The sequence below is a fragment of the Saccharothrix espanaensis DSM 44229 genome (genome assembly GCF_000328705.1).
GTDB classification, from domain to species: Bacteria; Actinomycetota; Actinomycetes; order Mycobacteriales; family Pseudonocardiaceae; genus Actinosynnema; species Actinosynnema espanaense.
Window position 1 is genome coordinate 566,151 of record NC_019673.1, and the last position, 55,293, is coordinate 621,443.

54 protein-coding genes (2 of these 54 running past the window's edge) are annotated in these 55,293 nt (G+C 72.3%); 24 read left to right on the plus strand and 30 right to left on the minus strand.

The genetic code is table 11. The features are described from left to right. Nucleotides 1-155, minus strand: partial view of a DUF4232 domain-containing protein gene (locus BN6_RS02740; protein ID WP_015097999.1) — the start only. 373 nt of this gene lie to the left of the window's left edge; 155 of the gene's 528 nt are visible here — the first part of the coding sequence; it begins with the start codon at nt 153-155; its stop codon lies beyond the left edge, outside the window. Nucleotides 156-840: 685 nt separating this feature from the next. Here BN6_RS02740 and pdxH point away from each other — a divergent pair. Both pdxH and BN6_RS02750 read left to right on the plus strand, forming a co-directional pair. Beyond that, nucleotides 841-1,497: a pyridoxamine 5'-phosphate oxidase gene (gene pdxH / locus BN6_RS02745; protein ID WP_015098000.1), complete on the plus strand. Its 657-nt coding sequence runs from the start codon at nt 841-843 to the stop codon at nt 1,495-1,497. A 134-nt stretch (nt 1,498-1,631) separates the two neighbouring features. After that, nucleotides 1,632-2,912 (plus strand): MFS transporter, encoded by a 1,281-nt coding sequence (locus BN6_RS02750; RefSeq protein ID WP_041311745.1) that lies wholly within the window; start codon nt 1,632-1,634, stop codon nt 2,910-2,912. Here BN6_RS02750 and BN6_RS43190 read toward each other — a convergent pair. Together BN6_RS43190 and BN6_RS02755 are read right to left on the minus strand one after the other, a co-directional pair. Then, on the minus strand, nt 2,872-3,036 hold the full coding sequence (locus tag BN6_RS43190) for a DUF397 domain-containing protein (protein ID WP_015098002.1): 165 nt from the start codon (nt 3,034-3,036) through the stop codon (nt 2,872-2,874). The two genes, BN6_RS02750 and BN6_RS43190, sit on opposite strands and share 41 nt — an antisense overlap. Nucleotides 3,037-3,048: 12 nt before the next feature. After that, the gene (locus BN6_RS02755) at nt 3,049-3,891 is read right to left on the minus strand and encodes a helix-turn-helix domain-containing protein (protein ID WP_015098003.1); all 843 of its coding nucleotides are present in this window, start codon (nt 3,889-3,891) and stop codon (nt 3,049-3,051) included. Nucleotides 3,892-3,985: 94 nt separating this feature from the next. Here BN6_RS02755 and BN6_RS02760 point away from each other — a divergent pair, with 94 nt between their 5' ends. Further along, nucleotides 3,986-4,270 (plus strand): hypothetical protein, encoded by a 285-nt coding sequence (locus tag BN6_RS02760; RefSeq protein ID WP_015098004.1) that lies wholly within the window; start codon nt 3,986-3,988, stop codon nt 4,268-4,270. 71 nt (nt 4,271-4,341) lie between these two features. After that, nucleotides 4,342-5,724, plus strand: a complete 1,383-nt coding sequence (locus BN6_RS02765; protein WP_015098005.1) for an APC family permease — start codon at nt 4,342-4,344, stop codon at nt 5,722-5,724. Nucleotides 5,725-5,742: 18 nt separating this feature from the next. On the opposite strand, the gene BN6_RS02770 is transcribed toward BN6_RS02765, so the two are convergent. Continuing rightward, complete coding sequence (locus BN6_RS02770; RefSeq protein ID WP_015098006.1) at nt 5,743-6,573, minus strand: MBL fold metallo-hydrolase; 831 nt, start codon at nt 6,571-6,573, stop codon at nt 5,743-5,745. Beyond that, nucleotides 6,570-7,133 carry a TetR/AcrR family transcriptional regulator gene (locus tag BN6_RS02775; RefSeq protein WP_015098007.1) on the minus strand — a complete coding sequence of 188 codons (564 nt, stop codon included), beginning with the start codon at nt 7,131-7,133 and terminating at the stop codon, nt 6,570-6,572. Before BN6_RS02775 ends, BN6_RS02770 begins: the two co-directional genes overlap by 4 nt. An 82-nt stretch (nt 7,134-7,215) precedes the next feature. Here BN6_RS02775 and BN6_RS02780 point away from each other — a divergent pair, with 82 nt between their 5' ends. Together BN6_RS02780 and BN6_RS02785 are read left to right on the plus strand one after the other, a co-directional pair. Further along, nucleotides 7,216-8,088 carry an aldose 1-epimerase family protein gene (locus BN6_RS02780; RefSeq protein ID WP_015098008.1) on the plus strand — a complete coding sequence of 291 codons (873 nt, stop codon included), beginning with the start codon at nt 7,216-7,218 and terminating at the stop codon, nt 8,086-8,088. 19 nt (nt 8,089-8,107) lie between these two features. Further along, entirely contained in the window at nt 8,108-9,298 is a 1,191-nt protein-coding gene (locus BN6_RS02785) for an amidohydrolase (RefSeq protein WP_015098009.1), read from the plus strand. A 46-nt stretch (nt 9,299-9,344) separates the two neighbouring features. Here BN6_RS02785 and BN6_RS02790 read toward each other — a convergent pair whose 3' ends face one another. Both BN6_RS02790 and BN6_RS02795 read right to left on the minus strand, forming a co-directional pair. Next, the gene (locus BN6_RS02790) at nt 9,345-9,830 is read right to left on the minus strand and encodes a hypothetical protein (RefSeq protein WP_015098010.1); all 486 of its coding nucleotides are present in this window, start codon (nt 9,828-9,830) and stop codon (nt 9,345-9,347) included. Nucleotides 9,831-9,849: 19 nt separating this feature from the next. Further along, the gene (locus BN6_RS02795) at nt 9,850-10,992 is read right to left on the minus strand and encodes an acyl-CoA dehydrogenase family protein (RefSeq protein ID WP_015098011.1); all 1,143 of its coding nucleotides are present in this window, start codon (nt 10,990-10,992) and stop codon (nt 9,850-9,852) included. 90 nt (nt 10,993-11,082) lie between these two features. On the opposite strand from BN6_RS02795, the gene BN6_RS02800 reads away from it, so the two are divergent. The 4 genes from BN6_RS02800 to BN6_RS02815 all read left to right on the plus strand — a co-directional run bounded on the left by BN6_RS02800 (nt 11,083) and on the right by BN6_RS02815 (nt 15,792). Then, on the plus strand, nt 11,083-11,679 hold the full coding sequence (locus tag BN6_RS02800) for a TetR/AcrR family transcriptional regulator (protein ID WP_015098012.1): 597 nt from the start codon (nt 11,083-11,085) through the stop codon (nt 11,677-11,679). Next, on the plus strand, nt 11,676-12,614 hold the full coding sequence (locus BN6_RS02805) for a carbohydrate kinase family protein (RefSeq protein WP_015098013.1): 939 nt from the start codon (nt 11,676-11,678) through the stop codon (nt 12,612-12,614). Before BN6_RS02800 ends, BN6_RS02805 begins: the two co-directional genes overlap by 4 nt. A gap of 271 nt (nt 12,615-12,885) precedes the next feature. Then, entirely contained in the window at nt 12,886-14,199 is a 1,314-nt protein-coding gene (locus BN6_RS02810; RefSeq protein WP_015098014.1) for a citrate synthase, read from the plus strand. A gap of 321 nt (nt 14,200-14,520) precedes the next feature. Then, the gene (locus tag BN6_RS02815; protein WP_041311750.1) at nt 14,521-15,792 is read left to right on the plus strand and encodes a cryptochrome/photolyase family protein; all 1,272 of its coding nucleotides are present in this window, start codon (nt 14,521-14,523) and stop codon (nt 15,790-15,792) included. Nucleotides 15,793-16,777: 985 nt separating this feature from the next. Here BN6_RS02815 and BN6_RS02820 read toward each other — a convergent pair. From BN6_RS02820 to BN6_RS02830, 3 genes are read right to left on the minus strand one after another with little or no spacing between them, the layout of a single operon-like run. Then, nucleotides 16,778-17,965: an ABC transporter permease gene (locus BN6_RS02820; RefSeq protein WP_015098016.1), complete on the minus strand. Its 1,188-nt coding sequence runs from the start codon at nt 17,963-17,965 to the stop codon at nt 16,778-16,780. Then, complete coding sequence (locus BN6_RS02825) at nt 17,962-18,873, minus strand: ABC transporter ATP-binding protein (RefSeq protein ID WP_015098017.1); 912 nt, start codon at nt 18,871-18,873, stop codon at nt 17,962-17,964. Before BN6_RS02825 ends, BN6_RS02820 begins: the two co-directional genes overlap by 4 nt. 42 nt (nt 18,874-18,915) lie before the next feature. After that, on the minus strand, nt 18,916-19,176 hold the full coding sequence (locus BN6_RS02830) for a helix-turn-helix transcriptional regulator (RefSeq protein WP_015098018.1): 261 nt from the start codon (nt 19,174-19,176) through the stop codon (nt 18,916-18,918). Nucleotides 19,177-19,373: 197 nt separating this feature from the next. Between BN6_RS02830 and BN6_RS02835 the strand changes: the two genes are divergently transcribed. Genes BN6_RS02835 through BN6_RS02845 form a run of 3 tightly spaced genes read left to right on the plus strand, consistent with a single transcriptional unit; the run spans nt 19,374 to nt 21,816 of the window. Further along, nucleotides 19,374-19,826: a YbaB/EbfC family nucleoid-associated protein gene (locus tag BN6_RS02835; RefSeq protein WP_015098019.1), complete on the plus strand. Its 453-nt coding sequence runs from the start codon at nt 19,374-19,376 to the stop codon at nt 19,824-19,826. 11 nt (nt 19,827-19,837) lie between these two features. Beyond that, nucleotides 19,838-20,152 (plus strand): type VII secretion target, encoded by a 315-nt coding sequence (locus tag BN6_RS02840; protein ID WP_015098020.1) that lies wholly within the window; start codon nt 19,838-19,840, stop codon nt 20,150-20,152. Further along, the gene (locus BN6_RS02845) at nt 20,149-21,816 is read left to right on the plus strand and encodes a WXG100 family type VII secretion target (protein WP_015098021.1); all 1,668 of its coding nucleotides are present in this window, start codon (nt 20,149-20,151) and stop codon (nt 21,814-21,816) included. Before BN6_RS02840 ends, BN6_RS02845 begins: the two co-directional genes overlap by 4 nt. 144 nt (nt 21,817-21,960) lie before the next feature. Here the strand turns inward: BN6_RS02845 and BN6_RS02850 are convergent, their stop codons facing one another. Next, the gene (locus tag BN6_RS02850) at nt 21,961-23,463 is read right to left on the minus strand and encodes a glycerol-3-phosphate dehydrogenase/oxidase (protein ID WP_041311754.1); all 1,503 of its coding nucleotides are present in this window, start codon (nt 23,461-23,463) and stop codon (nt 21,961-21,963) included. Beyond that, nucleotides 23,460-24,035: a TetR/AcrR family transcriptional regulator gene (locus BN6_RS02855; RefSeq protein WP_015098023.1), complete on the minus strand. Its 576-nt coding sequence runs from the start codon at nt 24,033-24,035 to the stop codon at nt 23,460-23,462. Before BN6_RS02855 ends, BN6_RS02850 begins: the two co-directional genes overlap by 4 nt. Before the next feature lie 16 nt (nt 24,036-24,051). Between BN6_RS02855 and BN6_RS02860 the strand changes: the two genes are divergently transcribed. Both BN6_RS02860 and BN6_RS02865 read left to right on the plus strand, forming a co-directional pair. Continuing rightward, nucleotides 24,052-25,668: an FAD-binding oxidoreductase gene (locus BN6_RS02860; RefSeq protein ID WP_041311757.1), complete on the plus strand. Its 1,617-nt coding sequence runs from the start codon at nt 24,052-24,054 to the stop codon at nt 25,666-25,668. Continuing rightward, on the plus strand, nt 25,665-26,861 hold the full coding sequence (locus BN6_RS02865) for an amidohydrolase (protein ID WP_015098025.1): 1,197 nt from the start codon (nt 25,665-25,667) through the stop codon (nt 26,859-26,861). Before BN6_RS02860 ends, BN6_RS02865 begins: the two co-directional genes overlap by 4 nt. A gap of 22 nt (nt 26,862-26,883) precedes the next feature. Here the strand turns inward: BN6_RS02865 and BN6_RS46445 are convergent, their stop codons facing one another. From BN6_RS46445 to BN6_RS02880, 3 genes are all read right to left on the minus strand, one after another. After that, a complete protein-coding gene (locus tag BN6_RS46445; RefSeq protein WP_063641778.1) occupies nt 26,884-27,417 on the minus strand; it encodes a hypothetical protein in 534 nt (177 codons plus the stop codon). A gap of 326 nt (nt 27,418-27,743) precedes the next feature. After that, the gene (locus BN6_RS02875) at nt 27,744-28,763 is read right to left on the minus strand and encodes an NADP-dependent oxidoreductase (RefSeq protein ID WP_015098027.1); all 1,020 of its coding nucleotides are present in this window, start codon (nt 28,761-28,763) and stop codon (nt 27,744-27,746) included. 38 nt (nt 28,764-28,801) lie between these two features. After that, nucleotides 28,802-29,518, minus strand: coding sequence for a GNAT family N-acetyltransferase (locus BN6_RS02880; RefSeq protein WP_015098028.1), 717 nt, complete (start codon nt 29,516-29,518; stop codon nt 28,802-28,804). A 35-nt stretch (nt 29,519-29,553) separates the two neighbouring features. Here BN6_RS02880 and BN6_RS02885 point away from each other — a divergent pair, with 35 nt between their 5' ends. Further along, the gene (locus BN6_RS02885) at nt 29,554-29,958 is read left to right on the plus strand and encodes a GNAT family N-acetyltransferase (RefSeq protein ID WP_041311761.1); all 405 of its coding nucleotides are present in this window, start codon (nt 29,554-29,556) and stop codon (nt 29,956-29,958) included. A gap of 462 nt (nt 29,959-30,420) precedes the next feature. Here BN6_RS02885 and BN6_RS02890 read toward each other — a convergent pair whose 3' ends face one another. The 5 genes from BN6_RS02890 to BN6_RS02910 form a co-directional block, all read right to left on the minus strand. Continuing rightward, entirely contained in the window at nt 30,421-30,849 is a 429-nt protein-coding gene (locus BN6_RS02890) for a hypothetical protein (RefSeq protein ID WP_015098030.1), read from the minus strand. Then, nucleotides 30,846-33,608, minus strand: coding sequence for an FtsK/SpoIIIE domain-containing protein (locus tag BN6_RS02895; RefSeq protein ID WP_015098031.1), 2,763 nt, complete (start codon nt 33,606-33,608; stop codon nt 30,846-30,848). The genes BN6_RS02890 and BN6_RS02895 overlap by 4 nt, the downstream gene beginning before the upstream one ends. Nucleotide 33,609: 1 nt before the next feature. Further along, entirely contained in the window at nt 33,610-33,861 is a 252-nt protein-coding gene (locus BN6_RS02900) for a hypothetical protein (RefSeq protein ID WP_015098032.1), read from the minus strand. Between the two features lie 4 nt (nt 33,862-33,865). Then, nucleotides 33,866-34,126 (minus strand): hypothetical protein, encoded by a 261-nt coding sequence (locus BN6_RS02905; protein WP_015098033.1) that lies wholly within the window; start codon nt 34,124-34,126, stop codon nt 33,866-33,868. 134 nt (nt 34,127-34,260) lie between these two features. Beyond that, on the minus strand, nt 34,261-35,055 hold the full coding sequence (locus BN6_RS02910; protein WP_015098034.1) for a hypothetical protein: 795 nt from the start codon (nt 35,053-35,055) through the stop codon (nt 34,261-34,263). 129 nt (nt 35,056-35,184) lie between these two features. Here BN6_RS02910 and BN6_RS02915 point away from each other — a divergent pair, with 129 nt between their 5' ends. Beyond that, entirely contained in the window at nt 35,185-35,931 is a 747-nt protein-coding gene (locus tag BN6_RS02915) for an SDR family NAD(P)-dependent oxidoreductase (protein ID WP_015098035.1), read from the plus strand. 211 nt (nt 35,932-36,142) lie between these two features. Here the strand turns inward: BN6_RS02915 and BN6_RS02920 are convergent, their stop codons facing one another. From BN6_RS02920 to BN6_RS02940, 5 genes are all read right to left on the minus strand, one after another. Continuing rightward, on the minus strand, nt 36,143-36,985 hold the full coding sequence (locus tag BN6_RS02920; protein WP_015098036.1) for a helix-turn-helix domain-containing protein: 843 nt from the start codon (nt 36,983-36,985) through the stop codon (nt 36,143-36,145). A 145-nt stretch (nt 36,986-37,130) separates the two neighbouring features. Further along, the gene (locus BN6_RS02925) at nt 37,131-37,916 is read right to left on the minus strand and encodes an alpha/beta hydrolase (RefSeq protein WP_041311763.1); all 786 of its coding nucleotides are present in this window, start codon (nt 37,914-37,916) and stop codon (nt 37,131-37,133) included. Next, nucleotides 37,917-38,513, minus strand: coding sequence for a DUF4232 domain-containing protein (locus BN6_RS02930; protein ID WP_015098038.1), 597 nt, complete (start codon nt 38,511-38,513; stop codon nt 37,917-37,919). 92 nt (nt 38,514-38,605) lie between these two features. After that, nucleotides 38,606-39,667, minus strand: coding sequence for a gamma-glutamylcyclotransferase (locus tag BN6_RS02935; RefSeq protein ID WP_015098039.1), 1,062 nt, complete (start codon nt 39,665-39,667; stop codon nt 38,606-38,608). Between the two features lie 151 nt (nt 39,668-39,818). After that, a complete protein-coding gene (locus BN6_RS02940; RefSeq protein WP_015098040.1) occupies nt 39,819-40,193 on the minus strand; it encodes a winged helix-turn-helix transcriptional regulator in 375 nt (124 codons plus the stop codon). A 95-nt stretch (nt 40,194-40,288) separates the two neighbouring features. On the opposite strand from BN6_RS02940, the gene BN6_RS02945 reads away from it, so the two are divergent. Beyond that, on the plus strand, nt 40,289-41,104 hold the full coding sequence (locus BN6_RS02945) for an NAD(P)H-binding protein (protein ID WP_015098041.1): 816 nt from the start codon (nt 40,289-40,291) through the stop codon (nt 41,102-41,104). Between the two features lie 75 nt (nt 41,105-41,179). Here BN6_RS02945 and BN6_RS02950 read toward each other — a convergent pair whose 3' ends face one another. Beyond that, nucleotides 41,180-42,172, minus strand: coding sequence for a LysR family transcriptional regulator (locus BN6_RS02950; RefSeq protein ID WP_015098042.1), 993 nt, complete (start codon nt 42,170-42,172; stop codon nt 41,180-41,182). 344 nt (nt 42,173-42,516) lie between these two features. Here BN6_RS02950 and BN6_RS02955 point away from each other — a divergent pair, with 344 nt between their 5' ends. Continuing rightward, complete coding sequence (locus tag BN6_RS02955) at nt 42,517-42,942, plus strand: nitroreductase family deazaflavin-dependent oxidoreductase (RefSeq protein WP_015098043.1); 426 nt, start codon at nt 42,517-42,519, stop codon at nt 42,940-42,942. A 169-nt stretch (nt 42,943-43,111) separates the two neighbouring features. Here the strand turns inward: BN6_RS02955 and BN6_RS02960 are convergent, their stop codons facing one another. After that, nucleotides 43,112-43,927, minus strand: a complete 816-nt coding sequence (locus BN6_RS02960; RefSeq protein ID WP_015098044.1) for a PhzF family phenazine biosynthesis protein — start codon at nt 43,925-43,927, stop codon at nt 43,112-43,114. A gap of 76 nt (nt 43,928-44,003) precedes the next feature. On the opposite strand from BN6_RS02960, the gene BN6_RS02965 reads away from it, so the two are divergent. Continuing rightward, complete coding sequence (locus BN6_RS02965) at nt 44,004-44,819, plus strand: LysR family transcriptional regulator (RefSeq protein WP_015098045.1); 816 nt, start codon at nt 44,004-44,006, stop codon at nt 44,817-44,819. Nucleotides 44,820-44,914: 95 nt separating this feature from the next. On the opposite strand, the gene BN6_RS02970 is transcribed toward BN6_RS02965, so the two are convergent. From BN6_RS02970 to BN6_RS48335, 3 genes are all read right to left on the minus strand, one after another. Then, nucleotides 44,915-46,285, minus strand: a complete 1,371-nt coding sequence (locus BN6_RS02970) for a GTPase domain-containing protein (protein WP_015098046.1) — start codon at nt 46,283-46,285, stop codon at nt 44,915-44,917. Between the two features lie 112 nt (nt 46,286-46,397). Continuing rightward, entirely contained in the window at nt 46,398-48,185 is a 1,788-nt protein-coding gene (locus BN6_RS02975) for a dynamin family protein (protein ID WP_015098047.1), read from the minus strand. 128 nt (nt 48,186-48,313) lie between these two features. After that, nucleotides 48,314-49,231: an IniB N-terminal domain-containing protein gene (locus BN6_RS48335; protein ID WP_041311769.1), complete on the minus strand. Its 918-nt coding sequence runs from the start codon at nt 49,229-49,231 to the stop codon at nt 48,314-48,316. A gap of 250 nt (nt 49,232-49,481) precedes the next feature. Here BN6_RS48335 and BN6_RS02985 point away from each other — a divergent pair, with 250 nt between their 5' ends. The 4 genes from BN6_RS02985 to BN6_RS03000 all read left to right on the plus strand — a co-directional run. Beyond that, nucleotides 49,482-50,732: an Hsp70 family protein gene (locus BN6_RS02985; RefSeq protein WP_015098049.1), complete on the plus strand. Its 1,251-nt coding sequence runs from the start codon at nt 49,482-49,484 to the stop codon at nt 50,730-50,732. Nucleotides 50,733-50,740: 8 nt separating this feature from the next. Next, nucleotides 50,741-53,110 carry a helix-turn-helix transcriptional regulator gene (locus BN6_RS02990; protein ID WP_015098050.1) on the plus strand — a complete coding sequence of 790 codons (2,370 nt, stop codon included), beginning with the start codon at nt 50,741-50,743 and terminating at the stop codon, nt 53,108-53,110. Between the two features lie 210 nt (nt 53,111-53,320). Further along, nucleotides 53,321-53,890 carry a TetR/AcrR family transcriptional regulator gene (locus tag BN6_RS02995; RefSeq protein ID WP_015098051.1) on the plus strand — a complete coding sequence of 190 codons (570 nt, stop codon included), beginning with the start codon at nt 53,321-53,323 and terminating at the stop codon, nt 53,888-53,890. 80 nt (nt 53,891-53,970) lie between these two features. Next, nucleotides 53,971-55,293, plus strand: the 5' portion of a protein-coding gene (locus BN6_RS03000) for a carboxylesterase/lipase family protein (RefSeq protein ID WP_041311771.1). The gene runs 132 nt beyond the window's last position; the window shows 1,323 of its 1,455 coding nt (coding positions 1-1,323); it begins with the start codon at nt 53,971-53,973; its stop codon lies beyond the right edge, outside the window.

Sequence of the window (55,293 nt, forward strand, 5' to 3'; positions counted from 1 at the left end):
TCCTCCCGCACGACCGCGATCTCCAGGTCCACCGATGTGCAGGTCGCCACCGGAACGGATTCGCCCTGGGTTCGAACATCACCCTGGGCGGTGGCCGTTCCGGTGGTGCACAACAATGCCGCGCCGATCGCGGCGATCACAACCATTCTCTTCATCACGATCTCCCCCGAGAATCGTGGACGGGAATTCCGTCCACTCCTGGGACGTATCGCGCGCCACGGGGGTTGCTCCGGTGAAGGCACGAGCTCTCCTCGTGATCGGGAAATCCGGCGGGCGCAGTGTATTGCGCGAGATGCGGTCGATTGCCCCGGTCTGCCACCTGACTCATCAGCGCAGGTCACACGCCCTGTCGTGCTTGGTCCGCGCGATCATCGGGCCGTTGATTACCGACGACCTGGAATACCTGCCGGGACCGACCGTGGTGACCGCGCGCGCGTGCCACGAGTCGGAATACAACACGGAATTACTCGCCGACGTCCACGCGCCGGTCTGGCGCGGCGTCCGGTGCTGTGGCAGCCGGCCCACCCCAGTCCGTGTCACACGACTGGTGGACCCTCGTTCCGCTGGCATCCGGGGGCAGCCTCGGCACCGCTCCGGCGACGACGCGGTGACCGTCGAGCGCGCTCCGGGCGAAGCGCGGCGCGACGGTCCCGGATCGAGTGACGTTCTGACTCGATCTCGTGCTCGATTCCGAAAAGACTTTTCCACCGACAGTCACGAGCCGGGTGGTCCTCATCACCACGCAGGCGGTTTCGCGCACGCCCGGAAACCCGTACGGTCGCTGGATCGTCAGGTGCCAACAAGCGCCTTGCCAGGTAAAACCTTGCTCGGGAGGTCAGGATGTCGGAGACGACGAACATCGCCTTGCCGTCGATGCGCGTGTCTTACGAACAGGGTTCGCTCACTGAGGGCGACCTGGCGGCCTCCTGGCACGAGCAGTTGCAGCTGTGGCTGGACCAGGCCGCCGGCGCGGGCCTGCCGGAGCCGAACGCGATGGTGCTGGCCACCTCCGACACCGAGGGCCGGCCGTCGTCGCGGACCGTCCTGGCGAAGGGCCTGGACGCGCGCGGACTGGTGTTCTTCACCAACTACACGTCCTCGAAGAGCCACGACCTGATGGCCACCCGCTACGCGTCGGCGACCTTCCCGTGGTTCGCGATGCAGCGCCAGGCGCACGTGCGCGGCACGGTGGAGAAGGTCGGCGCGGAGGAGACCGCCCGCTACTGGGAGAGCCGCCCGCGCGGCTCGCAGATCGGCGCGTGGGCGTCCCCGCAGTCCCGGGTGGTGACCGGCCGCTCCACTTTGGAGAGCGCGCTGAACAAGATCGAGCGCCAGTTCGCCGACTCGGACCGGGTACCGGTCCCGCCGCACTGGGGTGGCTGGCGCATCCGGCCCGAAGAGGTCGAGTTCTGGCAGGGCCGCCGCGACCGCATGCACGACCGACTCCGCTTCCGCCTCGGCCGCGACGGCTGGGACCTCCAGCGCGTCGCCCCCTAGCCCCCGCAGCCCAGCACCCCGACCCCGGCCCGACCGCTCCGGCGGACGACCGGGGTCGAACCGTGTCCAGGCCCTTCCGAGGGGTGGGCAGTGGTCCACGTCTCGGTGAAGAAGTTGTTAGTTGTCGTACGCTAATGAGAGTGAAGCGTCTGCTCGGCAAGGTCGCGATCGACACCCGTCCTCTGCGCATCCCGGCGTTCCGGCGGCTCTGGCTGTCGACCTTGGTCACGGCCATCGGCAGCCAGCTGACCGCGGTCGCGGTGCCCAAGCAGGTCTACGACATCACCGGGTCGTCCGGGTGGGTCGGCGTGGCCGCCGGCGTGGCCCTGGTGCCGCTGCTGGTGTTCGGGCTGTGGGGCGGCGCCATCGCGGACGTCGTGGACCGGCGCAAGCTGATGGTCGTCACGAACATCGGGATCGCGATCACGTCCGTGCTGCTGTGGTTGCAGGCCGCGTTCGACGTGCAGAACGTGTGGCTGGTGATCGCGCTGCTCGGGCTGCAACAGGTGTTCTTCGCGGCCAACGCCCCGGCGCGCTCCGCGTCGATCGCGCGGCTCGTGCCGGAGGACCAGCTGCCCGGCGCGGTCGCGCTCGGCTCCACGGTGATGGTGTTCGGCGGCGTGTTCGGGCCGATGCTGGCGGGCGCGCTGATGCCCGTGGTCGGGTTGTCGACGTTGTACCTGGTCGACTCGATCGCGTTGACGGCGACGATCTGGGCGGTGTGGAAGCTGCCGCCGATGCCGCCGCTGGACGGGGTGGTGCGGCGGGCCGGGCTCGCCGACGTGATCGACGGGTTCCGGTACCTGTCGGTGCAGAAGATCGTGATGGCGTCGTTCCTGCTGGACATCATCGCCATGGTGTTCGGGATGCCGCGCGCGCTGTTCCCGGAGATGGCCGAGGTGACCTTCGGCGACCCGCCGGGAGGTGGGTTGGCGCTGGGCTGGCTGTTCGCGGCGATCCCGCTGGGCGCGATGGTGTGCGGGCTGGTGTCCGGGTGGACCTCGCGGGTGTCGCGGCACGGGGTCGGCGTCGTCGTGTCGATCATCGTGTGGGGCGTGGCGATGATCGGGTTCGGGCTGTCGAACGCCCTGTGGTGGGCGGTCGTGTTCCTGGCCGTCGGCGGCGCGGCGGACATGATCAGCATGGTGTTCCGGACGTCGATCCTGCAAACCGCCGCGCCGGACGAGATGCGCGGCCGGATGCAGGGCGTGTTCGTCGTGGTGGTGGCGGGCGGGCCGCGCGTGGCGGACCTGTTGCACGGCACCACGGGCGCGCTGATCGGCCCCGGCGCGGCGACCGCGTGGGGCGGCGTCGCGGTGGTGATCGGAACGGTGGTCGCCGCGATCGCGATCCCGGCGGTGTGGCGCTACCGGGTCACCCTCGGGACCGCCGGAGAAACCTCGCCCAAGCCCTGACCGGGACGGAGATCGAGGGCGGGGTGTTCTTGGAGTCGCGCGCCGACACGCGGTCGGAGCCGTACGCGACCTCGACGCAGTTGGCCGTGCTGTTGCTGCGGGAACTCTTCCGCCACGTGATCATGGCTCCATTTTTTCACGCCAGCCCGCGCAGGAACTCCACTGTTCCGGCTGGGCTGAGCGCCGCCGACCGGAGCGCGCGCCAGGTCGCCTCGAAGATCTCGATCTGCTCCGGCTCGTCCAGGAAGAGGCTGGAGACCTTGTTCTCCAGCAGGACCAGGCTCGGATCGGCGTCGTACTCCAGGATCACGAAGGGGCCGTCGAGGCCGGCGTGCGGCGATGCCGTCGTCGGCACGACCCGGAGCGTGACGTTGGGCCGTTGTGCGATCTCCGCGAGGTGGCGGAGTTGGCGGGAGTGGGCGGCCCGATCGCCGAACGGGCGTTCCAGCACCCCCTGCTCGATGATCGCGTGCAACTTGACCGGAGCGCTGCTGCGGGTGAGCAGACCCTGGCGGACCCGCCTGCTCGCCACCAACAGGTCGACCTGCTCGCCGGTGAGGCCGTACCCGGTCGCCCGGATGAGGGCTTGGGCGTACTCGTCGGTCTGCAGGAGGCCGGGGATGACCAGGGGCTCGTAGTTGAGCAGGGCGCTGGCCTCGTCCTCGAAGTCCGCCCACGTCTGCCAGTCCTCGGGCAGGTTCGGGTTGTTGATCCGCAGGAGGCCGCGCTGGTCGGCGTGCCGGGCGAGGTCGAGCAGGTGGACCCGCTCCTTCTTCGTGACGCCGTACAGGTCGAGCAGCTTCTCCAGGTCGTCCATGTAGACCCCGATCTCCGAGGTCTCGATGCGGCTGATCTTGCTGCCCGACATCCCCACCGCCTCGCCGGTCGCGTCCGTCGACAGCCCGGTGGCGTTGCGGAGCTTGCGGAGGATGTGGGCGAGTCGGCGGGAGCGGACGGAGCGTCCGGCGCGGCGTGCCATGCCGGCAAACCTAGGTGCGCCGCTTCACCACGTGCCAGGCCCTTCACTCGAAGGTGTCATTGCCGAATTATTTGGGGCGCTGCAATCTATTGACATGAGCCAGCAGCCGATCACCGACACCGACTCCGCCCCTCCCCGACGTGACTGGGTGCTGCGTTGTGACGGTTCGTCCGGGCGGGTGTTCGAGGTCGGGGTGACGCTCGGGACGGCCGAGGTCCACCTGCCCCTCGACACCGACTGCATCCGCCTCGAACTCCAGCAGGTCCGCGCCCTGCGGTCCGCCTTGGACGAAGCCATCACGTGCGTCGAGGCCGACCTGCGCGCCGCCGGCCATGTCACCGAACGCGTCACCGGCCGCACCGCCGCCCACCCCGCCTGAACATCAAGGTTTGCCCAAACCCGCAGCCACCAACTACCCCGACCCGGTGTGATCCGGCACACTCATCCGGCATGGCGGAAGCGACGAGCGCACCGGCGCAACCGGAACTCAACCGGGCCATCGGCCCGAAGTTGCTGCTGTTCTTCGTGATCGGTGACATCCTCGGCACCGGCATCTACGCACTGACCGGCAACGTCGCCGGCAAGATCGGCGGCGCGCTCTGGCTGCCGTTCCTGATCGCGTTCGTGGTGGCGTTCCTGACCGCGTTCAGCTACCTGGAACTGGTCGGCAAGTACCCCCGTGCCGCCGGCGCGGCGCTCTACACCAACCGCGCGTTCAAGATCCAGTTCCTGACCTTCATGGTGGCCTTCGCCGTCATGAGCTCCGGCATCACCTCGGCGTCCTCCGCCGCGCTGGCGTTCGGGCGGACCTACCTCCAGTCGGTCATCAACGAGTTCTTCTCCGACACGTTCACCGTCTCGGCGACCCTGGTCGCGATCCTGTTCATCCTCGGCCTGGCCGTGATCAACTTCCGGGGCGTCTCGGAGTCGGTCAAGGCCAACGTCGTGCTGACCTGCATCGAGCTGTCCGGCCTGGTGATCATCATCGGGATCGGCATCTACGCCATCGCGGCCGGTGACGGCGACGCGAGCCGGCTGACGCAGGTCGATCCCGCGCCCGGCCAGTCGGCGCTGGTCGCCATCACCTCCGCGACCGCCCTCGCGTTCTTCGCGATGGTCGGCTTCGAGGACTCGGTGAACATGGCCGAGGAGTGCCGCGACCCGGTCCGCATCTTCCCGCGCGCCATGCTGTGGGGGATGGTCGTCGCGGCCGTGATCTACGTCCTGGTCGCGATCACGTCGTCGTTGCTGATCCCGGCGGACGAACTGGCCAAGTCCGGCAGCTCCGCCCTGCTCCGCGTGGTCCAGGTGGGCGCGCCCGGGTTCCCGCTGTGGGTGTTCTCGCTGATCGGCCTGTTCGCGGTGATCAACTCCGCGCTGATCAACATGCTGATGGCCAGCCGGCTGATCTACGGCATGTCACGGGAGCGGATCATCCCGAAGGTGTTCGGCACGGTGCACCCGTTCCGGCGCACGCCGTGGATCTCCATCATCTTCACCAGCGGGGTCGCGATCATCCTGGTGTCCACCACCGACATCGCGAAGCTCGGCGGCACCACCGCGCTGCTGCTGCTCGTGGTGTTCACCATCGTCAACATCGCGGTCCTGGTGCTGCGCAAGGAGAAGGTCGGGCACAAGCACTTCCGCGCGCCCACCTGGGTGCCGGTGCTCGGCGTGATCACCTGCGCGTACCTGGCCAGCCCGCTGTCCGGCCGGCCGGGCGACGACTACCTGATCGCCCTCTACCTGCTGGCCGCCGGCCTGGTGCTGTGGGTGATCAACCGGCTGGTGCACGGCAAGGTCGAGTTCGACGCCGAGAAGCTGTCGAAGTAACCGGAACGGCAGAACACCTCAGCGCGCGGCGGGGTGGAGCTGGTGACGGGCCAGTTCCACCGCGTCGTGCGCGCAGAACACGTCGACCAGCCCCGCTTGCGTGCCAACGAGTTCGCGCAGTCTGTCCTGATTGGACCGTCGTAGTTCCGGCACGGTCTCCACGCGCCGCTGCATGAACGTCAAGCCCGGCGTGCAGTGCGGGGTCGCGGCCATCTCACCGTGGTAGAAGTACGAATCGCCGGCGTGCAGGAGCCACTTCCCGCCGGTGTTCACGGCGACGCCCGTGTGCCCCTTGGTGTGCCCGACCAGCGGCACCAGCAGGACGTCCGGGCGGAACTCGCGGACGCCGTCGAAGCCGAACCACGTCTCGCCGTGCGGTTCGTGGGTGACCCACTTCGGGCCGTGCGACCACTGGCGGTCCGGGTAGCGGGTGCGGTCGTTGCCCTTCTTCCCCGCGCGGGTGGCGGCCGTCAGCTCCTCCTCCAGCACGTGCACCTCGGCGTGCGGGAAGTCGCGCAGGCCCCCGCCGTGGTCCAGGTCCAGGTGGGTGAGCACGACGTGCCGGACGTCCGCCGCCCGGTACCCCAGGGCTTCGACCTGGCGCAGCGCGGTCTCCCGCTCGTCGAGGACCGGGCGGGAGGTCCACCGCCAGTGCCGGGCCAGGGTCGGGCCCGGGTTCCGGACGTCGTCCACGCCCATCCCGCTGTCGACCAGGACCAGCCCGTCGTCGGTCTCCAGCAGCAGGACGTGGCAGACCAGGGTGGCGGTCTGGAAGACCGATCCCTTGCCGTCGACCAGTTTTCCGCCGAACGGCCGCATGGTGCCGCAGTTCAGGTGGTGGACCTTCATCCGGGGTGCCTTCCCAGGAGGACGCCGAGGCGCGCGCCGACGGCGTGGAGAGGGGACAGGTCGCGGCGGGTGCGGGCGAGCAGCACCGCGCCTTCGATGGCGGCCAGGACGACCACGGCCAGCTCGTCCGCGTCGGCGCGGTCGAGGTGCTCGGCGATGACCTGCTGCCACGAGTCGTACACGTCGACGCACGCACCGCGGATCGGTTCGCTCTCCGCGCTCGCGTCCAGCGCGACGGTGGCGATCGGGCAGCCGTGGGTGAAGTCCGACGCCGCGAGCTGGTCGCCGAGCAGCCGCAACGCCTGGTCGAGCGCCTCGACCGGGTCCGGTGTCGCCTCCAGCACGGCCCGCAGCGCGTGGCACAGCTCGCCGCCGGCCAGGGTCACGGCTTCGGCGGCGAGCTGTTCCTTGCCGCCGGGGAAGTGGAAGTACAGCGAGCCCTTGGGCGCGCCGCCCTCGGCGAGCACCTGGTTCAGGCCGGTGGCGTGGTAGCCCTGCGCGTGGAACAGCTGGGCCGCGGTGCGGACCATGCGCTCACGGGTGTCGGTGCGACGTGGCATGACGTGGACTATACAGACTGGTCTAGTAAGAACAAGCGCTGCGATCGGCGGAAGGCCGGTGGGCGGTGCGAGGATGGCGGCCATGGTCGAAATCGCGCACGGCGCGGCGCGCGCCGTCATCGCCCCGAACGGCGCGGGACTGAAGTCCTTCGAGGTCGGCGGGGTGCCGTACGTCGAGACCTACGACGACGAACCGCCGATGGGCTGCGGCGCGGTGCTCGTGCCGTGGCCCAACCGGACGGCCGGCGGCAGGTGGACCCACGCCGGTGAGCCGCAACAGCTGGAGATCACCGAGCCCGCCCGGGGCAACGCGATCCACGGGCTGGTGCGCCGGGTCGCGTGGGCCGTCGCGGAGCGGTCCGAGGCGTCGGTGACGCTGGAGGTCCCGGTCAGCGGCCCGGGGTGGCCGGTGGAGCTGCGCACGGCCATCACGTACGCGGTCGACGGCGACGGCCTCACCGTCACCCACGTCGTGCACAACGTCGGCACGGCCCGCACGCCGTTCGGCGTCGGCACGCACCCCTACCCGCGCGCCGGCACGTCCGAGACCGACGAGACCTCGCTGTCGCTCGCGGCCACGACCGTGCTGCCGCTGGACACCGCCACGATGATCCCGTCCGGGCCGGCCGTGCCGGTCGAGGGCGACACCGACTTCCAGGTCGCGCGGCTGCTGGAGGGCGTCCACCTGGACATGCCGTTCGGCGGGTGCGAACCGGTCGACGGGCTCGTGCGGCACGTGCTGCGCGGGCCGGGCGGCGGCGTCGAGCTGTGGGCGGACCCGGACTTCAAGTGGGTGCAGGTCTACACGCCCGCGACCTTCCCCGGTCGGGGGCGCGCGGTCGCCGTCGAGCCGATGACGTGCCCGCCGGACGCGCTGAACTCGGGCGTCGACCTGCTCTGGCTGGAGCCGGGCGGGACGTGGTCGGGGCGGTGGGGTTTGCGGCCCCTGGCCTAGGTTGTTAGCGTCGCTAAGTATGAACGTCGCGATCACGGGTGGCCACGTCGTCCCGGTGTCCGGGGAGCCCATCGAGAACGGGACCGTGCTGGTCCAGGACGGCAAGATCGTCGCGGTCGGCGCGGACGTCACCGTCCCGGACGGCGTGCCGGTCGTGGACGCGGCGGGCGGCTGGGTGCTGCCCGGCTTCGTGGAGGCCCACGGCCACCTCGGCGTGCACGAGGAGGGCGAGGGCTGGGCCGGCCAGGACACCAACGAGATGACCGACCCCAACGGCGCGCGGCTCAAGGCGCTCGACGCCATCAACCCGGCCGACATCGGGTTCGCCGACGCGCTGTCCGGCGGCGTCACCACGGCCGTGATCAAGCCCGGCTCCGGCAACGTGATCGGCGGGCAGACCGTCGCGGTGAAGTGCTGGGGCCGCACCGTGGACGAGATGCTGCTGCGCGACCCGGTGAGCGTCAAGAGCGCGCTCGGCGAGAACCCCAAGCGGGTCTACGGCGACCAGAAGAAGCTGCCCTCCACCCGGCAGGGCGTCGCCGCCGTCATCCGCGACGCCTTCACCAAGGCCCAGGACTACGCGGCCAGGAAGGCCGCCGCCGAGGGCCTGTTCGACCGGGACAACACCATGGAGGTGCTGACCAAGGTCCTCGACGGCACGCTGCCGTGGTGCCAGCACTGCCACCGCGCCGACGACATCGCCACCGCGCTGCGCCTGGCCGACGAGTTCGGCTACCGGCTCGTGGTCAACCACGGCACCGAGGGCCACCTGATCGCGGACCTGTTGGCGGACAAGAACATCCCGGTCGTCGTCGGCCCGCTGTTCACCACCCGCTCGAAGGTCGAGCTGCGGCAGCGCACGCTGCGCACGCCGGGCGTGCTGGCCCGCGCCGGCGTCGAGATCGCCATCACCACCGACCACCCGGTGGTGCCGATCAACTTCCTGGTGCACCAGGCGACCCTGGCCGTGAAAGAGGGGCTCGACCGGGACGTCGCGCTCCGGTCGATCACCACCAACCCGGCCCGGATGATGGGGCTCGACGACCGGGTCGGCTCGCTGGCGCCCGGCCTCGACGGCGACGTGGTGATCTGGTCCGGCGACCCGCTGGACGTGATGAGCCGCGCGCTGCGGGTGTTCGTCGAAGGGCGCGAGGTGTACCGGTTCGAGGACGGCGAAGGCGTCGTGGCGAGCCCGTACCGGACGCGCTAACCGACGCCTCGGACCGCCCTCGACCTCCTGCGCGTCGTAGGGGGCCCTACGCGTCCCCGGGGTCCTCGGGGTCCTCGCTGTCCGCCAGGCCCTCGACCTGGATCGGGGTGTGGCGGTCGAACGAGACCGCCAGCCCGTACGGCTCGCAGATCGGGAACCCGCCCTCGGCGAAGCGCAGCAGCCAGCCGTCGGAGTAGAAGTTGAACTGCGGGTCGCCCAGCGGGAAGGTCGCCGCGTCGAACTCGCGGTGCGGTCCGGCGTCCTCCCACTCGAAGAACGCCGGGTCCTCCAGCAGCCGGGCGTGCGCGAAGCGGAGCGCCGCCTCGATGTGCGCGTCGACGTCGGCCAGCACGGCGGCCACGAACTCCAGGTCCGCGCCGGCCGGGTCGTCGGTGCCTTCGAGCATGATGTGCGCGTCGACCGGCGCGCCGTACAGCGCGCTGCGCGGGGGTTCGAGCACGGTCCACATCGACAGGTCGTCGGGGCCGTGCTGGTGGTGCAGGGGGCCGATGCCGGGGAGGGGTGCGGTCACCGGGCCATCCTGCCGCACGTCACCGGCGCAGTTCGCGGCCGATCACCACGCGCTGGATCTGGTTGGTGCCCTCGAAGATCTGCAACACCTTGGCCTCGCGCATGTACCGCTCCACCGGGAAGTCGCGGGTGTAGCCCGCGCCGCCGAGCACCTGCACGGCGTCCGTGGTGACCTTCATGGCCGCGTCCGTGCACACCAGCTTCGCGATCGCCGCCTGCCGGGTGAACGGCAGCCCCCGGTCCCGGCGGCGGGCCGCCGCCAGGTAGGTGGCGCGCGCCGACTCGACCGCCGCCGCCATGTCGGCCAGCAGGAACTCCAAGCCCTGGAAGTCGATGATCGCGCGGCCGAACTGGGTGCGGTGCTTCGCGTACGCCACGGCCTCGTCCAGCGCCGCCTGCGCCAGGCCCACCGCGCAGGCCGCGATCCCGAGCCGGCCGGAGTCCAGGGCGGACAGCGCGATCTTCAGCCCGTCGCCCTCCTCGCCGATCAGCCGGTCGGCGTCGACCCGCACGTCCTCGAACCGGAGCTGCGCGGTGACCGACCCGGTCAGCCCCATCTTGCGCTCCGCCGGCGCGGCGTCGAGCCCCTCGACGTGACCGGGCGCGAGCAGGCAGCTGATGCCCTTGCTGCCGGAGTCCTGCGTGCGGGCCATGAGCGTGTAGAAGTCCGCCACGCCGGCGTGCGTGATCCACGCCTTGGTGCCGTTGACGACGTACTGCTCGCCGGTGCGCACGGCGCGGGTGGACAGCGCGCCCGCGTCGGAGCCCGCGTGCGACTCGGAGAGCGCGTAGCCGCCGAGCAGGTCGCCGTCGAGGATGTCCGGGAGCCAGCGCTGCTTCTGCTCCTGCGTGCCGAACGTCGCCAGCGCGTAGCTCGACATCACGTGCACGGAAAGCCCGACCCCGACCGACATCCACGCCGACGCGATCTCCTCCAGCGCCTGCAGGTAGACCTCGTAGGGCTGTGCGCCGCCGCCGAACTCCTCCGGGTAGGGCAGGCCCAGCAGCCCGCTCTTGCCCAGCAGCCGGAACTTCTCGCGCGGGAAGCGCGCGTGCTCCTCGGCGTCGGCCGCGTGCGGCGCCAGTTCGTCCCGCGAGATCTCGCGGACCAGGGCGAGCAGGTCTTCGGCTTCGGTGGTGGGCAGCAGGCGCTCGGCGGGCATCTTCGACCTCCGCGACGTCGGTAGTACTCCGAACAGTACTGTAGGACGTACGCCAGTACTGTCACCAGGGAGTGTGACAGAGTCGTTTCCATGACCTCGATCGCGCGCAGACCCCTCACGCCCCGGCAGGTGGACCTGCTCGGCCGGTTGGAGACGCTCGTGCTCGCCGAGGGCTTCGCGCACTTCACGCTGGACGACCTCGCCGCACGCCTGCACTGCTCCAAATCGACCCTCTACGCGCTGGCGGCGAGCAAGGAACAACTCGCCGTACGAGTAGTCGGCCGGTACTTCAAGGGCGCGGCCCAGCGGATCGAGCAGCGGGTGTCGGAGATCAGGGACGTCCGGGCCCGGGTCGGGACCTACCTGGCCGGTGCCGCCGAAGAACTGCGCCGCGCGTCCGCGCAGTTCATCGCCGACGTGTCCGCATTCGCACCCACCCGGTCCACCTACGAGCGCAATGCCCGCGCGGCCGCCGAGCGAATCCGCTCGTTCATCCAGGAAGGCGTCAAGGAAGGCGTTTTCCGGGAAGTCCACGCGACACTCGTCGCGGAAATGGCCGGACTGCTCATCGAAGGCATCCAGACCGGCGTGCTGACCCGCCGCGCCGGCGTGACCGACGCGGAGGCGTTCACCGCGCTCGGTGAACTGCTGCTCGACGGGCTGCGCAGAGAACGGAGCCAGGCGTGATCGTCGTCGCCGGTGAGGCGCTGGTCGACCTCGTGCCCACCGCACAGGGCACGCTCGCACCCCGGCTGGGCGGCGGGCCGTACAACGTCGCCGTCGCCGCCGGGCGGCTCGACGCCCCCGTGGGCTTCCTGTCCCGGATCTCCACCGACCCGTTCGGCGACCGCCTGGTCGACCGGCTGCACGCCGCGAACGTGCGCACCGACCTCGTCCAGCGCGGGCCCGAACCGACCACGCTCGCCGTCGTCGGCCTGACCGACGACGGGTCCGCGCGGTACTCGTTCTACGTCGAGGGCACCGCCGACCGCCAGGTCACCGACCCCGGGCCACTGCCCGCCGACGTGCGCGCGGTGTCGTTCGGCACGCTGTCGCTGGTGCTCGAACCCGGCGCGAGCACGTACGAGCGGGTGCTGTGGCGCGAGGCCGAACGCGGCGCGCTCACCGTGCTGGACCCCAACATCCGCGCCGGCCTCATCCGCGACCCGCGCGCCTACCGCGACCGCTACGACTCGTGGCTGCCGCACGTCGGTCTGCTCAAGGTGTCCGTGGACGACGCCCGGTGGCTCGCCGAACTCCCCGAGGACGCGCCCGAAGCGCACGTGCTCGACGTCGTCCGGGACTGGCGCGGCGCGGGCCCCGCGGCCGTCGTGCTGACCCGGGGCGGCGACGGGCTCGCCGTGCTCACCGGAACCGGTGAGGTGATCAGCGTCCCACCCGCACCGGTGAACGTCGTTGACACGATCGGGGCGGGCGACACGGTCCAGGGATCGCTGCTCGCCTGGCTGGACGACCACGACGCGTTGTCCACCGGGGCCGTGCGCTCGATGGACGCCGGGCAATGGGCCGAAGCGCTCACCTTCGCCGGCGCCGCGGCCGCTATTACCTGCTCCCGGGCCGGAGCGGAACCGCCGTTCAAACGCGAGCTGGGGATGACCTAGCTCTCACCCCCGTTGAGGTGGAGAAACGCGGCAAAACGGCTACGGTGGGGGATGCACGCTAGCCTTCCGTGCATCCCTTGTGATGCCGGTCCCATCTCGCAGAATCGGTTCACGCCGCGGCTGTGGAGGCGGGTTGGCCGCCGACTAGCGTGGCACAACTGACAGGACCCCAACGGGGTGGTGCTGCGGTCCCGGACGCCTCGCGTCCGCGTGCCCGCGCGTGCGAGAACCCGCACGAGGCCACCCCGCCCTAGCGTGAGAGGGACTCTGAATGCCCGACGCGACGACTGCGCCGAACGACACCCGTACCGTCGCGCTGCGCCATCAGGGCGGAGAGCACGAGATGAAGGTAGTACCGGCCACCGAGGGTGCGCCCGGTATCGATCTCGGCAAGCTCCTGGCCAACACCGGCCTGGTCACCCTGGACAGCGGGTTCGTCAACACCGCGTCCTGCTCGTCCGAGATCACCTACATCGACGGTGACGCGGGCATCCTGCGCTACCGCGGCTACCCGATCGAACAGCTCGCCCAGCGCTCGAACTTCATCGAGGTCAGCTACCTGCTCATCTACGGCGAGCTGCCGACGCAGGCGCAACTGGACGAGTTCTCGTCCAAGATCAGCCGACACACCCTGCTGCACGAAGACCTGAAACGGTTCTTCGACGGCTTCCCGCGCGACGCGCACCCGATGCCGGTGCTGTCCTCCGCGGTGTCCGCGCTGTCCACGTTCTACCAGGACAGCCTCAGCCCGTTCGACGCCAACCAGGTGGAGATCTCCACGATCCGCCTGCTGGCGAAGGTGCCGACCATCGCGGCCTACGCGTACAAGAAGTCGGTCGGCCAGCCCTTCCTCTACCCGGACAACTCGCTGGGCCTGGTGGAGAACTTCCTGCGGATGACGTTCGGCTTCCCGGCCGAGCCCTACGACGTCGACCCGGACCTGGTCCGCGCGCTGGACCTGCTGTTCGTGCTGCACGCCGACCACGAGCAGAACTGCTCCACCTCCACCGTGCGCCTGGTGGGCTCGTCCGAGGCCAACCTGTTCGCCTCGATCTCCGCCGGCATCAACGCCCTGTTCGGCCCGCTGCACGGCGGCGCGAACAGCGCGGTGCTGGAGATGCTGGAGAAGATCAAGAACGAGGGCGGCGACGTCGCGTCGTTCGTGCGCAAGGTGAAGAACAAGGAAGACGGCGTCCGCCTGATGGGCTTCGGCCACCGGGTCTACAAGAACTACGACCCGCGCGCCGCGATCATCAAGAAGACCGCCGACGAGATCCTCGGCAAGCTCGGCGCCGACGACCAGCTGCTGGACATCGCCAAGAAGCTGGAGGAGACGGCGCTCGCCGACGACTACTTCATCGAGCGCAAGCTGTACCCGAACGTCGACTTCTACACCGGCCTGATCTACCGCGCGATGGGCTTCCCGACGAAGTTCTTCACCGTGCTGTTCGCCCTGGGCCGGCTGCCCGGCTGGATCGCCCACTGGCGCGAGATGATCAAGGACCCGGCCACCAAGATCGGCCGCCCGCGGCAGATCTACGTCGGTTCCCCGGAACGCGACTTCGTGCCGCTCGACCAGCGCTGACCCCCGTCGGCACCGGCTCCGTCGGCACCGGCTCCGCCGACTCCACCCCCGGCACCGCCGCCCTCGCCGACGACAGCTACAAGGCCCGTACCCCACAAGGGGTGCGGGCCTTCGTCTTCCCCCTTTCCCGCGTCTTCCCCTTCCCCGCGCCGCAACCCTCGCCCGGTTCCCTCCTCTCGCCTGCTCGTCCACCTTTCCCTTCTCGGCGGTCATCCAGGTGATCGGGTGTCTCCGTCGGTCGGGTGTCTCCGTCGTACGGGTGGTCGAGGCGGTTGGCTCTCTGTCGTGCAGTGCGCGTCGGGCGCTCCTAGGGTTCCGGGTGTGGATTCCTCGACCGTCGTCTGGTTCCGGCGTGACCTGCGGGTGGACGACCACCCGGCGTTGCTGGCCGCCGCCGAACGTGCCAAGAACGGCCTGGCCCTCTACGTCCTGGACCCCCGGTTGCTGTCGGTCGCCGGGCAGCCCCGGGTGCGGTTCATGTTCCGCTGCCTGCGGGCGCTGGACGCGAAGCTGGGCGGGCGGCTCATGGTGGTGTCCGGGGACCCGGTCGACGTGGTGCCGGAAGTGGCGCGATCCGTTGGGGCGTCGACGGTCCACGTGTCGGCGGACGCCGGGCCGTACGGGCGGGAGCGGGACGCGGCCGTGGAGCGGAAGGTCGAACTGGTCCGCGCCGGGTCGCCGTACGCGGTGACGCCCGGTCGGGTGGTGAAGCCGGACGGGACGCCGTACCGCGTGTTCACGCCGTTCTCCAAGGTGTGGCGGGAACACGGGTGGCGCAAGCCGGCGGACACCGACGAGTCCACTGTGGACTGGCTGGAGCCGGCGGAGTCCGAGGAACTGCCGGACGTCGAGCCGTTGGCGGACTTCTACCCGGAGTGGGAGAAGTTCCGCGACGAGCGCCTGCCGGACTACGACCGCGACCGCAACCGGCCGGACCTGGACCGCACCAGCCGGATGTCGGCGTACCTGAGGTGGGGCGTCGTGCACCCGCGCACCCTGCTGGCGGAACTGGGCGACGACGAGGGCGCGCGGGCGTACCGCAACGAGTTGGCGTGGCGGGACTTCTACGCCGACGTCCTGTGGCACCACCCGGAATCGGCCCGCCAGAACCTGGACCGCAAGTTCGACGCGATGGAACTGGACCACGACCGCGAGCGGTTCGAGGCGTGGTGCGCGGGGAAGACCGGCTACCCGTTCGTGGACGCGGGGATGCGCCAACTCCTGGCGGAGGGCTGGATGCACAACCGGGTGCGGATGGTGGTGGCGAGCTTCCTGGTGAAGGACCTGCACCTGCCGTGGTGGTGGGGTGCGCGGCACTTCATGAAACACCTGGTGGACGGCGACCTGGCGTCGAACCAGCACGGCTGGCAGTGGGCGGCGGGGACGGGAACCGACGCGGCCCCGTACTTCCGGGTGTTCAACCCGGTGACCCAGGGCGAGAAGTTCGACCCGGACGGCGAGTACGTGCGGCGGTACGTGCCGGAGCTGAGGGACGTGAAGGGACGTGCGGTGCACAAGCCACACGACCCGATCGTGGATCACGCGCACGAACGCGAAGTCGCGCTGGCCCGGTACGCTGCGATCAAGTCGTGAGGACAGTCCGCCGGTAGGTGCGACGGCCCCGCCTGGCAGACCGCCGGTTCTGGCGCGGAGCAGCAGACGTCAGCCGATGGACGTAGACGCCGAGCACCAGCCGTCACACGACAGGGTGGGAAACCCCACAAAACGTACGGTAACACTGTTCCCGTCACTCGGTTTGTATACCGACGCCTCGAACCCCACCGGACCGAACACCACGACCCCCACCCACCCCCGACGGCCCCCCACCACGACCAAGATCCCACCCCCAACGCCCACCGCCACCCACGACGACCCGCCACCCACGACGACCCCGCCACCCGGCCGCCCACGCGCGCGGCACCGGCGCGCGGCATCGCCCGCCCAGCGCCGCGCCCGGCACGCGCACTGCCCCGCCCAGCCGGCATCCGCCACCGCCCGCACGGCCCGACCGGCACCGGTCGCAGCGGCGAGCACTGCCCGCGATCGCCGCGCGCGGCACCGGCTGGCAGCGGCGAGCACTGCCCGCACCGGTGGGCATCGGTCGCATCGGCGAGCACTGGTCCGCAGCGGCTGGCATCAGCCAGCACTGTCCGCGCTGGCGGGCGTTGGCGGGCGCTGGCACTGGCGGGCGCTGGCACTGGCGGGAACTGGTGGGCGCTGGTGGGCGTGGGCGCTGGTGGGCGCTGGTGGGCAGAGCCTGGGCCGGTGTCCTTGGCTTCGCGCGCTGCGTTTGATATCCGGCTCCCGGCGCAAGGCATCCGGCCTTCGCCGGCAGCGAGTCCGGCGCGGAAGGTTCCGCAGCGCCGCTCGTAACGGGCTCCGGCTCACGCGGAAGGTCCGCAGTGCGACTCGCGTCGAAGGTCCGCAGTGCGACCCGCGCCGAGGGCAGCGTGCGGCTGGGGGCAGCGGGCGGGGGCAGCGTGCGGGCCTGGAGCTGGGGCTGGGGCTGGGGCTGGCCGAGATTTCGTTGTGGCGTCGGATGGTGTGTGGCGTCGGGCGCGGTGGTTCGGGGTGTGGGCTAGCGCAGGACGTCGCGGAGTTTGACCCGGGAACCGGTGTGGAGGACGGCGTTCGAGTAGACCTTGCCGCCCAGCCAGGTGATCGCCGCCACCGCGCCGATCGCCAGGACCACCGCCACCGCCACCTGCCAGAGGGGGGCGACTCCCATCGCCATTCGGCCCGGCATCAGGATCGGGGCGAATGGGGGGAGCATCGACAGGATCGCCACGAGGGTGCTCGAACCGTCCTGGATCATCAGGTTGATGCCGACCACGAACACGACCACGATCACCATGCTGATCGGTGCCATCACCGACTGCAGTTCCTCCTGGCGCGGCACCAGGGACGCCGCCGCCGCGTACACCGTCGCGTACAGGAAGAAGCCGAGCAGGTACCACAGAACGCCTACGGCCAGGGCTCCGCTCGCCAAGCCCGTCACGTCCACCAGACCCGTCGCCGACGACACCGCCACGCCGATCCCGCCGATGATCAGCAGCTGCAGCAACCCGACCAGGCCCAGCCCCACCACCTTGCCCAGCAGCAGCTGCCACGGGCGGAGGGTGGACAAGAGGATCTCCACCACGCGGCTGGACTTTTCCTCCACCACGCCCTGCGCGACCATCGTCCCGTACACCAGCAGCGAGTAGTACAGCAGCGCCGCGATCACCAGGCCGATCACCATCCGCTGCCCGCGCTGGGAATCGCCCGGTTCCAGCGCCACCACGTCGACCTTCGCCGCGTCGACGGTGCGGGCCACGCTCACCGGGTCCAGGCCGGCTTCCGCCAGTTGGGCGTTGAGCACCTGCTGCTTGACGATCAGGTCGATCGAGTTGCGCAGCGCGTCGTTCAACCGCTCCTTCACCACGACCCGCAGCGCGTCCGGCGCGCCGGTCACCAGCACGTCCACCTCGCCCGCCCGCACCCGCTGCTCGGCCGCCGCCGCGTCGGTCGCGTCCACGACCTCGATCTCGCGGCCGAACGACTCGGCGGTCCGCTTCAGCGGTTCGGCCAGCAGGGTCGCCTGGCCTGCCAGGGCCACGGTGTCGCGTTCGGACCGGTCGATCAGCACCGTCTGGAACAGCGCGTAGCCCGCCATCACGGCGATGATCGCCAGCGTCCCGATGACGAACGACTTGGCGCGCACCTTGGTCAGGAACTCCCGGCGGGCGACCAGGAACACCGCCCGCCTCGGGGTCAGGCTGCTCATGCCACGCGCTCCTCGGTCACCACGCTGCGGAACAGTTCGGTCAGCGACGGTCGTCTGCGGGTGAACTCGTGCACCGGTCCGGTGGCCAGCGCGGCGTGCAGCACCGCCTGGTCGTCCGCGCCCGGCGCGAGGTCCAGCACCGTGCGGGTGCCCTCGACCTCGACCACCCGCACGCCGGGCACGTCGGCGGCCCAGCCGGGTTGCGCCGCCGGCGCGTCCACGACCAGTTGCACCGCCCCTCCGGCGCGCAGCTCGTCGACCGTGCCGCACGCGACCATCGAGCCGCTGCGCACGATGCCGACCCGGTCGCACAGCCGCTCCACCAGGTCGAGCTGGTGGCTGGAGAACACCACGGGCACGCCCGCCGACGCCTTCTCCCGCAGCACCTGGCTCATCACGTCCACCGCGACCGGGTCCAGGCCCGAGAACGGCTCGTCCAGCACCAGCACGTCCGGTTCGTGCACCAGCGCCGCGGCGAGCTGGACGCGCTGCTGGTTGCCCAGGCTGAGCTTCTGCACCTCGTCGCCGCGCCGGTCGCGCAGGCCGAGCCGGGCGATCCAGTTCTCCGCCGAGCGGTGCGCGTCGTTGGTGGTCACGCCGTGCAGCTCGGCCAGGTACACGAGCTGTTCGAGCACCTTCATCTTCGGGTACAGCCCGCGCTCCTCGGGCATGTAGCCGATGCGCCGGCGGGTCTCCAGGGTGATCGGCGCGCCGTTCCAGCGCACCTCGCCCGAGTCGGCCGCGAGCACCCCGAGGGCGATCCGCATGGTCGTGGTCTTGCCCGCGCCGTTGCTGCCGACGAACCCGAACAGCTCGCCCGCCCGCACCTCGAACGCCATGTCGCGCAACGCGACGACCTCGCCGTAGCGCTTGGAGATCCGGTCGACCTCCAGCACGCCCTGAGCCACGGTCGTTCCCTCCTGTCGCCTCACCCGCGCGGACCGCCGCCGTCAGCCGCGGTAGAACTGGGCCGACAGCGGCTCGAACGGCTGCCGGCTGAACACCGCCTCCACCGGCAGCCCGAACACCTCGCAGATCCGCATCGCCAGGTCCAGGCTGGGGTAGTGGTCCCCCCGCTCCAGCGCGCCGATCGTCTGCGGGTTGACCTCCACCGCCTGTGCCAACCCCACTCTGCTCATACCCCGCTCGACCCGCAGCACCTGGATCCGGTTGTGGATCCGCTGCTCGGGCCCCCGGCGTGCCGGACTCATGTTACGAAGTGTTGCGAAAACCCAACAGAACGGCAAGTAAACATTTCACACAATGAGCCGAACGGCGGTATCCACGCCCGGCTCGCCCGGAAATCACGTTTCGATGAAACGATACGCAGCCGGGAACCGAATCGAACGTCGACCGGTCGAATGTGCGTCGTGGGCCGCAAAGCCCCGTTGCCTGGAGGGGTGACTCTATGGAGCCGAAGGAGCCGGACGAGTGGCTCGCGCAGTACGGCCAGAAGATCGAGCAGGCCAAGCAGAACGCCGAGCAGGCGAAGAACTCGCTCGGTGAGGTCGGTGGCAGCGCCACGTCCTCGGACGGCCTGATCACCGTCACGGTCAACGCGTCCGGCGCGGTGACCAACCTGATCCTGCGGCCCGCGCTGCGGGGGGAGGACCCGGAGCGGATCTCCGGGGCGATCATGACGGCCATCGGCCAGGCGCAGCGCGCCGCGGCCGGCCAGGTCGTGCAGATCATGACCGACTTCGTCGGGGACGGCCCGGCGCTGGACTTCGTCAAGGCGAACATGCCCAACGGCTATTCGGGTGACGGAACCGACCTGGTGGAACCGGAGCCGGAGATCCAGCGTCGAGACACCAGGCCCGACGACGATTACTTCACCAACCCACCAGACGTGATGGCCTGAGCAGGGGGTAGATGTCCATGTTCGTGTCGTTCCACGTGAGCCCGGAGGAGATCCGGGCGCACGCCGGCACGGTCGACCAGTTGACGCAGCGGATGCTCTCGGCGACCAACACCGCCGACCCGTCGCTGTCGACCGACGCGTTCGGCGCGTTCGCGTCGTTCCTGGCCTCCTTCCTGCTCAAGACCGCCGGCGTCTCGCAGGACATCCTCGGCCAGGCCACCGAGACCATCGCCGACATGGCCCAGGGGCTCAAGGAGGTCGCCGACCTCTACGAGAACGTCGACCTGGACAACGCGTTCGGGTTCACCGGAAAGGCGCGCGGATGAGCACGCAGGCGAGCACTCAGGGGCGTGACCCGTCCTTCCTGATCACCGACGTGCAGGGGACCGTCTCGGCGGTCGAGCGCGGTGACTGGGTGCAGGCGGGCCTGGGCGTGGCGAACACGGCCATGAGCATCGTCGGCCTGTCCACGAACCCGCTGTCCGGCCTGCTGTCGGCGGGTTTCAGCTGGGCCATGCAGCACGTCAGCTTCCTCAAGGAGCCGTTCGACGCGCTGCTGGGCAGCCCGGAGTCGATCCAGAAGATGTCCGACAGCTGGGCCTCGGCGGCCAAGCAGATCGAGGGCATCGTCGCGGACTACCGGCGCACCTCCGAGCAGGAGACCAAGAACTGGAAGGGCCGCTCGGCCGACGGCTACCGCGAGGCGAGCAAGAAGCACGCCGGCGGGCTGGAGACGCTGGCCAAGGCCGTGAAGGGCATCTCCGGCGCGGCCAAGGGCGCGGGCGAGCTGGTCGCGACGGTCCGCAAGACCATCATGGACCTGATCGGCCAGGCCGTGCAGGACATGGTCATGAAGATCATCCAGTGGCTGGCGGCCTCGTTCCTGACCTTCGGCGCGGCCATCGCGGCGGCGATCTCGGACATCGTGACGATGGCCGTGAACTACGCCAAGAAGCTGATGGACTTCCTCAAGAAGCTCGGCGAGTCGCTCAAGAAGCTGATCGACCTGGTGAAGTCGGTGCAGTCGATCGCCTCGACCGCCAAGCAGATCCTCCAGGCGATCACCTCCATGACGCACGCCAACAAGGGCGGTTCGGGCGGCGCGGGTCCGCGCAACTCGGCCGGTGGCCTGGGGCTCACCCAGGACCAGTTGGCGAACATGGACCGCAACGCGCGCGACCGGTACACGCCGGGCAGCGGCGCGAGCGGCGGTGGCGGCAACACCGGCACCAGCGGCTCCCCGAACGCGGGCCCGGTGGTCAGCCGACCGCCGACGCCCGCCGGCAGCGGTGTCGGCACGGACGGCGGCCCCTACCCCGGTGGCACGTACCCGGGCGGCGCCGCGGGTGGTCCCGTGGTGAGCCGGCCGCCGACGCCGGGCGGGAGCAGCGGTGGCAGCGGCGGTTCGGGCAGCGGTGGCGCGGGCACGGGCGGCCACTGGGAGCCGGGCCGGTGGGTGCCGGCCGGTGGCGGGTCCTCGCAGCTTCCGCCGAAGGTCGCGCCGATCACGTACCCGGCGGCCTCTCGTGACACCACGCACGCGACCGGCACGACGGGCACCACCCCGTCGATCCCGACCGTGCGGCCGTTCACCTCGACCGACCTGCCGCACTCCGCGGGTGGCGGTGCGGGTGGCGGCGTCGGTGGTGGCGGTGGCGGTGGCTTCGCCGGTGGCGGTGGCGGTTTCGCGGGCGGCGGCGGTGCCGGTGCCGGCGGCGCGGGTGCCGGCCAGACGCTCCAGGCGGGCGGCGCGTCCGGTGTGCTGGCGGCGGGCACGGGCGCGGCGGGTGCCGCGGGCGGCGGCGTCGGCGGTGCCGGCGGCGCGGGTCGCGGTCCGGGCGGCGGCATGGGCGCCGGCGGCATGATGGCCCCGATGGCCGGTGCGCCCGGCCAGGGCGACGGCAAGGACCACCAGCGCAAGGTCCGGCTGGAGGGCGAGCCGCTGATCGAGGAGCCGCCCAAGGCGGCGAAGCCGATCATCGGCGAGTGACGCGGTAAGGACGAAGGGGGCCTCCTGTGCGGGAGGCCCCTTTCGCTTGTGCCACAGGGGTTTGACGCCGTGGGTCGACGTGCGCGTGTCGATGTGCGTGGGTCGACGTGTCGTGAGCTGGTGTGTTGAGGTCTGCCGGGGTGGTCAGGCCAGGGCGGCGAGTTCGTCGGCGACGACTTGGCGGGCCTCGGCCTCGCGGGCCCGGCGTTCGGCGGGCACCAGGCCGATGCGGGTGCGCCGGTCCAGCACGTCGTCGGCGTCCAGCGCGCCCTCGTGCCGCACGGCCCAGGCGAACTCGCCGATCTCGGCGACCCGGCACGCCTCCGAGCCGTACCGCGCGACCAGGTCCGCCGGACCCGCCGCCTGTCCGGAACCCACCAGCGGCCCGGAACCCACCGAAGGCCCGGAACCCATCAGCGGCCCGGAACCCACCAGGGGCAACGATTTCGTGCGCGACTTGGCGGCGGTGAGGCCGGTCGCGTCCACCGCGTCGGCCGCCATCCGCCGGTAGGTGGTCAGCTTGCCGCCGACGACCGTGGTGACGCCGCCCTCGGTGAGCACGGTGTGCCGGCGGGACAGGTCGGCGCTCGGCCCGTCGCCGGTGTCCAGCAGCGGGCGCAGGCCGGCGTAGCTGCCCAGCACGTCCGCCGGCGTCAACTTCCGCTCCAGCACCGAGGAAGCGACGTCGAGCAGGAAGTCCACATCGGACTGCGGGACCTCCGGGACGTCCGGGATGGGGCCGTCCACCGGTTCGTCGGTCAGCCCGACGTAGACGCGGCCGTCGTGCTGCGGCAGGACCAGCGCGTACCGGTTGCGCTCGGTCGGCACGGGCACGGTCAGCGCCGTGCGCCCGACGCCGAGCGCGCCCGCGTCCAGCACCAGGTGCGAACCCCGTGACGGGCGCAGCTTCACGTCCACCAGCCGCCCGGCCCACACGCCGGCCGCGTTCACCACGGCGTTGGCCCGGATGGTCAGGGACTCGCCGGTCAGGCCGTCCACGACGTGCGCGGTCCGCCCGTCCAGGCGGGTCACCTCGGCCCTGGTGATGATCCGCGCGCCGAGCCCGGCGGCGGTGCGGGCCAGGGCGACGACCAGGCGGGCGTCGTCCACCAGCTGCCCGTCGAAGCTGAGCAGCCCGCCACGCAGGCCCGCGCGGCGCAGGCCGGGCGCGAGTGCCAGGGCTTCGGCGGCCGGCACCCGGCGCGGGCCGGGCAGCACCTGTGACGGCGTGCCCGCGAGCCGGCGCAGCACGTCGCCCGCGTGCAGCCCGGCCAGCACCAGCGGGTCGTTGGCCTTGTCGTGCAACGGGACCAGTTGCGGCAGGGCGCGGACCAGGTGCGGCGCGGTGCGGGTCATCAGCACGCCGCGCTCCACCGCGCTCTCGAACGCCAGCCCCACCTCGCCCCGCGCGAGGTAGCGCAGGCCGCCGTGGACCAGCTTGCTGGACCAGCGGGACGTGCCGAACGCCAGGTCGTGCGCCTCCACCAGGCACACGTCCAGGCCGCGCGCGGCGGCGTCCAGCGCGACTCCCGCGCCGGTCACCCCGCCGCCGACGACCAGCAGGTCCACCGTCCGCTCGGCCACCTCGGCGAGGTCCCGGCGGCGGCGCGCGGCGTCGAGCGAGGTGCTCGCCTGGGGCGTGCTCACGACAGGGCCGCGTCGAGGAAGACCGCCAGTTCGGCGAGCAGCGCCTCGAAGTCCAGGTCGGTGGTGGCCGGGCGGATCGAGAGCACCAGGGACTGCGTGGTCAGCAGGACCAGGCGGGCCTGGGCGGCGGCGTCGCCGGGCCGGATCGACCCGTCGGCGTGGCCCGCCTCGACCTGGGCGCGCAGGAACGCCTCGACCAGCAGCTGCGTGCTGCCCAGGCGCTGCACCAGGTAGGGCAGCATCAGTTCGGCGTCGAGGTCGAGCACGCGGCGCATCAGCGGGTCGGCGGCGAGCAGCCGGATGCCCGCGACAGCCCGGCCGACCAGGCACTCGCGGGCGTTCGCGCCGTCCGGGCCGGGCTCTTCCACGCGCCGCAGCAGCGCGCCGAACTCCCTGGTCATCAAGGTTCTGACCAGGGTTCGGACGTCCGGGAACCGGCGGTAGAGGGTCATCCGGCTCACGCCGGCGCGTTTGGCGATGTCCGTCAGCGTGGTGCGGCGGACACCGACCTCGACCACGCAGTCGCGGGCCGCGTCGAGGAGCGCGTCATCACTGTGACGTTGGGGCGTCATGTGTCACACTGTAGCGGTGACCGAGCGCATCGACCACACCCTCCGGGGCAGGTGGACCCCGACCACGGCGCAACTGCCGCCGCACGCCCTGCGGTGGCTGCGGCAGCGGACCGGCCTGGCCGAGGTCCGCACCCCGGCGCGCACGCCCGCCGTGCCCGCGTCCGCGCTGTCCGACACCGCGCACACCGCGCTGGACGCGGTGGTGGGTCCCGGTTTCGTCCGGGTCGACCGGGACTCCCGGCTGGGCCGGGCCGGCGGTCTGTCCTATGTAGACATTCTGGAGCAGCGGGGTGACGGCGCCCTCGCGGTGCCCGACGCCGTCGTGCTGCCCGGGTCGCCGGAACAGGTGGTCGAGGTGCTGCGGACCTGCGCCGAGCACGACGTGGCCGTGGTGCCGTTCGGCGGCGGCACGTCCGTGGTGGGCGGGGTCGCGGCGCTGCGCGGTGACAAGGCCGCGGTGATCGCGCTCGACCTGGCCCGGCTGGACCGGCTGGTGTCGGTCGACCCGGTGTCCCGGATCGCCGTGCTGCAAGCCGGCCTGCCCGCGCCCGAGGCGGAGAAGTTGCTGGCACCGCACGGTTTCACCCTCGGTCACGTGCCGCAGTCCTACGAGCGGGCCACCATCGGCGGGTTCGCCGCCACCCGGTCGGCCGGGCAGGCGTCGGCCGGCTACGGGCGGTTCGAGGACCTGGTGGAGGGCGTGCGGCTGGCCGCACCGGTCGGCGAGTGGCGGCTGGGAGCCGCGCCCGCGTCGGCCGCCGGACCCGACCTCAAGCAGCTCGTGATCGGCAGCGAAGGCGCGTTCGGCGTCATCACCGAGGTGTCGCTGCGGGTCCGGCCGCGGCCGGTGGTCGAGCGCTACGAGGGCTTCGCCGTCGACGGGTGGGCGCGCGGGTCGGACGTGGTGCGCGCGCTCGCGCAGCGCCGGGTGCTCGCCGACGTGACCCGGCTGTCCGATGTGGACGAGACCGAGGTGTCCCTGTCGCTGGCCGGCGGCTGGAAGACCGCCGCGCTCAAGACCTACCTGCGGGCCCGCGGTCTCGCCCGGCCGTGCCTGCTCGTGCTCGGCTGGCACGGCGCGTCCGAGGACGAGGTCCGGCGCAAGCGGCGGGAGACGGTGCGCGGCCTGCGCCTGGTCCCGCTGGGACGACCGCTGGGCGAGGCGTGGCGGCACGGCCGGTTCAACGGGCCCCGCCAGCGCGACGCGCTGATGGAGGTCGGCGTGTGCGTCGAGACGCTGGAGACCGCCACGCACTGGTCCCGGGTGTCCGAACTGCGGGCCGTCGTGCGCGAGGCGCTGCGCGACGCGCTCGGCGACTGCGTGGTGATGTGCCACATCTCGCACGCGTACGAGACCGGAGCGTCCCTCTACTTCACCGTCCTGACCGCGCGGTCGGTCGCCGACCCGATCGGGCAGTGGCAGGTGGCCAAGGCCGCCGCCAGTGAAGCCATCGCCGGGCTCGGCACGATCAGCCACCACCACGCCGTCGGGCGGGACCACGCGCCCTACCTGGAGACCGAGATCGGCGCGCTCGGGCTGGACGTGCTGGCGTCCGTCAAGCGGACGCTCGACCCGACCGGGGTGCTCAACCCTGGCAAGCTCCTCCCGTCCGGGCTAGCTTCACGGACGTGACCGGTGATCTGCTGATCCGTTCCGTGCGGCCGTGGCCCAACAGCCTTGACGTGCCCGCGGTGGACGTCCTGTGCACTGATGGGCTGGTGGCGTCGATCGGCGCCGACGTGGACGCGCCGCCGGGCGTGCCCGTCGTGGACGGCGCGGGCGGGGTGCTGCTGCCGTCCTTCGCGGACGTCCACGCGCACCTCGACTCGACCCGGCTCGGGCTGCCGTTCCGGCCGCACAGCGCCGGCGCCGGGCTCGGCGAGCTGATCGACAACGACCGGCGCAACTGGCGGTCCGCCGAGCGCGGCGTGGCCGAGCGCGCCACGCACACCCTCGGGCTGACCATCGCGGCCGGCGCGACGATCGTGCGCAGCCACGCGCAGGTCGACGTCGACTCCGGGTTGGACAAGCTGGAGGGCGTGCTGGCCGCCCGCGAAGCGCACGCCGGGCGGGCGACCGTGCAGGTCGTGGCGTTCCCGCAGTGCGGCATCCTGCGCGAGAAGGGCACCGCCGACCTGCTGGAGGCCGCGCTGCGGGCCGGTGCCGACCTGGTCGGCGGCCTCGACCCGGCGGGCTACGACCGTGACCCCGTGCGGCACCTCGACGTCGTGTTCGGGCTGGCCGAGAAGCACCAGCGCGGCGTGGACGTGCACCTGCACGACGCCGGGTCGCTGGGCGCGTTCCAGGTCGAGCTCATCTGCGAGCGGGTCGCGGCGCTGGACATGCGCGGCAAGGTGACCATCAGCCACGCCTTCGCGCTGTCCTCAGTGGACGCCGAGCGGCAGCGCGAGCTGGTGGACCTGCTCGCCGAGCACGACGTGGCGGTGACCACGGTCGCGCCCGGCGTGCGGGAACCGTTGCCGCTGCGGCAGTTGCGGTGGGCGGGCGTGCGGCTCGGGCTGGGGCAGGACGGGATGCGCGACTACTGGTCGCCCTACGGCAACGGCGACATGCTCGACCGGGCCTGGCAGCTGGCCTACCGCAACGGGTTCCGGCAGGACGCGCTGGTCGAGATGTGCGTGGACATCGCCACCCGGGGCGGTGCGGCGGTCGTCGGCCGGCCGCACGGGCTGACCGAGGGGTCCCCGGCCGACCTGGTCGTGGTGCCGGGCGACACGGTGACGGCGGCGGTGATGGACCGCGCGCCGCGAACCCTGGTCGTGCACGGCGGGCGGGTCGTCGCGGCGGGCGGCGAACTGGTCTGACGCCGGCGGTCGGGCCGGCGGGTCAGATCTTCTGCCGGCACAGGTCGGCCAGTTCGGCGGCCTGCGGTCCGACGGCGGGATCGGTCGTCAGCGGCTCGACGGCGGCCAGGACGTGGGGCACCAGCTCTTCGATGCCGAGCATGGAGCGGGCGAACAGGGCGTCGGCGAGTTCCGCGTCCTCGTAGACCGCCGCGCCCTCGTCGTCGTCTTCGGGTTCCTCGTCGAGCAGGGCGGTGACCTCGGCGTCGACGTCCCGGCCCGCCGGGTGCGCCATGGTGACGAACTCGGCGCGGTGCTCCGGGGCGACGACCTCGACCACTTCGGCCAGGAACGCCAGCAGGCCGGGGACGGCGAGCGCGGCGCGGGGGTCGTCCAGCACTCCGACGACCTCGCGGACGACGTGCGGCGTGGCACTCCACGGCGTGCCCTGGTGGATGATCGCCGACGTCAGGTGGTAGAGCGCGGCCTTGCGCGCGTCGTCGTCGTCACCGGTGAGCGCGGCCAGGTGTGCGGGGGTGTCGGTGGCGCGCCCATAGGCGTGCAGCAGGTTCTCCACCCGCGTGAACCTAACCCAGCCGACCCCCGATCCCGTCCCCGGAGCGCGCCAAGCGCAACGCGCCCCTGCCCGTCCGGATCGCGTCAAGCGGGCCGACCGGGTGCGACCCCCAGGTCCGCCCCCGACCGCCCCGGTTCGGCCGTGCGGCCCCCGTTCGGCTGGTGGTGCGGTTCCGGTTCGGCCAACCACCCAGTCCGGCCGTGCGCCCCCATTCGGCCGGACTGTGCGGCCCCGGTCCGGCCGGACCGGCCGGCCCTGAGCGGGTGCGGCGTGGTCGGGACGGGGTGGCCGGACCGGGGGTGGTGGGTCCGCGTCCGGCGGGTGGGTCAGAACGTGACGAGGGCCTTGCCGGTGTTCTCGCCGCGCAGCATGCCGAGGAACGCCTCCGGGGCCTTCGCCAGGCCGCCCTCGGTGATCGTCTCGCGGTAGCGCAGCCGGCCCTCGGCGATCCAGGCGGTCACCTCGCGCTCGAACTGGTCGCGGAGGTGCGCGTGGTCCCACACCAGGAAGCCGCGCAGGGTCAGCCGCTTGCCCACGGCCAGGCCGAGGTTGCGCGGGCCGGGCGGGCGGGTCGACTCGGTGGCGTTGTAGCCCGAGATCGAGCCGCACAGCGCCGCGCGGCCGTGCAGGGTGAACGAGGCGATCGCAGCTTCGAGGTGGTCGCCGCCGACGTTGTCGAAGAACACGTCGACGCCGTCCGGCGCGGCCGCCGCCAGCTGCTCGGCCACCGGGGCGTCCTTGTAGTTGAACGCCGCGTCGAAGCCCAGCTCGTCGATCAGGTACTCCACCTTCGCGTCGGTGCCCGCGCTGCCGATCACCCGCGACGCGCCGCGCAGCTTCGCCACCTGGCCCGCGACCTGCCCGACCGCGCCCGCCGCGCCGGACACGAACACGACGTCGCCCTCCTTGAGGCCCGCCACGTCCACCAGGCCCGCGTACGCGGTCAGCCCCGGCATGCCCAGCACCCCCAGGTACGCCCCCAGCGGCGCGCGCTGCGGGTCGACCTTCGCGGCCTGCTCGGCGTCCACGACGGCGTACTCACGCCAGCCCAGGCCGTGCAGGACCGTGTCGCCGACCGCGAAACCGGGCGCGTTGGAGAGGACGACCTCGCCGACCGCGCCACCCTCCAGCGCCTTGCCGACCTCGTACGGCGCCACGTACGACTTGGCGTCGTTCATCCGGCCGCGCATGTACGGGTCGACGCTCATCACCAGGGTGCGCACCAGCAGTTGGCCGGCACCCGGTGTGGGCACCGGCACCTCGGCGAGGTCGAAGTTCTCCGGCGTCGGGAAGCCCTCGGGGCGCGACGCCAGCCGGATCTCGTGCGCGGTGCTCGGGACGGTCATGACTTCGTCAACCCCGGCGCGTCCGCGAGGTGTTCCGGTCAGTCAGTGTGACCTGCGTCGCGCAACACCGACACGCTCCGGTACGCGTAGCCGAGCCGTTCGTAGACCCTGATCGCCGCAGAGTTGCCCCCGTCGACCATCAACGCGCACGTGCCGTGCTCGCGCAGCAGCGCGCTGGTCAGGAACGCGCAGATCCGGCTGGACAGGCCACGTCCGCGGTGGTCGGGGTGGGTGGCGACGCCCGCGAGGAACCCGACGCCGGGTGCCGACCACGCGTCCGCGCCGACCGCGACCAGCGTGCCGTCCTCGTCGTGGATCCCGGTCCAGCGGCACGGCCCCGGCTCGTACGGCCAGGCGTACGAGTTCGGGCTCGCCTTGCGCAGCAACGACTCCACGTCGTCCCAGGCCGTCTGGTCCAGCCAGGGCAGGTCGGGGACGTCCAGCGCGCCGGTGCGCTCCATCCAGCCGAACGTGGCCCGCGCCGGGGACTCCGGCAGGTCGCGGGCCACCTCCGCGAGGACCAGGGGCCCCACGCCGGGGCGGGCGCGGGCGCGCAGGATCGCCGCGATGCCGTCCACCGGTCCGGCGAGCACCAGCCGGTCGCGCCGGTTGAGGTTCGGCGCGAGCACGCCCACCGCGCCGCCGTGCGCCCACGCCAACCCGCCCCGACCCGGTCGCACGCACTGGGCCGCCCAGCGGACGAGGGGGTCCGGGTTCGCCGCCGCCACCTCGTCCGGGTTCCGCAAAACACGCATGACCGCATCATCGCCGACGGTCTACCCTCGCCGGCATGGAGATCCGCCGGGTGACCTCGTTCGACGCGGTGTCGGCGGCCGGCCGGCTGTTCGACGAGCCGCCCCGGGAGGTCGCCACCCGCCGGTTCCTGGCCGAGGACGGCAACCACCTGCTGGTGGCGTACGTGGACGGGCAGGCGGCGGGCTTCGTCACCGGGGTGGAGACCACCCACCCGGACAAGGGCACCGAGATGTTCGTCTACGAACTCGGCGTCGAGGACGAGTTCCAGCGGCGCGGGATCGCGACGGCACTGGTCGAGGCGTTGCTGCTGCTGGCCCGGGAACGCGGGTGCTTCGGCGCGTTCACGGCCACCGAGCCGGACAACGCGGCGGCGCTGGCGACCTACGCGAAGGTGAAGGCCGAGGCCGAGCCGACCGTGTCGCTGTCCTGGACGTTCTGACGGCCCACGACTCTTGATCGGATCGTCACCGCGGATCTGCGGGCCGCGCAGCCAGACCGTCAGGGCGTCGACGCCGACCTCCCGGAGCGCGGCCGGGGTCTGGAAAGCCGGTCAGCAGGACCAACGGCCCCTGGGTGGTCAGGTCGAGAGCGCGTTCCAGCGCCGGGAGGACGGCCGCCATCCGGTCGACAGCGCAGTTTCGTCGTCGGCGACCCGGCGGGAGAACACCCGCCTGCCCTCGGTGTCGACCGGCCGTTCCGACGGCCCGCGGGTTCACCTGCGCGGCGCAGGCCGTCACCCGGTGTCCGCGCCGCCGGGGCGCCCGGTGCCCGGACGGCCCACCCGGCGTGCGCTGAGCGGGCGGCGGGCATTGCGCGCCCTTGCGCCGCCCGCCACGGTGGGACGTGGGTGTCGCGGCTCGTCTCCGGATGACCGGGCCGCGACGCCTGTCCAGCCGGCCGGCTAGGAACTCTTGCGCCGCAACAGGCCGCGCTTCTGGAGGGTGTCCTCCAGCGACTGGTAGGCCACGTCCATCGCGGTGAGGTAGTCGCGCTGGTCGCGGGCCGGCACCGACTCGTCGGGCTCCGGGACCGGCTTCATCTGCATCCAGCGCTCCTCCCAGAGCGCTTCGACCGCGGCCTCCCACAGCAGGCGCACGCCAACCTGGGTCAGCTTCTCCTGCTCGATCAGCTCCGCCATCCGGTCCTGCGAGGCGGCCAGCCGGGCCAGCAGGTCCCGCACCCGGTCGCGGTCCTGGTCGCGCATCTTCTCGACCGCCGCGCCGGCCAGGCCGACCATCTCCTTGTAGCGCTCCACCGCGGAAACCTCGGCCACCTCGGACCCGGTGTCGCCACTGCGCTGCGCGGGCACGACCGATGCGTGGCTGATCATGATTCCTCCCCGGTGTCGAACGGAATGACCACCTGCGGACGGGAATGCTCGAACCGGTCGAAGAACAGGCCCCGGCGCGGTCGGGGCGACCACGCCATGACCTGCTCCGGCCCGAACGACAGCAGTTCCTTGCCCTGGACGTCGAAGGCCAGCCACGCGCCGATGTCGTCGTACACGCCGGGCGGCAGGCTGTTCTTCAGCCGCTGCGGACCGCGCCACCAGCCGAGCAGGTGGGTGCGGTTCTCCGGACCGTGCTTGAGCACCGTGCGCAGACTGTCCACTCCGGACAGACGGGTTGTGTCGTCCTTCTTCTCCAGCAGGGTGTGCGCGCCGTCGACGGCGTACACGACCAGGTAGTGGGGGTCGAGCGCGATGCCCGTCTCGCCCTTGACCGCCGCGGTGAGTCGCGCGGCCCTCGAGTCGAGCAGCTTGCGGATGTCGCCCAGGCCGGAGAGTTCCACCGTGTGGCCCGCGTTCTGGAGCTGCTTGCACAGCTTGTCCGCGTACGGCCAGGCGTCCTCGGCCAGGCAGGCCAGGCTGAACGTCGCCTGGCCGGGTTCGTGCTGGCGCGCCAGGGAGAGCGCGGCCCCGCTCAGCACGCCCGCCGCGTCCTCGGGCAGCGAGCCGATCACGGCGATGTTGCGGCCGGGGGTGCGGGCGAACCGCACCTTGGCCGCGCTGCCCGCCACGTCGATCACCTGGCCGAGCAGCACGGTCGGGTTCTCGCCGGGCCGCAGGGCCTGGAAGTCCGGCAGGGTGTGCAGGTTGGGCACCTTGCTGCCGTCGAACAGGATCGGCTCGGACAGCTCGGCCGGGCGGCGGGCGTGCAGCTCCGCCTGGAGCCGGTCGAACGTGCCCCTGCCGGTGGAGTCCGGGACGCGGGCGATCTCGTTGCCCGGCCGCACGCCCGACTCGTGGTTGACCACGGCGTGCCAGCGCGGCAGCTCCACCGCGGCGTCGTTCTGCGGCTCGGCCAGCACCCGGCGCGCCTTGGGCAGCGCGATGCGCACGGTGAACTGCTCGAAGATCGCCGACTTGCCCCAGAACCCCTCGATGCCGGAGACGTCCTGGCTGGACAGCACCAGGTGGATGCCCTGCGACCGGCCGCGCCGCGCCACGTCCTCCAGCAGCTGGGTGGCCTGCTGGGTGACCTGGTCGCGTTCGCCGAACAGGTACTGGAACTCGTCCACCACGGCGACGATCCGCGGCCAGTGGCCCTCCGGGTCCTCCTCGCGCAGCTGCTCCAGCTTGGTGACCTCGTGCCGCTTGGCGGCGTCCGCGCGCCGGCGCATCTCGTCGGCCAGGAAGCGCAGCAGGGCCACGCCGAACTCGCGGTCGGTGTTGACGTTCACGCCGACCAGGCGGGCGTGCGGCAGCCACGTCGGGTCCTTGCGGCCCGGCGCGAACTGCGCGAACGACACGCCCTCCTTGAAGTCGAGCAGGTACAGCTCCAGCTCGTCGGGGTGGTAGCGGGCGGCCAGGCTGCCGAGCATCGCGTAGAGGAAGTTCGTCTTGCCCGAGCCGCTCGGGCCGCCGATCAGCGCGTGCGGCGAGGTGTCGCCGAGCCCCACGTGCACCGGCTCGCCCTCGTCGTAGCCGACCGGGGCGACGACGCCGGCCGCCGAGCTCTCCCGCCAGAGCGACTCCGGCAGCAGGTCGGCGAACGTGCTCAGCCGGGTGCGGCGCTCCTCGCGCTTCTTGGCGATCTCCGCGCACGCCAGCGGCACCTGGTTCTGCGGGAACTGCGGGTCGAGCTCCACCGTCACGTGCTTGCCGGTCATCGTGCACGTCGCGGTGTGGTCGGCGGCGATCGACACCGTCTCGATCGGCGAGTTCACGGTGACCGGGATGTCGACGATGAACAGCTGCACGCCGCAGGCCAGACCGTTGCGCGCCACGCGCTGCAACTGCTGCTGGTGCTCCTCCTTGAGCGCCTGGCGGTTGCCGAACAGCACCGCCACCCGCCACGGCTCGGTCCGCCGGCCGCCGACCGCGCGCACCGACTGGTGGCCCTCCACCAGCACGCCGGTGTGCACCCGGCGGATGTGGTCGGACAGCTCGTCGAGCAGCTCGTGCAGCCGCGCCGGGTCGTGCACGGTGAGCAGGCCCGCGCGGGTCAGCGGGTAGAGGCCGGGCAGCGAGCCGGTGAGCTGGTTGACGTCCCAGACGTGGACGTGCACCAGGCCGGGCTGGAAGTAGCTGACCAGCCGCAGCAGCAGGTTCTCCACCAGCGCGTCGGCCGCGCCGCGGCTGTCGGGCACCGAGGACACGTGCAGGTGCGAGTGGTCCAGCAGCGGCACCGCGACCGGGAACGACTGCGGCTCCGGCGCGCCGCGCACCACGCCGGTGCCGATCCGCCACAGCTCGGGCACGCCGTCGCTGCCGTCCGCCGTGCCGGGCCGGCCAAGCCACACCTCCGGCGGCCACGACGCCGGGCCGGGCGCGACCGCGTTCACCAGGGCGGTCAGCTGCGCGGGCCCGGCCTCGGACCACTCGCGGAACGCCTCGACCCGGTCGATCAGCGTCCGGGCGAGCTGCTGCTCGAACGCCTCCTTCCGCAACGCCTTGGCCAGCAGCGGGTCGGCCAGCGCGCGGTCGACGCCCTCGCCGCGCAGCATCACCTCGAACATGTCGCGGGCGCGGTCGTCGGCGAGTTGGCGCAGCTCGCGCGAGGCGTTGCCGAGAGCGGCGGCCACCGCTCTGCGGAACTCCTCGAAGGAGTCCTCGATCCGCCGCCGGCGCTCGTCGCGCCTGATCACGTCACAGCTCCACGGCCAGCCGCTGGACCAGGTCCAGGCTGCCGACGATCAGGTCGAGTTCGTCGGCGAACCGCTCCCGGGCCTTGACGAACCCGGCGGGGACCAGGGACTCGTGGTGGTTGGCGCTCGCCTCGACGAGCAGGTCCACCGCCTCGTCGAGGGCGGCCTGCGCCTCCCGGACGCTGCGGTAGGCATCGCGGAGGAACTCGCAGCTCTGTTCGAGCGCGAGCTTGACCTCGCCGACCGACGTCACGTGTTCACAGCCTGCTGTTGATGCTTTCGGCCTGCGAAATGCCGGCGCTGAGGAACTTCTGGAGGTCGGACACCCCGCTCACCACTTCGGCGAATTGCCCGTTGGCCTGTTCCACGTCGGCCTGGACGCTGCCCTGGGTCGCCGTGCTGAGCAGCGCTTGGGCGTCTTCGGCGAGGTCGGCCGCCTGCTGGAGGGCCTGCTGGCTCTGGGTGGCCTTGTCGACGGCCTGGTCTATCGCGGCGCGAACCTCTTCGATGCTGGCCATGTCGGATCCCGCCCCTCCCATAACGCCGGAGTTCCTATAGTTGAAAGTAGTACCGAAGGTCGCGCGTTTCACAAGCAAGATCGGCTGACCGGGTGGTAATGCAAATCCACTCGATCGGATTAGTCATGCTGATCTCAGTCGGGCACCGTCCACACGAATGCCGAGGCCGGTGTCGCGGTGAGTTCCAACTCGGTGATCCCGGCTGGTGGGACAGGTAGGGCTGACCAGCGCGTCGTAGCGGAGTCGCCCGCCCACCGCACGGGCGTCCATCCCGAACGGCCCAACGAGGACACCGCGTCCAGTAGCGCGACCGTGGGCGAATTGACACTCGATCCGAGATCGACGTGCACGCTCAGTAGATGCCCGTTTGGAGCCACTCGGGTGATCTTGCCACTGCGCGCCACCCGACTGGCTACCGCCCGCGCCTGCCACTCCGCACCGGCGGACCGGTCCGTCGCGACGTCGACCCGCAACAGCAGCCGGGTACCCGCTTCCGGCTCCGCCGCAACCCCCGCGTCGGGTTCGGGAACGGCGTCCCGGCGCTGCGGGTCGCCACCGGCCCAGGCCTCCACCAGCAGCCGCTCCGCGCCCGGCACGAGTTCGTCGAGCAGGCCAGGGTCCTCCAGCACGGTCCACGCCGTCGGCGGCTCGCAGGCCACCCGGGGCATCGGGAACTGCTCGCCCAGCGAGCGGACGAACGTCCGGACGGCCCTGGCCAGCGCACCCGCCACGTTCTGCGTGGCGCGCTCGCCGCTGGACCGGCTGACGGTCACCGACCAGCAGCCGGGCTCCTCGTCGGAGCAGTCGCCCGCCTGCACCACCTGACCGCCGACGCGCCGAAGCAGGCCGGCACAGGCTGCCCGTGCCTGCCGCTCGTCGTCGGCCGCGACCACCACGGTGATCAGCAGCTCCAGGTCTTCTCCCACCATCGCAGGGGAAATTGTCCACGAACGCCCGCGCCCGGTCTTCCCCGGCTTGGCCCAGTGCCGACGTCCGAGTGGAGTCGTGCAGGTCACCGGCTTGACCTGGAGCACGCTCCAGCGTGTTTGCTGGGGGACATGTCGAACAACCTTCAGGGCAGGGTCGCACTGGTCACCGGGGCGTCGTCGGGCATCGGTGAGGCCACCGCCGTCGCGCTGGGGCGCGCGGGCGCGTCGGTCGTGGTGGCCGCGCGCCGGGTGGACCGGTTGGCGGCGTTGGAGGAGCGGCTGGCGGGCGAGGGCGTCAAGGTGCTCGCGCTGGAACTCGACGTGACCGACGAGGCCGCGTGCCGGGCCGCCGTGGCGCGGACGGTCGAGGCGTTCGGCGGGCTCGACGTCCTGGTGAACAACGCGGGCGTGATGCTGCTGGGCGACATCGAGGGCGCGGACACCACCGACTGGACGCGGATGGTGTCGACAAATCTCCTCGGCGTCATGTTCCTGACCCACGCCGCCCTGCCGCACCTGCTGACCAGCCGCGGCGCGGTGGTCCAGGTGTCGTCCACGGCGGCGCGGGTCGTGCGGGCGGGCACCGGGGTGTACAACGCCACCAAGGCCGGGCTCAACGCGTTCAGCGAGTCGCTGCGCCAGGAGGTCACCCGGCGCGGGGTGCGGGTGACCGTGGTGGAGCCGGGCGTCGTGGACACCGAATTGCGCGAGCACATCACCGACCCGGCCGGTCGCGAAGCCGTCGAACAGCGCATCGCCGACCTGCGCCAACTGCACCCGCAGGACGTGGCCAACGCGGTCCTGTACGCGGTGCAGCAGCCGGACCACGTCGCCGTCAACGAACTCCTGGTCCGCCCCACCGACCAGACCTGGTAACCCACCGCCACCGCACCGGCCCCGCCCGACATGGCCCGCCCCGACGTGGCTCGGCCTGGTGCGGTGGCGGACTCGTCGTCCTGCTCGCCGATCCCGCCGAGGCCGCGCTGCCGTCGGCTTGATCGCCTGTGGCACAAGACTGTCCGGCTCGACGGACGCCCGGTTCAACGGACGCCCGGCTCGACGGACGCCCGGCTCGGCGGCGGTCGGCTCAGTAGCCTTCCAGTTCCGTGATGCGGGCCGACACCAGGCGGAACGAGTCGCCCAGGCCCAGGGTCACGGCCTCGACGCGGGTGGCGGCGGTGACGTACGGGGTGGCTTCGGCGCGTTCCAGGAACACCGCCGAGCGGCGGAGTTCCACGTGTGCCACCGGGGTCGCGGAGGGGAACTCCAGCAGGCGGAACGGGCCGATCAGGCCGGGGTGCACGGCCGCCGACGGCACGATCCCGAACCGGACACCGGGGATCTCCGTCGCGCGCAGGACGTGCCGCCACTGGTCGGCCATCACCCTGCGCCCGCCCACGGCGGTGCGCAGCGCGGCCTCGCCCACCAGGGCCACGTACTCGACCCCGCCGCCCAGCACCTGCTGGCGGCGCAGCCGGGCCATCAACCGGACCTCCACGTCCCGCGCGTCCACCCCGTCGCCGGTGAGGAACGCCCGGGTGTACTCCATGGTCTGCACCAGGTCGGGCACCAGCAGCGGCTCCCAGTCGACGATCCGGGTCGCCTCCTGCTCGTAGCCCGCGAGCGCGTTGGTCTCCGGCGGCAGGCCGGGCAGGTCGTGCTCCCACAGGCCCGGCCCCTGCCCGCGCTCCGCCCGCCGCACCAGGGCGGCGCGGCGGTCGTCGGCGACCCGGTACACGGCCAGCAGCGCGTCGACCTCCGCGCCGGAGATCTTGCGCTTGCCGTTCTCCAAGTTCGACAGCATCGACTTGCTCCACCCGAGCCGCGCGGCGGCAGCCGTCACGGTCAGCTTCGGCGTGGTCGCCTCGCGCAGGCCGCGCAGCTCGGCTCCCAGCGCGCGTTCGTGCGCGCCGGCCGCCTTCCTCGGCATGGACGGACCTCCGCTGGGCTGTCGGGAAAGCCGTGTTGCAGCAACAACGGCGGTCTCACGACTCCAGCGTGCCACGTTGTGCGTACCGGACCAAGGTTGTGAGCGTGCCTCAATCGGATGAAGTTTCGAACCACCGCTGCCGGAACTACCGCTGCTCCAGCACCCGCCGCACGAACGCCACCACGTCGTCGAGCACCTCGTCCCGGTTGGTCTCGTTGAAGACCTCGTGCCGCGCGCCGGGGTACACCTTCTCCTCGAACAGCAGGCCGCGGATCCGGTCCGTCCCGGTCCGGGTGTCGGCCAGCGGGACCAGCGGGTCCGCGTCGCCGTGCAGCCACAGCGTCGGCAGGTCCTCCAGCGTCGGCCCGTAGTTCGCCTCGTCCAGCGCCCGCTCCACGGCCTCCAGCGTCGGCCGCTTGAAGGGGCCGTGCCAGACCAGCGGGTCGGCCGCGTACGCCTTGCCCACCTCGGGGTCGCGCGACAGCGCCTCCGGGTCGATCGGTGAGTCCGGGATCTCGTCCAGCCCGAGCACGTCCAAGCCCTCCCACGTGCCGAGCACGGGCGCGGAGAGCACCAGCGCCGACACCCGGCGCTGCTGGGCGTACCGGGTCGCGACCAGCCCGCCGAACGAGTGCCCGACCAGCACCACCGGCAGGTCCGCAGCCGCGGACTCGACCGCCGCGCCGACATCGGCCACCAGGCCGTCGAACGACGGGATCAGCGCCCGCTCGCCCGCCGACTCCCCGTGCCCGACGTGGTCCGGCGCGACGACCAGCGCGCCGGCCTCGACCAGGCGCTCGGCGACGTGCCCGTAGCGGCCGCTGTGCTCCCCGTACCCGTGCACCAGGACGGCGAGCCAGGACGGCTCCAGGTTGGGCCAGGTCCGCACGGCGAGTTCCCCGGCGTGGCCGGGCACGTTCGACTGGATCACCTAGGCAGGGTAGAACGCGCTGATCTCGATCTTCCCGCCGCCGCACACCGGGCCGTGGCTCCACGCCACGGTCATCGGCTGCGTCTCGTCCGGCGGGATGGCCGCGGCCTTCGCCGGCTCCGGCTCGCACGGGCCCTCGACGGGCTCGTCACCGGTCGCCACGACGGTCCAGCGCAGGTTCGCCGCGGCCTGCGCCCCCGGTGGCAGGGTGATCGGCACGGGGGCCGGGTCCTCGGTGCGCTGGAGGTTCGTCGGCAGGGGCTGCCCGGCGCCGTCGAGCAGCTGGAAGCCGCTGTAGCCGTTCAGGGTGCACTGGGCGGAGCCGTTGTTGGCCACCACGAACTTGGCGTACCGGTTGCCCGCGCCCGAATCCACCGACCCGACCTCGCCGGCCAGCGACGACGCGGTGCACCGGGTGGACGCCGGGGTCTCCGGCGCGCCCGTGGTCGGCGGCACGGGCACGACGCTGCCCCCGCTCGGCGGGGTCGTGGTCGTGGCGGGCGCGGTCGGGAGCGTCGACGTGTCCGCGGCCTGCTGGGGACTGCCGCACGCGGAGCCCAGCAGCACCAGCGCGCCACAGAGGACGAGTCGCCTCATGTCCACCTCCTGGATCGTGGTCCTACCAGGAGGACGTACCCATTCGGCGCAAGGGCGGGTCGCTTCGACAGGAATTCACCGTATCGGGCGCGTCACAGTCGGTTTTCGACCCAACCGCCGGGGAGCGGCACCAGACCGGTCGCGTCGGCGGTCCACAGGTAGGTCCAGCACACCCGGCCGTCCGGCATGGTGACCCGGGTCCGCCGGTACTCCTCGCCCTCGTACTCGTCCAGCACGGGCAGGGCGTCCTCGGGCGACTCCAGCCGCAGCAGGTGACCCGGCACGCCGGGACCGTCGCCGGGGCGCAGCGCGGGGTAGCCGCGGCCGGTGTCGAGCAGGGTGCCGGGCAGTGTCGCGCGCTCCGGCTCGCCGGTCACGTAAGGCCGCACGAGGTGCCACGCGACCATGCCGGGCTGGAGGGTGCCGTAGACGAACAGGCGGTCCGGCCAGTCGTCCGATGACGGGTCGCCGTGCACTGGGGTGACCTCCAGTCCGTCGCTCTCGGCGGGCCGCCCGCCGAGGGTGCGCGCGCCGCGCTGGTCGACCTCCGAGCAGCGGACCTGCCGCCCGTTGGCGAGCAGGGGCATCCGGCGGGTGCCCGCGCCGGTGTAGGCGAGCACGGAGTCGACCACCGCGCCGTCGAACAGGGTGACCTTGCCGGTGTGCACGCGGACCAGGCGGTAGCGCAGGCCGCGGCCCTCGCAGCGGTCGAGGACGCGCAGCTGGTCGGCGGTGGCGAACCACACGGCGTGCTCCTCCTCGACGCCGGGGGCGGCGGCGAGGGTCGCCGGGCGCTGGCCGTCGGTCTTGCGCAGCCCGGCGGCCCAGACCGCCGAGAGGCCCTCGCAGCGGGCCCGCAGCACGACGGCGGGGCCGGTGAGGCCGAGTTCTTCGCGGAGCCAGGTGACCTTGGCGGGGTTGGCGTTGGAGCCGTAGGCGAGCACCGGCATCCGGTCCGCCAGGGGTGGTTCGCCGTGGTCGGCGAGCCAGTCGTCGAGATCTTGGCCGTCGGGCGCGACCCGCCACCCGGAGTCGGCGCCGGGGTCCGGGGTGACCGGCCAGCCCGCCCCGTCGAGGTGCACGAAGCAGTGTCCCGGCCGAGCGCCCGGGTAGGGCTCGGCCGGGTGGCTATCGTCCGTGAAGGGCTGCGTCATGGGCCCATTCTGGCAAAGCTCACCCGGAATTCACGCCATGTTGGGATTGTCTGACAGGCCAGACATCCGATCTCTGCGTCGACCAAGCCGCTCCGCACCCCTCGCCCGCGCCCGGTGGACCGATCCAGATCGGAGGGGTAGACGTGACCTGTCACACGTTATCGACGCGCCGCGCGTCGTACGCCTGCTGAGCGGCCAGCAGGCTGGGCAGGTTGTCCTCGATCCACCCGAAGAGTCCTCGGATCTGTTCCGCGACCTGGGTGCCCAGCGGGGTCAGCGTGTAGTCGACGTGCGGCGGGATCACCGGGCGCACCTCGCGCAGCACCAGCCCGTCGCGCTCCAGGGCCTGGAGGGTCTGCGCGAGCATCTTCTCGCTGATCCCCGGCACCGCGCGCCGCAGCCCGCTGAACCGCTTGGTGCCCTCCACCAGCTTGCCCAGCACCAGGCTGCCCCAGTGGCTGGTCGCGTGGTTCGCGATCTCGCGCGACGGGCAGTTGCGGTCGTACACGTCACCTCTCATGCCCATGGCGACGACCCTACCTGCACACTTCCTCAGACGTAAGTACCCCACGCAAAAGTGGGTACTTACGAATAGTTAGCGTCGACCCTAGCGTTGCCGGCATGACCACGTTGATCACCGGCGCGACCGGCCACCTCGGCTCCCTCGTCGTCAAGCACGCCCTGGACCGGCTGCCCGCCGCCGACCTGGCCGTCTCGGTCCGCGACCCGGCCAGGGCCGACCTGCCGGTCGAGGTCCGGCACGGCGACTTCGCCGCCCCGGAGACCCTGGCCACCGCCTTCGCCGGCGTGGACAAGCTGCTCCTGGTCTCCGCCGACGGCCCCGACGAGGTGCGCATCGGCCTGCACCGCGCGGCCGTCGCGGCAGCCGTGGACGCGGGGGTGCGGCACATCCTCTACACGTCGGTATCCGACGCCGACACGTCCCCGTTGGGCCTGGCCAAGGTGCACAAGGCGACCGAAGAGCTGATCCGCGCGACCGGCCTGGCGTACACGTTCCTGCGCAACGGCATGTACCACGAGAACTACACCCGGAACCTCGGCCACGGCCCGATCGTCACCGCCGCCGGCGACGGCCGGATCGCCAGCGCCTCCCGCGACGACCTGGCCCTGGCCGCCGCGATCGCCCTGACCACCGCCGGCCACGAGAACACCGTCCACGAGTTCACCGGCCCCCGCGCGTGGACGTTCGACGAACTGGCGGCCCTCGCCGGCACCACCCACCAGCGCGTCACCGCCCAGCAGCGGACGGCCGCCCTGGAGGGCTTCGGCCTGCCCGCGTTCGTCGCCGAGCTGCTGACCGACATCGAGGTCACCATCGCCGGGGGCGCCCTGTCCGAGGTCCGCCCAGACCTGGAGAAGGTTCTCGGCCGCCCGGCCACCCCGGTGGAGGACGCCGTGCGCGCCGCGCTCGCCTGACCCCCGACCCGTCAATGAGGAAACTCCGAGGCCCGGAAAACGGACCTCGGAGTTTCCCGTTCCGGACGTTGTCGGTTACCGGTCACCCGCCAGGATCAGCGCCGCGTCGATTTCCGGATGGGCCTGCGGGTTTTCCGCCCACCACTTCGCGTAGCCGGGGTTGCGGGGCAGCACCGCGTGGTAGGCGCGCGCCGCGCAGGCGAACACGTCGTGCGCCCGCCCCGCCGCCGGACCCTCGCGCCGCGTCGCCAGCATCAGGTCCACCACGAGCGGGGCCCCGCGCAGCGACTTGATGATGATCCCGTCGCCGCTGCGCGACTGCGGCAGCGCGAACGACACCGCGCCCTTGGCGACCAGGCTGCGGGCACTGGACGCCTCGTTGACGTGGTGCGTCAGCCGGGGCGTGAACCCCGCCTCGGCGCACACGCTGAAGATCTGCAGCCGGTTGCCGACCAGTTCGTCCGGCGGCGCGACCCAGTCCCGGTCGGCCAGCTGGGCCAGGTCGACCTCGTCCTGCTCGCCCAGCGGGTCCCAGTCGGGCAGGGCGACGAACTGCGGCTCGGCGATCAGCCGACGGATCTCCAGACCGCGCAGCTCCCGGCGTTCCATGCCCTCGAACCGGTCGATCAGGCCCAGGTGCACCTGGCCGTTGACCAGCAGTTCCAGCAGGTCCGAGCCGCCGGGGGCGATCTCGGTGCGGATCTCCGAACACGGGATGGTCCGGCGCAGCTCCTCCACGAAGTGGCCGAAGAACAGGGTGGGCACGCCACCGACGATGAGCGGTCCGGGTGTTCCGTCGCGGGTCTTCTCCTTCGCCAGGCTGACCAGTTGTTCCACTTCGTCGAGCACCAACCGGGCCGTGCCGACGACCTGTTTGCCCAGGTCGGTGGCAACACTGCCACCCGGTGTGCGATCGAACAGCTGCCCGCCCACGATGCGTTCGACCGTCCGGAGCTGGGCGCTCATCGCGGGCTGCGTCAGGCCCAGCCTGATCGCGGCCTTGGTGAGACTTCCCTCTTCGGCGATCGCGCACACCGCGCGGAGGTGGCGGAGTTCAAGCTCGGGCATAACGCTCTTCTATCCCCCTTTTGAATGAGCCGCCACCCCTCGCGGCCGCCATAGTTGGCGAAGTCCCCGTGAAGTGGAGAGGAAGCCATGCGCGCCAGCCAGATCTACTGAGTGTGGATGCCACACAGCTGTGGCCGTCCCGTCCCACCCCCCCACGTGCCACCACGGACGTGGTCGAGCGACCCGAACACCGTTTACGCGGGCGGAGGTATCGGGAAACGCCGGGGAGCCGGTGACTGGCCAAGGGGGTGCGAGGCGGACGTCCCCACCCCGTTGCGGGCCGCCGGTCGTGACTGCGGAGTAGCGACCGGCGGCCCCGCCGCGTTCTCGGTAGCGTCGAGACCATGGCAGTAGTTGACAGCCCCGTCGGCTGGGTGAACAAGCACATCCGCAACTACATCGAATCCGATGGCGCGAAAGGTCACGAGTGGCGGTCCGGCGTCTACACGCTGCTCCTTACGACGATCGGCCGAAAGTCCGGACAACCTCGTCGCACCGCGTTGATCTACCAGCCCTACGGTGACGCGTACGTGATCGTGGCGTCTTACGGCGGCTCGCCGGACCATCCGGCCTGGTACAAGAACCTGGAGGCGAACCCGACGGTCGACGTCCAGGTGGGCGCGGACGAGTTCACCGCCACCGCCCGCACCACCTCCGGCGACGAACGCGCCGAGCTGTGGAAGCTGATGAACGAGGTCTGGCCCGACTACGAGGGCTACCAGAAGAAAACCGACCGCGAGATCCCCGTGGTCGTCCTGGACCGCGTCTGACACCCCCTCGCACCGCCAGAGCCGGCCCACACAGCCCCCTCGAACGCCTCATGGCCGCGCCAGAACACCCCCGGCGCGGCCATGAACGTCCCGCATTGCCCCCACCCGGTCGCGCTCGTGGGGTCCTCTGACCTCCCCGGCTCCTCTGCCTCCTCCGGGTCCGATCCGCTCACAGGGGCACGGCCGCGCCCGTCACCCGCACCTGGTCCCGATCGGGCCGCACGTCGACGCTCAGCAGGCTGGGGCGGCCCAGGTCCACGCCCTGGTGGATGGTGAGCGTGCGCGGCCGGGGCACGAGGCCGAGCGTGCGCAGGTAGCCGCCGAACGCCAGCGCCGCCGCGCCGGTCGCCGCGTCCTCCACGACACCGCCCACCGGGAACGGGTCGCGGGCGTCGAACACGTCTTCTTCCCGCTGGTGCACGAGGTGCGCGGTGACGGCGTCGTTGCGGGTCAGCAGGTCGCGCAGGCCGTCGAAGTCGTAGTCGAGGTGGGCCAGCCGTTCCCGGGTCTTCACGGCCAGCACCAGGTGCCGCGCCCCGCCGAACGCCCAGTGCGCCGGGTAGCGCGGGTCGAGGTCGTCGCGCTCCCAGCGCAGCACGTCCAGCGCGCGGTCCAGGTCTTCCGGGCGCACCGGCGTGGACGAGGTCGGGACGCTGGTCAGGGTGGCGGTCCGGCCGTCGGTGTCCACCGCGACCCGGCCCGCCCTGGTGTGGAACGCCAGGGTGCCGGTGCGGTTCATGGCGACGGCCGTCGCCACGGTGGCGTGCCCGCAGAACGGGACCTCGACCTCCGGGCTGTAGTAGCGCACGTGGAACGCGTCGGGCTCGTCGTGCGGGAGGACGAACGCCGTCTCGGAGTAGCCGACCTCGGCCGCGATCGCCAGCATCCCGGCGTCGTCCAGGCCCGTGGCGTCGAGGACCACGCCGGCCGGGTTGCCGCCCGCCGGGTCGGTGGTGAAGGCGGTGTAGCGCAGCACGTCTGTCATGGGCTCCAGCCTCCATCACCCGACATATCGAATCAAACGATTCTCTGCGATGAGCACGATCGGTACTGTCGATGACATGGACACCCGTCTCCTGCGCACACTCCTCGTTCTCGCGCGCACGGGCAGCTTCACCGCCACCGCCACCCAGCTGCACCTCGTGCAGTCGACGGTGACGAGCCAGGTCAAGGCGCTCGAACGACACCTCGGCGCCCGCCTGTTCGACCGGCTGCCCAGCGGGGCCCGGCTGACCGAGGCGGGTCGGCGGGCGGTCGAGAACGCGCGGGAGGTGCTGGCCGCCGAACAACGCCTGCGGGACGCCGTGCGCGGCAGCACGGCGGTGGAGGGCGACGTCCGGATCGGCGCGCCGGAATCGGTGTGCGCCTACCGGTTGCCGCAACGGATCGCGGACGTGGCACTGCGCTGGCCCGGCATCACCGTGCACCTCACCCCGGTGGGCACCCGGGAGGCGATCACGGGCGTGCGCGGCGGCGGACTGGACCTGGGGCTGGTGCTGGAGGACTCGGTGGTGGCCCCCGGCCTGGAGGTCAACGCCATCGCCGTCGAACCCATCGAACTGGTCGCCGCGCCGGGCGTGCCACTGGACGAGCGCTACTTCCTGCTGGAGGAAGGCTGCTCCTACACCGAACGCTTCGTCCGCGAGCTGCCCGCGACCCCCCACATCACCCGGTTCGGCAGCATCGAGGCGGTCAGGTCGTGCGTGGTGGCGGGCCTGGGCTGGGCTGTCCTGCCCCGCGTCGCGGTCTCCGAACAACTGGACGCGGGCACCCTGCACCGCGTGCGGGAACTGCCCGACAGCACCCTCTTCCTGGTAACCGACCCCCGCCGAACCCCCTCCGCCGCCGTCCGCACAGTCGCCGACGCCCTCAGCTGACAGCGCCACAACCGCTCAGCCACCCGCCACCACACCGCTCAACCCACGCACTGGTGCGAGGACACTCCACTCCTCCCTCCTGGCCCAGACAGCCGTCAGGACAGCCCGACCAGCATCGCTTCACAACTGCGCACCACCACGGCCGCCGCCCGCCGCTGTCCCTGGTCGTACGCCGGGTTCGCGGCCTGTTCGCGCCACCGGCCCACCGCGTCCAGCACCACGTGGCGCAGCTCGGCCTCGTCCGGCTGGTAGTCCATTCCCAGGCGTGCCACCACGTTCGTCCCCAGCCCGCCGACCAGGCGGGTGGCCTCCCCGTCCAGTTCGCCGGGCAGCTTCGTCCGGCCGCTCTGCAACGCCGCCAGCAGGCGCAGCTCGCGGAAGTCGTGCGCCGAAGCCAGGATCCGCTCCACCGCCGCCGCCAACCCCACCGAGCCGGGGCGGGGTTCGTTGCGCAGCACCACGTCGAGGCCCAGCAACGCCGAACGCGCCTTCAGCACGTCCTGCCGTTCGGTGAAGTAGGCCCCGATCGACTCGCGCAGCTCGCCCAGGCCGCTGCGCTGCACCAGCTGGCCCGTCAGCCGCACCTGGGTGTCGAAGCCCTGTCGGATCAGGGTCGTGGTCAGGCGCACGCCGAAGATGCCGAACCGGTCCACCAGCCCTCGTCGCACGGCCGGGTCCAGGCGCACCGGGAAGTCGTCGCCGACGAACCGGTCCGCCGACAGGAGGTGGTCGTCCAGTTCGGTGCGCGCCAACGACGCCAGCGACGTCAACGCCGTGAACTCGTCCGGGCGCAACGTCCGGGCCGCCACGGCCAGCAACCCGGCGACCGCGATCACGTTCTGGCACAACGGCTTCACCTGCGCCTCGCGCCGGTAGCGGCGGGCGATCTGCTTGGCCGACGACAGCGCGTCGATCCGACCGCCGCCGATCTCGTCGGCCCGTGCCAGCACCAGCACCGTGTTCACCGGCGCGGCCCGTGCCACCGCGTGGTCGTGCGCCGTCCGCAGGTAGCGCAGGTCCGTGCTGTGCACGTGCCTGGTCAGGTAGAGCACCGCGTCCGCCTCGCCGTACACCTGCTCGACCGGCGCGCCCGCGGGCGTGTCGATCAGCGTCAGGTCCCGCAACGACCGCGACGGCCACTGCACGTCGACCCGGTCGGCGTCACCCGCGTCGACGAACGCCCGGCCGTCCCGCCGCGCGATCGGCACCTCGTGCGGCCCGATCGCGGCACGCGGGCGCTCGCCGTCCCGGTACCAGGTGAACGCGCCGGTGGGCACGAACTCCTCGCCGATCAGCGCGTTCGCCACGGTCGACTTGCCGCTGCGCGGCGCACCCGCCACGGCCACCCGCACCGGCTCGGTGAACCGCGCCTGGTGCCCCCGCAGCCACGCCACCGCTCGCGGGCTGTCCCGGTAGACCGCCAGCGCCTCCTCCACCAACACCCACACCTCGTCGGCGAGGCTCACCCTCCGCCCCCGCTCCTACCCGCACCCACGCGCCGACCAGCACCCACGCGCCGCCCTGCCCTTCGCCCAGCACCCACAGACCGCCCAGCACCCGTGCGCCGGAACCCAGCGGTCATGCGCTGATCCCGAGGGGTGGGGCGCTGCCCGCGACAGCTTGGACCCGTTGGTAGAGCTGGACGAGCCGGTCCAGTTCGCGTTTCGCCTCGCGGGCGCGGCGTTCGCGTTCCGCGGCGTCGGCCTGCACCGCTCTGCGCGCGCTGCGGGCCGATTCCAGCAGCGTCTCCTGGAGGTCGTCGGCCAGCGTGCTGAAGTGGCCGCGCAGGCTGCGCTGGATGGTGCGCGCCGCGTCCCGGAAGTCCTTGCTGAACTTGATGAAGAAGTCGTCCACGTGCCGCTGGGCGGCGACCTTCGCCGCGGCCTGGCGGCGCTTGAGCCGCTGGTCGCTCTCGTCCAGGATGGACTTGCCGCCGAACAGCGCGCCCGCACCCAGCGAGATCACGTTGATCAGCGGCATCCCGGCCAGGCTGGTGACCAGGCCGAACATCAGCACCCCGCCGTACGAGCCGCGCAGGCCGGTGAACAGCTTCTGGCTCACCGTGAACCGCTCGATCACCGGTTTGTCCATCTTGGACACCCGGTCGAGCACGTCGGCCGGGAACACCGACTCGGGCATCAGGTCCTCCCGGTGCACCGGGAAGCTGCGCGCGACCTTCTCGGCGACCCACTCCGACCGGTCGAGCAACCAGGTGAAGTTGGTCGCGGCGGCCTCGGTGAGGTTGTCCTCCAGCCAGTCCTCGAACGCCTGCCAGCCGCGCGCCGGGTCGGCCGTCTCGAACGTCTTGTCCACCTCGCGCAGGATCCGCCGGGTCCGGTCGCGCAGGTCGTACTCCAGGTCCGACACCAGGTCGGCCATCTCGTCGGAGAGCACCGTCTGCCAGCGCGCGGACCGCCGGCGCAGTTCGTCGATCCGCCGCTGGGCCTCGGTGAGCTTGGCGATCGTGGTCTGCGGGCCCTGGTCGGTCAGCTCCTCGCGGACCGGCGCGACCAGCTGCTTGATGGCGGACGCGGCGGTCACCGCGACCGTGCGGCGGGCCAGCACGTCGGCCGCCGCGACGATGTCCTGCTGCACGCACGCCAGCAGCTCCGGGAAGCCGGACTCGGCGTTGAGCGCCGTGTCGCCGGTCTTCGCGGCGCGCAGGCGCAGCGCGGCCGACACCGGGATCAGCTTGGCGGCCACGCCCGCGCGCGCCAGGTGGGCGCGGTTGCGCTCGACCACCCGCCGCCACTGCGCCGCGATGTCGATCTTGGTCAGCACCACGGTGACGTTCGGGCAGGACGTCATGACCTGCTTGAGCAGCTCGATCTCGGACGCGGTCAGCTCGGCCGTCGCGTCGGAGACCATCAGCACGGCGTCCGCCTGGAGCAGCGCGGCGAACGTGCTGGCGGTGTGCGCGGGGCGCAGGTCGCCGACGCCGGGCGTGTCGATCAGCACCAGGCCGGAGGTGAGCAGGGCTCGCGGGATGCCGACCTCGGCTCTGAGCAGTTCACCGGTGTGACCCGCGCTGACCTGGTCGGCGAGCTGGTCGATGGGCACCGGGATGCGCTCGGTCGGCGTGTTCGCGATGGTGCGGACCAGGGTCGCGTTGGGGGTCTCGGCGTGCTGCACGAACGTCGGCACGGTCGTGGTCACGTCGTCGCCCACCGCGCAGACCGGCGCGTTGACCATGGCGTTGACCAGTTGGCTCTTGCCCTGCTTGGGCTCGCCGAGCACGAGCACCCGCAGCTTCGGGTCGAGCTGGCGGCTCCGTGTCTCGCGCAGCCGTGCGGCCAGGTCCGGCCGGTTGTGGGCGGCGCAGGACCGGATCGTGTCGTCGAGCACGTCGAGCCAGGGTGCGGACATCACCCGGAAGAGTCTGCTGTATTCACCCGGTGAGGTGAAAGAGGGCCGGCGTCGCCCGCTGGACGACACCGGCCCCCACTCTCACACCACCGCTCGCGACAGCCCTGGAACAGCGCGTCGCCGGTGTTCTAGAACAGCGCGTCGCTGATGTCGCCACCACCGACGAGCGGCAGGTCGTTGAGGCCCGCGCCCAGCAGCGGGACGTCGATCGCACCGACCTGGTCGGTGATCCCGCTCACGCCGGTGGCGTTCGACAGGTGGCCCGCCGTGTCCTCGACGGTGTCGACCACGGTCTCCGGGCCCAGCTCGCGCTGGGGCAGCCCGGCCAGGCCGTCCACGTCGAGCGCGCCGGTCAGGTGGTTCGGGGCCAGCGAGCCGGTCAGGTTGCCGGCGAGGCCACCGGTCACGCCGTCGACCACGCCGGTGAGCGTGTCGACCGCGCCGAACACGGGGCTGGTCAGGCCGTCCGTGCCCGGCAGCGCGCCGGTGACCCCGCCCGCGTGGGCGACGTCCAGGGAACCGGTCGCCGTGCCGGCCAGGTCGTGGACCGGGCCGGTGGCGGTGGGCAACGTGCCGTCCAGGGTGTGCGTCACGTCGCCGACCGCGGAGAAGTCACCCGCCACGGACGCGTCGACGGAGCCGACGACGTCCGCCAGGCCCCAGCCGGAGAGGCCGCCGAAGACCTCCAGGCCGTTGGCGTCGGCGCTCAGCGCGCCCGCCGCCGCCAGGTTCACGTCGGACGTGCCGGACACGCCCGAGAGGGACAGCTGCTGGGCCACGGCCTGTAGCTGGCCGATGGCGCCGGTGGCGTCCACCGCGTCCAGCGGGAGGTCGTTGAGCACCGCGCCGTCGAGAGCGGGCAGGCTCCCGGCGGGCACGTAGTCGAGGACCAGCGGCAGGACCTCCTGCACGTCCAGAGCGCTGATGTCGCTCAGGCCCGCGTCGGCCAAGGCACCCTCGGCGTCGGCCTGGAAGTCGGCCAGCCGGGCGGGGTTGCCCAGCAGGTCGAGGACGAAGTCGTGCAGCGTGGTGGGGCTGGTGCCCATGATGGGTGTCTCCTGGTCGAATCGGTCGGGGAAGGCAGGACCGGCAGGGGGAGGTCCAGCCACGACGATCAAGGTATTGACCGGGGGAGCCGCGGCCATCGGGGATTACTCCCAGTAGATCCCGCAACCACGATGGGGTGGTTCTCGTTCACTCCCTAGGGGGTTAGGGGATCCAGTTGTGACTCCTCGGTAGCCCCGTGTACGTACTGGGACCCGTTACCGCGACCGGCCGAGGCGAGGAGGCTCCGAGTTGCCGTACGTCCTCGGGGTCGACGTGGGCACCACCCGCACCGCCGCCGCCGTCTGCCGGCTCGGCGGGGCCGGCCGCGCCGAGCCCGAACTCGTCGGGCTCGGCGGCCCCGGTGGCGGGGTCGCGACGTCCTTGCAGCTCACCGCCGACGGCGCGTTCGCCGTGGGTGAGCCGGGTGACCCGCGCTGGACGGCCACCGGCTTCGCCCGCCGGGTCGGCGACGAGGTGCCCGTCGCGCTCGGGTCCGAGCTGTACCCGGCGGAGGAGCTGACCGCGCTGCTGGTGAGGTGGGTGGCCGACCGGGTCGCCGACGGTGAAGGTGAAGCCGCTTCACGAATCGTGCTGGCGCACCCGGCGGGCTGGGGACCGCACGCCAAGAACCTCGTCCACCGCGCTCTGCGTTCGGTCGGCCTGCCCGACGTCACCCTGCTGGCCGAACCGCTGGCCGCCGCCGCCTGCTTCGGGCGCGGCCCGGTCGGCGTGTTCAGCCTGGGCAGCCACGCGTTCGGCGCGGCCGTCGTGCGGCCGCCGTTCGACCTGGTGTCCTGGGCCGAGGGCGTGGACCAGGCGGCCGGCGCGGACTTCGACGACCTGGTCTTCCAGCACGTCCGCGGCACCCTCGGGCGCGCGTTCACCGAACTCGACCCGGACGACCCGCGCACGCGTGGCCTGCACGCCCGGCTGCGCCGGGACTGCGAGGCCGCCAAGCGGGTGCTGTCCGGGACGTTCGAGACGGCCATCCCGGTGCACCTGCCCTCCGGCGCGGTCGAGGTGCCGCTGACCCGGGCCCGGTTCGAGGAACTGGTCCGGCCGGACGTCGAGCACGCCGTGGCGGTGTTCGAACGGGTCGTGCGCGGCACGCCGCTGGAGGTCACCGCGCTGGTCGGCGGCAGCGCGCGGATCCCGCTCATCTCGTCGCTGCTGCCCGGCCGGGTGGTGTTCGAGGCCGCGCCGGAGACGGCGGTCGCGAAGGGCGCGGCGCTGGCCGGGCGGCACCTGCTGCTCGGGCCGGACGACCCCGAGCCCATCGAGACCTCCGTGCTGGTGCGCGACGACGACCCGCTGCTGCGCTTCCCGGTCGGCGAGTTCTCCCCCGCGTCCGACGAGGAGTTCAGCGCGCCCCCGCCCCGCCCGCCGATCGACATCACGCCGCTGGACCTGCCCGAACGGCGCTCCGTGAAGCGCGCCGTGCGCGGGCTGGCGGCAACCGGGCGGTCCCGTGACCGCGACCGAGCCGAGGACGGCCGTTGAGCCCCCGCATGACTTCCGAACGCCCTCTGCTGTCCGACCCGACCCGCCAGGTGCTGGCGGAGATCGCCGCCGCGCCCGACGCCGTGCTCCGGCTGGGCGTGCTCGCGCCCGGCGGGTACGGCAAGACCACCGTGCTGCGGGAGGTCGAGCGGGCCTACCGGGACGCCGCCGACGTCACGATCGTCGACGACGCCCACCTGCTCGGCGACGCGGACCTGCGGTCGCTGCGCGCGGCCGTCGAACGGGCCGACGCCACGATCGTCGTCGCCTACCGGCCGTGGCCCCGGTCGCGGGCGTTGGCGGCGCTGGCCGAAGCGCTCGGCCGGGTGCGCGCGCCGCTGATGCCCGCGCCGTTCACCCGCGAGCAGGTGCGGGCCGCGCTGCCCGCCGCCGGGCGCGCGCTGGCCGACTTCGTGCACCAGCAGACCGGCGGCGTGCCCCGGTTCGTGATGCGGCTGGCCGGGCTCACCTCGACCGACGTGCCGGCCGACGTGATCGCGTCGTTCCGGGCCGACCTGGACTGGCTGGAACCGGACGTGCAGAAGTTCCTGCTCGCCGCCGAGGCCGGCGCGGGGCTCCGGCTCGACCTGCTGGCAGCGTTGCTGGACAAGGACTCCGACGCGGTCGGCGAGGTGATCGAGGCGGGCCGGGCCACCGGGCTGCTCGCCTCGGACGGCAGCCTGCTGCCGGTCGCGCGGACCGCCGTGGCCGCGCTGAGCCGCACCGACCGGCGGATCGCCGTGCGGCAGCGGCTCGCGGAGCTGCAACTGCGCTCCGGCGGACCGGTGCTCGACCTGGTGCGGCCGCTGCTGGGCACGGGCGTCGGCGGACCCGCCGTGGCCGAGGCCTTCCAAGCCGCCGCACGGGAAGCGCTGCCCACCGACCCGGCGCTGTCCGCCCGGCTGCTGGCCGCCGTCGGCACGCCGGACGCCGAGGTGGCGGTCCGGCAGGCCGCCGCGTCGGCGATGTCCGGCGACCTGGACGCCGCGCTGCGGCTGGCCGACCGGGTCATCACGGCCGGTGACCAGGAGCACCGGGGCGCGGCCGCCGAGGTCGCCGCGATCGCGCTGGCACACCGGGGCCAGCTCGCCCGCAGCACCGAACTGCACCGCTGGTCGCCCACCGCCACGTCCGCGGCGTTCGCGGTGGTCGGCCAGGTCGGCACCGGGCGGGTGCCGACCGGACCGCTGCCGGTCGCGCCGCCCACCATGCTCGACGGCGGCGCGTCGCTGATGGCGCACGGCGTGCTGGAGTCCATCGGGGACGCGCCGACCACCGCGCTGTCCACCCTGGTCCGCGCCGTCGGCCTGCTGGAACCCGCCGGGCGCGCGGTGCTGCTGCCGGACACGCCCGCCGCGCTCGCCGGGCTGGTCGCGCTGCACGCCGGCGAGCTCGCGGTGGCCGAGTCGGTGCTGGACCGGGCCCTGGCCACGTCGTTGGGCGGCACGTTGATGACCGTCCGGCACCGGCTGCTGCGGGCGTGGACCGCGATGGCCCGCGGGAACCTCGTGCAGGCCAGGGAAACCCTGATCGCACTGCGCAAGTCGGGCCGGCCGCTGGAGCCCCGGGACTGGATCTTCGCGGTGGCGCTGGAGGTCGGCGTGGCCCGGCGCACCAGCGACCTGGCCGCGTTGAAGCGGACCTGGGAACAGGCGTGCGAGGCCGTGCTGCGACACCCGGTGGACCTCTACACGTTCCTGCCGCTGGGCGAGTTCGCCGCGGCCGCCGCCCGGCTGCGCGACCAGCACCGGCTCGCGCCGCACCTGGTCGCGGCCCGGACCCTGTTGCGGCAGTTGGGAGATCCACCGCTGTGGGCCGGGCCGCTGCACTGGAGCCTGCTGCACGCGGCGATCATCGCCGAGGAGACGTCGGCCGCCGAGGAGCACGCGGCGGCGCTGGCCGCCGCCGCGCACCGCGGCCGGTACAGCGCGCTGGTGTCGGCCGCGGCGGAGTGCTGGCTGGACGTGGTGGCGGGCAAGGTCGACGCGGACCAGGTGGAGGGCGCCGCCCGCGGCCTGCACGCCGCCGGGCAGTGGTGGGACGCGGCCCGGCTCGCGGGCCAGGCGGCGATAAGGACCTCCGACCGGCAGGCCATGGTGCGCCTGCTGGACTGCGCGCGCCTGTTGCAGGGCCGCCCGACCGGCACCGCGCGCAAACCCGCCGAGCCCGCCGCCGAACCCGCCGACGCCGGCAAGCTCAGCGACCGCGAGCGCGAGGTGGCCGAACTCGTGGTCGGCGGGCTGACCTACAAGCAGGTCGGCGACCGGCTGTTCATCTCGGCCAAGACCGTGGAGCACCACGTGGCCCGGATCCGCCAACGCCTGGGCTGCACGAGCCGCGCGGAACTGCTCGACCAACTCCGCCAGATCATCGGCTGACCCTCCTTCACCCCTGCTGCCAGAGCCACGGCCGGTGACCGGCCGCGGCGGCAGGTGGCCGTACACCTGCGGCAGCGCGGCGTCGTGGAGGTCCAACAGCGGGAACGCGGGCTTCGGTGGGCGCGAGGTGGGTGTTCACACCCCCATCGCCCAGGAGGGGCTTGACCTGCGACGAGTGACGGATTTGCTCGCGTGTGCTAATTTTTGCTCATGCGAGCAAAGTCGGTCACGGAGCAGGCGCGGCGGGCCCAGATCGTGGGCGCGGCGGTCGAGGTCCTGGCCGAGGTGGGGTACGCGGCGATGTCGTTCAAGCTGATCGCCGCGCGGGCCGGGCTGAGCAGCACCGGCCTGATCTCCTACCACTTCCGGAGCAGGCAGGAGCTGGTCGACGAGGTGTCCGCCGACGTGCTGCGGCGGTTCGCCGAGTTCGTCCTGGGGTTCCTCGACCGTTCCGACACGGCCACCGGCGAGCTGCGCGCGTTCCTGCGGGCCAACCTGCGGTTCATGCGCGATCACCGGACGCTGATGGTCGCGTTGACGCAGGTCCGGCCGCACGCCTCCGGGCCGGGACCGGAGGACGACCTGCGCGGGATGGCCGACCTGCTGCGGGCGGGCCAGGCGGCGGGCGAGTTCCGGGCGTTCGACGCGGACACCGTGGCGATCTTCGTCCTGGCGCTGCGCAACGGGGTCCTGGCGCGCTCCGCCGAGGACCCGGGGCTCGACCTGGACCTGTGCGAACGGGAGTTGTGGACGGTGGTGGAGCTCGCCGTCGTCGGGTGAACAAGGGGGGGATCGGCATGCGTCGGGGGACGTGGGCACTGGTCGCGGCACTGATCGTCGCGGGATGCGGGGGGACAGCGGTGGACAACGAAGTGGTGCGGATCGACACGGGGGCCGTGCGCGGGGTCGTGAACGGCGATCACGTGCTGTACCAGGGGATTGCCTACGCAGCTCCGCCGAGGGGTGAGCTGCGCTGGGCGGCCCCGCGACGGCCCGCGCCGTGGAGCGGCGTGCTGGACGCCACCCGGCCGGGCAGCCCGTGCCCGCAGGTCGGGTCGTCCTACTCCGAGGTGAAGGTGTCCGAGGAGGAGTGCCTGTTCCTCAACGTGACCACGCCCGCCGCGCGCCCGCCCACCCGGCGCGAGCCCGGCGGGCGGGTGTCCGGCCGGCCGGTCATGGTGTGGCTGCACGGCGACGGCGCGATCGGCGCGGGCCACTACTTCGACGCCGCGCGGCTGGCCGTGCGGGGCGACGTCGTCGTCGTGACGATCAACTACCGGCTCGGCGTGTTCGGCGGCTTCGGCCTGCCGGGCCTGGCGGGCTCCGGCACGTTCGGCCTCCAGGACCAGCGGGCCGCGCTGGAGTGGGTGCGGCGCAACGCGGCGGCGTTCGGCGGCGACCCCGGCAACGTCACGCTGTTCGGCGTCTCGTACGGGGCCACCTCGGTCGCCGCGCACCTCGTCGCGCCCGAGTCCGAGGGCCTGTTCCACCGGGCGATCATGCACAGCGCGTTCACGCTGATCGACCTGCCCGCCGAGGCCTGGTACCCGGGTCTGGACGCGCTGCCGTGGCTGGCGTGGCGGCACCGCTCGGAGATCGAGGCGCTCGGGCAGGGCGTCGCCGCCGAACTGGGCTGCGCCGACGTGGCCTGCCTGCGCGCGCTACCGGCGGCGAAGATCCTGGAGCACCCGCACGTGATGAACCTGTTCCAGTCGTTCGGGTACGACACCCCGCCGCCGGAGCTGTTGGCACAGGGGAAGTTCGCGCGTGTGCCGGTGCTGTCGGGGGCCACGAAGGACGAGCACCGCAACCTCGTGGACATCTTCCGGGGCGAGGTGGCCGCCGAGGACTACCCGCGCCTGCTGGCAGCGGCGTTCGGCGACCGCGCGGACGAGGTGGCCGCCGAGTACCCCTTGGGCGACTACGCCACACCGGCCCTGGCGTGGGCGCAGGTGCTCACCGACCGGATGTGGGCGCGGGGGACCTACCGGCAGCACCAGCTCCTCTCCGCGCACACCACGGCGTACGCGTTCGAGTTCGCCGACCCCGGCGCGACCGGGCAGGGGGCCACGCACAGCTCCGACATCCCCTACCTGTTCCCGGCGGCGGGGGAGCACCGGCCGCTCGGCGAGCAGATGATCCGGTACTGGACGGCGTTCGCCCGGACCGGCGACCCGAACACC

Excerpts from the sequence above, each read along its gene's own strand:
- BN6_RS02930 (WP_015098038.1), bottom strand. The coding sequence starts at position 38,513 with ATGAGGCGACTCGTCCTCTGTGGCGCGCTGGTGCTGCTGGGCTCCGCG.
- BN6_RS02770 (WP_015098006.1), bottom strand. The coding sequence starts at position 6,573 with ATGAAGGTCCACCACCTGAACTGCGGCACCATGCGGCCGTTCGGCGGA.
- BN6_RS02990 (WP_015098050.1), top strand. The coding sequence starts at position 50,741 with ATGACTTCCGAACGCCCTCTGCTGTCCGACCCGACCCGCCAGGTGCTG.
- BN6_RS02910 (WP_015098034.1), bottom strand. The coding sequence starts at position 35,055 with ATGGTGGGAGAAGACCTGGAGCTGCTGATCACCGTGGTGGTCGCGGCC.
- BN6_RS02880 (WP_015098028.1), bottom strand. The coding sequence starts at position 29,518 with ATGCGTGTTTTGCGGAACCCGGACGAGGTGGCGGCGGCGAACCCGGAC.
- BN6_RS02845 (WP_015098021.1), top strand. The coding sequence starts at position 20,149 with ATGAGCACGCAGGCGAGCACTCAGGGGCGTGACCCGTCCTTCCTGATC.
- BN6_RS02835 (WP_015098019.1), top strand. The coding sequence starts at position 19,374 with ATGGAGCCGAAGGAGCCGGACGAGTGGCTCGCGCAGTACGGCCAGAAG.
- BN6_RS02960 (WP_015098044.1), bottom strand. The coding sequence starts at position 43,927 with ATGACAGACGTGCTGCGCTACACCGCCTTCACCACCGACCCGGCGGGC.
- BN6_RS02760 (WP_015098004.1), top strand. The coding sequence starts at position 3,986 with ATGAGCCAGCAGCCGATCACCGACACCGACTCCGCCCCTCCCCGACGT.
- BN6_RS02965 (WP_015098045.1), top strand. The coding sequence starts at position 44,004 with ATGGACACCCGTCTCCTGCGCACACTCCTCGTTCTCGCGCGCACGGGC.
- BN6_RS02950 (WP_015098042.1), bottom strand. The coding sequence starts at position 42,172 with ATGCCCGAGCTTGAACTCCGCCACCTCCGCGCGGTGTGCGCGATCGCC.
- BN6_RS02840 (WP_015098020.1), top strand. The coding sequence starts at position 19,838 with ATGTCCATGTTCGTGTCGTTCCACGTGAGCCCGGAGGAGATCCGGGCG.
- BN6_RS02765 (WP_015098005.1), top strand. The coding sequence starts at position 4,342 with ATGGCGGAAGCGACGAGCGCACCGGCGCAACCGGAACTCAACCGGGCC.
- BN6_RS02755 (WP_015098003.1), bottom strand. The coding sequence starts at position 3,891 with ATGGCACGCCGCGCCGGACGCTCCGTCCGCTCCCGCCGACTCGCCCAC.
- BN6_RS02905 (WP_015098033.1), bottom strand. The coding sequence starts at position 34,126 with ATGGCCAGCATCGAAGAGGTTCGCGCCGCGATAGACCAGGCCGTCGAC.
- BN6_RS02875 (WP_015098027.1), bottom strand. The coding sequence starts at position 28,763 with ATGACCGTCCCGAGCACCGCGCACGAGATCCGGCTGGCGTCGCGCCCC.
- pdxH (WP_015098000.1), top strand. The coding sequence starts at position 841 with ATGTCGGAGACGACGAACATCGCCTTGCCGTCGATGCGCGTGTCTTAC.
- BN6_RS02915 (WP_015098035.1), top strand. The coding sequence starts at position 35,185 with ATGTCGAACAACCTTCAGGGCAGGGTCGCACTGGTCACCGGGGCGTCG.
- BN6_RS02830 (WP_015098018.1), bottom strand. The coding sequence starts at position 19,176 with ATGAGTCCGGCACGCCGGGGGCCCGAGCAGCGGATCCACAACCGGATC.
- BN6_RS02935 (WP_015098039.1), bottom strand. The coding sequence starts at position 39,667 with ATGACGCAGCCCTTCACGGACGATAGCCACCCGGCCGAGCCCTACCCG.
- BN6_RS02940 (WP_015098040.1), bottom strand. The coding sequence starts at position 40,193 with ATGGGCATGAGAGGTGACGTGTACGACCGCAACTGCCCGTCGCGCGAG.
- BN6_RS48335 (WP_041311769.1), bottom strand. The coding sequence starts at position 49,231 with ATGGGCACCAGCCCCACCACGCTGCACGACTTCGTCCTCGACCTGCTG.
- BN6_RS02795 (WP_015098011.1), bottom strand. The coding sequence starts at position 10,992 with ATGCCCGCCGAGCGCCTGCTGCCCACCACCGAAGCCGAAGACCTGCTC.
- BN6_RS02775 (WP_015098007.1), bottom strand. The coding sequence starts at position 7,133 with ATGCCACGTCGCACCGACACCCGTGAGCGCATGGTCCGCACCGCGGCC.
- BN6_RS02800 (WP_015098012.1), top strand. The coding sequence starts at position 11,083 with ATGACCTCGATCGCGCGCAGACCCCTCACGCCCCGGCAGGTGGACCTG.
- BN6_RS02785 (WP_015098009.1), top strand. The coding sequence starts at position 8,108 with ATGAACGTCGCGATCACGGGTGGCCACGTCGTCCCGGTGTCCGGGGAG.
- BN6_RS02890 (WP_015098030.1), bottom strand. The coding sequence starts at position 30,849 with ATGATCAGCCACGCATCGGTCGTGCCCGCGCAGCGCAGTGGCGACACC.
- BN6_RS02955 (WP_015098043.1), top strand. The coding sequence starts at position 42,517 with ATGGCAGTAGTTGACAGCCCCGTCGGCTGGGTGAACAAGCACATCCGC.
- BN6_RS02975 (WP_015098047.1), bottom strand. The coding sequence starts at position 48,185 with ATGTCCGCACCCTGGCTCGACGTGCTCGACGACACGATCCGGTCCTGC.
- BN6_RS02945 (WP_015098041.1), top strand. The coding sequence starts at position 40,289 with ATGACCACGTTGATCACCGGCGCGACCGGCCACCTCGGCTCCCTCGTC.
- BN6_RS02920 (WP_015098036.1), bottom strand. The coding sequence starts at position 36,985 with ATGCCGAGGAAGGCGGCCGGCGCGCACGAACGCGCGCTGGGAGCCGAG.
- BN6_RS02780 (WP_015098008.1), top strand. The coding sequence starts at position 7,216 with ATGGTCGAAATCGCGCACGGCGCGGCGCGCGCCGTCATCGCCCCGAAC.
- BN6_RS02810 (WP_015098014.1), top strand. The coding sequence starts at position 12,886 with ATGCCCGACGCGACGACTGCGCCGAACGACACCCGTACCGTCGCGCTG.
- BN6_RS43190 (WP_015098002.1), bottom strand. The coding sequence starts at position 3,036 with ATGATCACGTGGCGGAAGAGTTCCCGCAGCAACAGCACGGCCAACTGC.
- BN6_RS02855 (WP_015098023.1), bottom strand. The coding sequence starts at position 24,035 with ATGACGCCCCAACGTCACAGTGATGACGCGCTCCTCGACGCGGCCCGC.
- BN6_RS02820 (WP_015098016.1), bottom strand. The coding sequence starts at position 17,965 with ATGAGCAGCCTGACCCCGAGGCGGGCGGTGTTCCTGGTCGCCCGCCGG.
- BN6_RS02995 (WP_015098051.1), top strand. The coding sequence starts at position 53,321 with ATGCGAGCAAAGTCGGTCACGGAGCAGGCGCGGCGGGCCCAGATCGTG.
- BN6_RS02885 (WP_041311761.1), top strand. The coding sequence starts at position 29,554 with ATGGAGATCCGCCGGGTGACCTCGTTCGACGCGGTGTCGGCGGCCGGC.
- BN6_RS02750 (WP_041311745.1), top strand. The coding sequence starts at position 1,632 with ATGAGAGTGAAGCGTCTGCTCGGCAAGGTCGCGATCGACACCCGTCCT.